Source organism: Pseudoalteromonas sp., assembly GCF_036960685.1.
GTDB lineage: Bacteria > Pseudomonadota > Gammaproteobacteria > Enterobacterales > Alteromonadaceae > Pseudoalteromonas.
Map to the genome: position 1 here is coordinate 57,672 of NZ_JBALXK010000018.1, position 41,221 is coordinate 98,892.

A 41,221-nucleotide genomic window follows, 5' to 3' on the forward strand; every position below is an offset into this window, starting at 1 on the left:
CAAAGTATTCCATTCACCGCAGCACTTCACTAAATATATCAATTCGTTAAGCTGTGAGTTATTGCAATACAGGGTTGCCAAATGCTAATAACTCACCGTTTATGACAATAAAAAAACACCGTTAAAACAACAATCATTAATTTTAAAAATAATAGTCAATTATGAAATTGATTAAATAAACATCAAATGTAATATTCATCTCCTATACTTATACTCATACGTAATGATGAGGCGTTGAGCATGAAATGGATGATGACACTCACAACTTTATCTTTAGTGGGCATAGGTATTACTGGTAACTCAATTTACAGTGAAGTTCAGCTGTTTAATAAAACAACAGCATCGGTTGAGGTAACACCCAATATGTATCGATCGCTAATTTGGCACATGGATGTATACAACGACAGTGAATTTATCAGCGTTGCCGAATCTTATTTTGACGATGGTAAAATAGATGCCCGCGAATACAGCAAGTTACTGCATTTAGCTAAAGAAACCTCAGGGCCTGTAATTTATCAAATGCAATCTGAGGAGCAACTTTGGCACGCACGCATTACCTTTAAAAAGTACTTAGAGAATCGTGAAGAGTTTCAATTGGTAGCTATCAAGTGAGACAACCAAGCCGTTATAATATCTCCAGAAAAAGATAAAATACTATCAAGCTAATTATTCTTGAAAGAAGTAGCAGTTATCCTAAATTTACAGGGTAAAAGTAACGCTTTGGCGTTTAGCTTTAGTGCGCTTTCAATTAGCAAATAAAAAAGTACAGTAATGGGCGCTATAAAAAACTTGTGTATCGACTAATTAAAAATAGCGTACAAGCTTTCATGATTTAAATAGGGTTTCAGATTTACGTTTAATGTAATGCTAATCGCTTTTAAACAGTGTATTTAAATCAAAGTTGGACGTGTACGGTGTGAGGTTAAAGTGAGTTGTGGATGTTTGATTAATCTAAATTTGCATATTAGTTGGGAAATAGTGTTTATTTATCACGGCAATTAGCTTGTTAATTGTTATTTATATTCTATTTAACATAATATAAATTATGGGTTGTTAGTGATGGATGAGAATAATAAATTTATTAGATAATAAACGCTAACCCAAGGCTTTCAACAAGTTGAAAGGCTTGGGTTTTAGCGTTTAATTTGATGTGTATAAATCGTGGTACGATTCATCAGGTACTTGATTATTAAAATATTGTTGCGTTGGTTTATATCTAAAAACAGCAGCTAAAGTATCTCCTCTATATGCCTCGATACCTAAAAGTGTTTTTTTTAAACGATATCCGAGCATCAATAATTCATCGCGAGTAAAAGTATCAATTACTTGTTTGGCGTTATTTTCAACAACAATTAGTAAGTCAGCTATACGACCTTTATAGATTTCTTCGTAAGTTATCATTGAATTATTGTTCTGAATTAGATCCCTTAAATTCTGGTATGGGTCTGTACTTGGTTTCGGTTTCGGTTTTGGTTCTTGAGCTTTACCTTTTTCATCAATAGAAACTGATTGCTGATTTTCTACTTTTGCAACGGGCCCGTTGCTAGGTTCTTTAGCTTTGGTATTTACGATTTGAGTATCACCGTTAAAAAAACCTGTTAAAAAGTAAATTGAAAAAGCAATTACAGCAACAAAAACGGGTAAAAAAAAAGTAAATTGCTTTGATTTAAAAATATTTACTCGGTCATCTGAATAGACATCTGTATTGCCAGTTGTTTGTTGGTGGCTAAGGTATGAACCGAAATATTTGCTATCGTAGTTTTCAGTGCCTGATTTTACCTTTTTAAAAACAACATCACCCTTAATCCCATTGATAGAGCCTTGATACATTTCCCATCTGTATTTTTTATCCATGCCAACCATAGATAATTTTAAAAATGTAATTTTGCGTTCTATTCTGCGTTTCCATGTAGTATGGCAATCTGCAAGAGCTTGACCCATGCAGATTATGTCCATACCTCTATGTCGATGCTCAGCAATGAATTGTGTCATTTGATCACTAAGCTTTTGCCTTCCACTGGGGAAAAAGTTTTGAAGCTCATCAATAACAAGTAAGCAATCATTTTCAACCAAGTCATATACGGTATGAACCTGCTCTTCTGTTATTTCAGTATAAAGTGCTTTAAGTTCATCAACTGTTTTACCTGTTAATTCACTTACTTTTTCAAAGTTAAAACCATTAAGGCGAGCATACACTTTACGCCCTTTGATTAAGCTTGGAATTATATGTTTTACAAGTGCTTCATAACTTTTACCAGAACCTGGTAACCCTTCGTGGAAAATTATCATATTGTTACCATTGGAATAATGTTAATACTTTACGAGTTAAACGGAACGTATAACCCAAGCCAATTAATGCCAGCGCATCACTAAAGCCAGTTGCTCCCAATAGATAACCAACATCTGATGGTATGCCAGCAGTAAAAGCACTTATGCCACCTTGTATAAATTGTGGTGGGTCTATCATTGCAAAGACAAACCTAAAACCTTCGAGTAAACGTTCAAATGTTTGAAGCACTAACCACATCAACCCATTTAATATGAATATTATTATTTCATAGCACCAGTCTATGAAGGCTTGCCATTGTTGGGCTAGCCAGTCTATAAAATCATTCAATTGCAATCCTCCAAGCAAAGAACCCAGCAGCAAGCATTAAAATAGCTCGTATGTATGGGAGTATATTTTGAACAGCACTAGAGCAAAATTGGTCAATTCTTACGTTAAAACTAGCATCAAATACCGTGACTGTTTCTTCCCAAACAGGACAAGAGCCACCAAAGGAAGTAACGAAAAAATTATCTATTGCTGAAAATAAAGGCAAGCCGCGCATGGCATCTATATGTTCCTCCATAACAGTTCCGAAGTTATTATTTTCCCAATCAAACTCGGCTATTTCTGTGTAAGCATCAGGTTTAGTTTCATAATCAATTAGTGGTTTATCACCATCATATTCGCTGAGTTTTTTTAGTGACTCAGTGTGCTTTTCAAGTTCGGTTGTTTGCTTTTTCATTTCTGTTAATTGAGTGTCTAAAGCTGAAATTATTCCATCTTCATCAACCCCGTTTATTTCAGACATTGTGCCATCTTCGCAAGATATTTGAGCATCACCATTAGGTAATTGAACCGTTGTACATGAATCACCATTTTCAAGCTTTGCTGTTCCACTTTCACATGCGATAGATGCGCCGTCTGGGGTATTAATTACAGAGCAGCCAACCCCATCTTCACCATCAATACCATCCTTACCGTTAATGCCATCTTTACCATCAACACCAGCTAGGCCATCAATGCCATCTTTACCGTCAGCGCCTTTTTCACCAGCTGCACCATCAGCGCCGTCTTGGCCATCGACACCGTTTGTACCATCAACACCATCTTTACCGTCAGCGCCTTTTTCACCAGTTGCACCATCAGCGCCGTCTTGACCATCAATGCCATTTGTACCATCAATGCCATTTGTACCATCAATACCATTTGTACCATCAACACCATCTTTACCATCAGCGCCTTTTTCACCAGTTGCACCTTTAGCACCGGCAACACCCTGAATACCTTGCTCGCCCTTATCTCCTTTTTCCCCTTTTTCACCCTGTAGGGTAGCTGACTGAATGGCTTCATTAATTTGCTGGCTTGTTAAATAAGATGCTTCAATATCAGCAATTCGCGCATTGTCACGTGCTGATTGTTCGGCCAAACCTGTTACCTGATTCCAGTTTATGGAGATAGAAGATTCAGGGCAGCCAACTTGGAAAATCCCATCAGCTCTTATAGCGGTGCAAAATTTATCTTCGGCAAATGGTTCTTCAATAACATGCTGTCCTGAAGGGTCACATTCATAACCAGTAAAAGTTCCAGAGCCTACAGTCCAAGTGGAAGTGGTTTCATCTGAGTAAACCTCAAGCCAAGGACCGCCAGTAACTTCACATGTGTAGCTATTGCGAGATAAGCAAGTGGGATGACCGCCATTTGGATAATCTTCTTTATTAACGGTGATATTGTAAACAGCAGCTTGCTTACCAACACCGCCTTTGCATGTTTCATCAGGGTCAACTGGTGCTCGCCTCATATAACACTTTTTAGGTTGAGAAGCCTGCTCCTCCCAAACTTGTGTGGTTGGGTTATAGCCTAATGAAAGTAAGAATTTATGATTTGGAAAGTCATCGGGTGGGCATGAATATTCAGGAATAGTACCTACGGAAGTAGCACCAGAACCTGAAAAGCTTCGGGAGCTATCTTTATATATACACTCTTCTTTCCAGTCTAAAATACCGTGTGGTTGATGTAGAATCCAAGGCTTTGCTGAATCCCATGTAAAAACGGGAGCTTGGCATACGCCAACTTTTGATGCAAAAGATTCTTGAGCTTCTTGAAGCCATGTTGGCTGACATGCTTGATAAACATTGTCGGCAGTTTTTGGGGTTATATCACCAGAACCACAAACATATTGATTTTTTGTTTCTTCATTAGGTGATGCCGGTGATTCTGTTACATAAACATCAGATAAATCGCTTGGTTCATCGGCGGCCATTACCACTGATGCAAAAACAGTGAACAGCATCAAGCAAAACCAAAGTTTAAGCAATGCAAATACAGATTTTATTGGATGGCGTAGAAAGTATTTAATGCCACGACATAGCCAAGTTATTAATTTACGCACCTTCGAAACCACGGATAACCGCAACGGCGCAAGCAATTCCAAGTACGGCATAATAAATTCCCCAAATCATAATAATTCTCCATTAAAAAAGCCCCGAACCGAAGATGAAACGGGGCTTTAGCATGTAACGTTGTTTAAGGTTTTTAGCCTCGGAACCAGCCAATAACTTTATTGTAACCCCACATTGCAACGCCCGGTAAAATCTTAATTCCAGCTAGCGCAGTGATAGCTGCAACAATAATCGCGGCGTCAACCGCCGATGTAACACCTGTAAAATCCATAGTATTTTCCTTTTAGCTTAAAAAGTTTAATTATCGTGAACTGGTTTAAACCAGTTGATTACAGTGCCGTATGCCCAAGCGGTCATATAGCAGATTATGACTAACGAAAAACCACTGACAAAAAGCGCCTGTGCTACTTCGATAGAAATTTCACTGGGGTCAAAAAGTGATGAACCCAGTAGAAACTGTTGATACTCGGTAGGCTCTAACATGACAAAGCCTGTGCAATCTTGAATTGATTGTGCAGTTGGTTTAAGTTCGCCGTATTCGAGCTGTACACAAGTAGCCATGATTAACTTGCCTTTTTATCTGCAAAATCTGCATAAGGTGTTAATGCCATACCAAAACGGTCTAATTCTAATTGGCCGTATTGGTTAACTTTGAACGATGAACCTGCTAACTCGTATTTACCAACTTGGTATGCGTTGTTGTGATCATCATGTGTGATCTTAAATTCAACAGGGAAAATGCCGCCCATGTGTGCATACGCTTTTTGTTCGTAAACAGTACGAGCAGGTTTATCACCCTTTGCTGCAAACGTTCTTGGCGTTGGTACGTTAGCGCCGTTAGTACCTAAAATTTCAATTATCATAGTCATAGTTGATAAGTCCTCGTTATATGTATCAATTGCGGTTTGTTGGCCGTCAATGAATTGGTTGGTTGTGGTCATGAAACTAGTCTTAGTAGTTCGCGGTTTTCAGGTAGTTCTAATTGGTCGGATAGACGTTGAGGTTCTACCCAGTTGCTCGGGTGTTGCTTTTCAAAATCAACATTTACAAAACGGATGAGCGGAACGACATTAGATGCAGTTGCTTGTAAATTTTGTAAGTAAGCTTTTGGTACAACTTGGGTAAGCTCTTCAATAGTTCGATAAAAAGTAGCTTTCGGAGTTGTTGATTTAACTTCATCCCACCCTTCATGTTTCATCATTCTGAAAGTGCGAAATAGGCGATCGGCTTTTGAATAGCTAAAACCATTTTTAGTTTCGGTTTTAAATTGCTCTCTTAAGTTTTCTTGTATTTCAGTATCAGAGTAAGTACGCATAGTTGCACCTTCGAACGTTTTAAAAATGTCTTGCCAAGATTGTTTCCATAATTGCTGAATTAAACACCCATCAAATGATTCGCTGTATGTTTCAAATGCCCATAAGTTAGTCGGTATACCAAGACGTTTTAACATACGTGGCATAATGCTAGCTTCAAGGCGCAATGCGTTTTTTGCGAATTCTTGTACTTCTGGTGATGTCATAGCTTTAAGCTGATTTTTAAAAGCTTGGCTTTTGGTTTTGTCGTATTTTGCTTGTGCTTTATTAATTTGGTCTTGCAACTCAAATTGCTTTAAATAGGCTTTTAGTCGTTTATGACGTGAGCCTTTGCCAAAGTATGCAGTTGTGTCAAATGCAGATTTAGCGCCCCTTGTTTGACCGTTTGATATGTTGCGTAATGCGTGAATTACGTTTCGACTATCTGACTCGGTTTTTAAGTGAGCGCTAAACGTGCAATCTATTTGTGCAAGTTCGGCATTATTAAATTCTAGTATTTCGGCCATGTCTGGCATTGCGTAACAAAACGCGGTGATTAGTGAGTCAATACACAACATCACATCACACGAACCGTAAACGTTATGCCCTTGTAATAATTTTGCAGGACTGGCTTTTAATTCGATGAACGGGTAGTAATTTTCACCCCCTGCCCTAATTTTAAAAGCCAGTGTTGACCACGAGCTAGGCAGTGATTCGAATGGGTGCAAAAGTGCAGACACTTCGGCAACACAGATATTTTCAGAATCAAGACGATAATCGTTCGTTGTAAAATCAACATCACCGGCGGCTAATCGACAACCTCTTTTTTGACACTCACGCAAATCGATTAGGCCATTAGTCCCATCTGGAGACATAGCAACAATCGATTCAACGAATGGTATCTTTATGGTTAAGAGGTCAATCATTACATGTAAACACGAAATAAATAATTTAGGTGATTATAGGCAGCAGATTTAATACATGTAAACATATTTCATAATTATTTTTTAAATGTTGTATAGTTGCATGATTATTTACTAAGATTTTTTGCAGATGAAAAAGCGTAAAGACACCACCATTGCTATAAATGGAGAGCGTAAAGACGTATTGCAGGACGCAGCAGTAGAAATAACAATTGCAACGAGAGAGACAATAAAGACATCAACAATTGTGCAGTATTTAATCGATAATTATTTAGATGAAGCGGTAAAAGATCTAAAAAATAAACGAAAGGATTCAGCGTAAAAGTCTCAAAATGGGACTAGAGTCCACTATTAATGGGACTAGAGTCCACTATTAAAGTATGTGGACTCAAACACCTGTGCCTATTTCAGGTCACCTGGGTTTATTTCAAATATGGGTTTGGTTTATCAGAGGGGCGATTTAATTTAGTGATATTGCTTTAGACAGTGCAGCCAAAACAATATCGATATGATTTAGATGGGTTAGGTTTCCGCTTCGCTATCGGCTGTCGCCATGTTTATCTCTATCATGGGCTTTAAAAATAGCCTGCTCGATAAAATCCTCGGTCAAGTTGTACTGGCGCAAAAGCAAAAGCAAACGCTCTTCTCTTTCAGTAATTCGAACTGGTTTCTTAGGTTCTGCGCGTGGCCGTCCCGAACCTTCACGTTTTCCGCCGTGTGAATAACCGCCATACGTATCATTTAAAAGCTCATTAAACTTACTGATAGCATCAAATAAATCAGAACAGTGAATGTTATATTCCAAATCCACTGAGTCTTTAGGTATCCAGTTAAACTTCATAACGCCCTCGGTATATCCAGCTTTATCACCTGTTTCAGGGCATGAAAGTGAGTGAAAAGAACCTACTTGCGTAACAAAGATTTCAAAGGTTTTCATAGTGGTCAAACTTGATTTGTGTAACATGAATCAAAATATACTCCATTTTGATATTTGTTACAAGTATCAAGGATAGTAATACAACCCATAATTGCCATTATGTGACGGGCTAGAACCGCTACGCTTAAAAGGGCTTTTGTTCTAGTTCGTGTGGGCTGGCGCTATTTTCCACACGAAAAACCACAAACGCCCCGCCAGTTAGATATTTTGGCGGGGCGTTTTCTAAACATAACGCCGTGTACAAATTATAGGATGTTACCTGTATTACGCTGCAAGGCGTACTTCTTTTCATTATTAACCCCACTAAGTCCAATACTAGACGGTATCGGACTTAGTGGGGATTTTATTGGAATAATCGTATTTAATTCAAGTATCTTTCTTGAGCTTCATTATCGCTTAGCATAGTATTAAAAATACAATTTAAGCTGTATCACAAGAAGTAAACAATATGGAATTTGTGCGCCCGTTAGAACCAATCCTAATAATTGATGATGTTCAAGATATACGTGACTACTTAAATCAAATCTTAACTGAGTTAGGTTTTGAGGATATTCTCGAAAGCAACGATTTTGAATCAGCTAAAAGCTTGATTGATGAAAAATCCCCTAATGTTATTTTTCTCGATATTGAATTACCCGACACCGATGGTACTGAGATCCTTGGATACCTTAATGACAATTACCCTCACACCCATGTTGTTATGTGTTCAGGCCACAATAGCCTTGAGAATGTACAAAATACGTGGGAACTTGGCGCTAAAGGTTTTATTGCAAAACCATTTAATGCAAAAAAAGTCGATACGGTAATGAAGCGCTTAGAACTAATTTAAGCCTATTCAAAAACCATAAGGTTACTATGCAACAAATTGTACAAGCAATCATTGATGATTTATCTGGGGTTATTTATGGTAAACAGCAGCAAATCAAACTTGCGTTAACTTGCTTGTTTAGCCAAGGGCATTTATTAATTGAAGATTTGCCAGGTATGGGAAAAACCACTTTATCGCACGCACTCGCAGCGGTTTTGGGTTTAACGTATCAACGGGTGCAATTTACCAGTGATTTATTACCCTCAGACATTCTCGGTTCAAGTATTTTTAACGCCAATAAACATGAGTTTACCTTTCATAAAGGGCCTGTTTTCAGTCAAGTAGTCTTAGCTGATGAAATAAATCGCGCAGGTCCTAAAACACAAAGTGCTTTATTAGAGGCAATGGAAGAAAACCAAGTAACAATGGATGGCGATAAACATGCCCTGCCCAGTCCATTTTTTGTTATAGCTACTCAAAATCCTTTATATCAATCAGGAACTTACCCTTTACCTGAGTCTCAATTAGACCGTTTTTTTATGCGCATTAGCTTAGGTTTTCCACCACAAGAAGCTGAACGAAGATTGATTTTAGGCCAAAATAATCGAGATTATGACCGTTTACCAGTACGCATTAACGCAGAGCAATTAATTCAGATACAAAATAAAATTAGCACTGTTACTTTGAGTACACCGGTTGTTGATTATATTTTGGCGCTTGTTTGGGCAACACGTAATAATAGTCAATTTGCTAATGCGCTCTCTCCAAGAGCCAGTATTGCTTTAGGAAAAGCCGCACAAGCCTGGGCGTTTATTGATGGCCGTGATTTTGTTACTCCAGATGATATACAAGCCATTTTCGCAAGCGTAACAGAGCACCGATTAGGTTTAAACCATGACACCAGCGCACAACAGCTCAATCAATTATTAAATGACGTTAATGTACCTTTGTAATGCATGAGAATAAGAAAGTATCACGCCCTGCTCTATTTTCTAAATTAAAGGCTAAGCTTTTTAGTTTGTTACTTAAAAATAAGCACAATACTGAACAGCTTACATTAACGCATAACAACATTTATATTTTACCTTCTAAGCTTGGCAGCAGTTTTCTACTGATCACTGCTCTGAATTTTATATTGGCAGTTAACTATCAAAATAATTTGATCTTAGTGATGGCGTACTTAATGCTCGTGGTGATGATTTTTTCATTATTACTTGGCTATAACAATGTTAAAGGTTTAACGGTATCTTACAAAAAGCATATTGCCAGCTACGCCCCAAGTTGTGCGCAACTTCAATTGCAGCTCTCAAACGATAAAACATGCCATTCTCTACAGTTTAGTTATGAAAATAAAATGCTAACAACGATTGATGAAGTAACCGCCCCCTCACAATTAGTGAGTTTAGACTTACCGCTAAAAAAACGAGGTGAGTATCCATTAAAACGTTTAAAAATTATTAGCCGTTACCCATTCGGTCTGGTCTCAACGTGGAGCTATATGCAATTAACACATAGTGTATTTGTTTACCCGCAACAGCTCAAACCAGTGCAACAAGCAAATCAGCATTTTAATCAAAGCATTGATGATGGTGATCACAAGAACACACATGGGAGCGACGAGTTTGATGGGCTTATACCTCATCAAATAGGTATGAATATGAAACGGGTGTCATGGAAACACTACGCTAAAACCCAGCAGTTGATGGTTAAAGAATTTGTAAATTACTCAGCACAAAGTGTTTTTTTTGATTTTAATCAGTTACAAGGCAACACTGAATCTCGCCTACAACAATTGAGCTATTTGATAAGCAATGCGTGTCAGCAAGGCACTCCGTACGGTTTGCAATTAGAAGCCCGCTTATTTGAGGTGGACGAAGGAAAACAACACTGTCAAAAATGTTTAGAAGCACTTAGTCGCTTTTCCAATATGGCCAAGGGTTAATATGCCTGTCATTAATAATTTAAGCGCAATTAATCTATGTTTATCAATTATTTATATAATCGTTTTGAGTTTTATTTTCACTGAGCTGCCGCCTGCTTTTAATACCCTACTTGTGAGTTTGTGTATTTGGAATCTAGTCATTACTTTACTCAAACGAAATAAACCCAATGCAATACTAGCTAACACCTTGGCGGGGTTAAGTTTGCTGGTTTTATTTTTCGATGTTGGCTTTGGTGACACCGTTACTTTGTTTGTAGCTATGCTAATTTTGTCGAGTTTATTTAAATTACTCCAAGCGACTACAAAAAAACATTATCAAACCATCACTTTACTTAGCTTTTTTAGCCTTTCTACGGTGTATCTCTTTTCTCAAAGTTTGTTTGCGACACTGATCATTAGCATACTTTATATTCTAAATTTTGCTGTATTGGCTTTGATTGAGTCTAACCATAATTTAAAAATTGCCGTAAAAAGTAGTTTAAAACTGCTGTTGCTGGCATTGCCTATCGCTATATTCTTATTGCTATTATTACCAAAAATGCCGGCATTTTGGCAGCTGCCTGGGCCAAAACTAGCAAAAACTGGTTTGTCCGAAAGTGTCGACCCATTTGATATTGCTAAATTGTCTAATTCAGATGAATTGGTGTTTAGAGCAAAGTTTGATCAGCAAAGGCCCGCAGCGCCCTATTACTGGCGTGCCATCGTACATGATGAATTTGATGGCAAGACCTGGTTAATATCGGACATTTTGAAAGCCAAACAAGCAATCAGCCAAAACAGTGCTCAGCGTGCTGATGAGCCTTTGTTTAGTTATCAGATATTTGCAGAGCCTGCAGCTAAACCGTGGCTTTACGGCTTGCAGCTTGCGAGCTCAACACATAAAGACGTAAAAACGACCAGTGATGGTTTATTACTTCGAAAGCGTTTTTTAGCTAACAGTATTAGTTATACAGCACAAAGTTATCCGTTGGATACTACCCAGTTATCTCGCTCAGTGCAGTATCAAAACGTACAGCTAAATTTAGCAAAAGACACAAATATGCGCTCGCAATCTTTTGCCCAGCGTTTATATGAGCAACACAATAATAATGACGACGCTTTCTATACTGCTTTATACGATTACTTCGCCAGTAATGGCTTTAGTTATACATTAACGCCGGATCCTATTACGGGTACCGATACCTTAGATCAATTTTTATTTAACAATAAGCGTGGTTTTTGTGGCCACTACGCCAGTACCGCTGCATTTATGTTTAGAAGTGTTGGCATCCCTGCGCGTGTGGTTTCTGGTTATTTAGGCGGAGAATACAACCAACAAAATAGCTACCTCAGTGTTTATCAATATGATGCCCATGCGTGGGTGGAAGTATATATAAAAAACAAAGGCTGGCAGATTTTTGATGCAACGGCAGTGGTTTCACCTGAACGATTAAATGGTTCGTTATCACAGCATACACAACTGAATAATGAATTTACCAGCAACTTAAGTTTTGGACTACTGCGGTTAAGTAATATAGCTGGTTTTAATTGGCTTAGACTCAAACTTGAAACCCTTGATTACCAATGGACAAGTTGGGTGTTAGGGTTTGATCAGCAAAAACAGGCCTCCTTGTTAAATAAGCTGTTTGGCAACAAGCAACTGTGGCAGATTTCACTGATTGTGATTGCAACAGTGTGTATGGCATTTATTTGTTATTTTGTGTACTTATCGTGGCCAAAAAAATCCCCGGAGCCCAAACATGCTCTGACCAAAGACTATCTTAAACTAGTGAGTTGGTGTGAAAAACAAGGCATTGTTGCTAAGCCAAACCAAACACCATTACAGTTTTTAGACTATGCCGCCGAGCAACAGCCAGAGAAACGAATATATATCGAACAATTTGCACAGTTATACTCCGATGTGCGTTATCGCCAGTTAGTATTTAGTAGTTATCGTAAAAAACACAGTAAAGATCTGATAAAATTGATTAAAACTAAGATGAAGAGAAAGTTATGAATGCAGTTGTGATCGGTGTTTTATTAATGCTGGGGCTCACTTTAGCGCGGGTTAATGTAATAGTCGCAATGACATTGAGTGCTTTAGTTGCGGGTTTAACTGCAGGTTTAAGTTTAACTGATACACTCAATGCGTTTAATGCAGGTCTTTCTGGTGGTGCTGAAATTGCGTTAAGTTATGCGATGTTAGGTGCTTTTGCTGTCGCAATCTCAAAGTCTGGACTGACCCGTATACTCGCAGCAAAATTACTGGCAACTGTTAATAACAATAGTGGCAATAGTGAAACTAGCCTAAGTTATTTTATCCTTTTTATTATTTTAGTCTGTGCTATTTCATCACAAAACCTTGTGCCTGTTCATATCGCTTTTATACCAATTTTAATTCCCCCGCTGCTGATCGTATTTAATAAGTTAAGGCTAGACCGCCGTGCAATCGCCTGTATTTTGACGTTCGGTTTAGCAACATCTTATATGGTTTTACCCTATGGCTTTGGTGGTATTTATTTATACTCAATTTTACATAAAAACCTGGTCGATAATGGTTTAGAAATTATTAATACTCAAGTACCACTGGCAATGATCATCCCTGCTTGTGGGATGTTAGCCGGTTTACTTGTCGCGGTATTTATTAGTTATAGAAAACGCCGTGTCTATCAACAAGACGAAAAAGAAGAGCTGGCGAGCAGTATTGTGATTGAACAGCCTAAAAAAGTATTACTAGTGGGCATAACCGCGGTATTGGCCTCATTAGTTGCACAAAATGTCAGTGGCTCAATGATTTTAGGTGGCTTAGTTGGAGTGATGATTTTTAGTTTATTTGGTGTGGTTAAGTGGGAGCAAAATAGCGACGTGTTTAGTAAGGGCGTGGCAATGATGGCGATGATTGGCTTTATTATGATCTCAGCCCAAGGTTTTGCATCCGTTATTAAAGCAACCGGCGATGTAACTAGCTTAGTACAAAGTGCAGCGTTAGTTATCGATGGCAATAAACCTCTGGCTGCAGCGCTGATACTATTAGTTGGTTTAATGATCACAATGGGCATAGGTAGTTCGTTTTCTACGGTGCCAATAATTGCCACTTTATTTGTGCCTTTGTGTTTAGAGCTTAATTTCTCAATGATGGCTACCGCGGCATTAGTTGGTACAGCGGGCGCTTTAGGTGATGCAGGCTCCCCTGCTTCTGATTCAACGCTTGGGCCAACATCTGGCTTAAACGTAGACGGCCAACATGACCATATTTGGGATTCAGTGGTACCCACTTTTATTCATTTTAATATCCCGCTACTTATATTTGGCTGGATAGCCGCTATGGTACTTTAATCCTGCAAGTTAAAACCAAGTAGAAGCCCCTCTTTCTACTTTGTTATCTATTTACAATTTATACGTTGATGCTAAGTTAATATTTAACCAAATATAGTATGATGTGTTCTTTTAACTATAAAAAGAAAGCACAAAAAATGTGCTCACTTTTTTAACAACAGTTTTTAAAAACCATAAATCATTTTATCGCATACAACTGGAGTTGGTCGGTGGTTATCATCAACCGCTACAAAGGTGAAACTTCCTGTAATCGCAGAGTGTTTATCATCTGCATGCATTCTCTCTAAAAAGATCTCTACATCCACTCTTAAGCTTGTATTACCTACATGCACGACTTTTGAAATCAATTCCGCAAAAGTACCTGCCGGAATAGCTTCTTTAAAGTCTACTCTGTCTGATGAAATAGTTACCAAAGGTTTACGGCAAAAACGAGTTGCAGCAATAAACGCAACTTCGTCCATCCATGCCAGTGCATCACCACCAAATAGCGTGTTGTGATGATTCGTGCGCCCAGGAAAAACGGTTTTAGTTACCGACGTGGTTGAATCTTTAATGCGTTGAGCAATTATTTCTTCACGGTTTACTTGTGTTGTCATGTTCTCTACTTTTGGTTCGCTAATGTGTCTAACATCATAAGTGCAGGGTCAAGGCGTTCGCCTTTCCAGTTAAAACGCCAATCTAAATGTGGGCCAGTTACACGGCCTGTTGCACCGATCTCAGCTATTTTATCGCCACGTTGAATGGTATCCCCTACTTTTACATCGAGTTTACTCAAATGTATATAGGTAGAAGTAACACTATGCCCGTGGTCTAAAATTAATGTACCACCAGAGTAATAAAGGTCATTATCGGCAAATACCACAGTGCCACTTACGGGAGCATACACAGGGCTACCGGTTTTATTGGCAATATCTAAACCGAAATGAGGACGACGTGGTTCACCGTTAAAATAACGCTGACTACCATAAACTCCAGATATACGACCTTCTGCTGGTTTGTATACAGGATCTAAAAAATACTTCAGCTCTGAGTCTACTTTACGGGCATTTTTAACTGCAACCGCTTCGCGGCTAATGCGCTCGCTGACTTCTTTTGGAGGCGATACATATTTACTCGCAACACCGGTTATTTTATCAATTTTATAATCACGTTTGGTGATCACAATTGCTTGTTGGTGTTGTGCACCTGTAGCATCAACCCAAGCTAACTGGTGTTCAAGTTCAGCATCACGACCAAAACCAAATACAAACTCACCTTGCTCAGTGGTTTTTAATGCTTGGCCATTGAAGCTAATTGATTTAACGCCTTCAATTTTGCCAGTCACTAAACCACCTTGGGTTAAGTGACCTTGTAATTGCACGGCATCAGCAAAAAAACTGGCCGTGGCAAAAAACGACAGTGCTAATAATTTACGCATAACAAATTGATCCTTTTGCGACCCCTTCATACGCTGTAATTTTTACATCATTTTCAGGATGCTGGGCTTTAACTTGCTCGGCTAAATAACCTGCAATACATTCAACCGTTGTATCAATCGGCAAAATATCACAGCGAGCTTCACTAATTGTCATTTCAAAGTAACCTTGCGCCGCTGTATATGCAAAACAAAGGTCATTTTCCGCCGCGCTGATATGCTGTAACTGCGCAGCTGAAATTTGGTCTTCAGCGGTCGCTAAATAAATATCTTGCCACTTGTCAGCCCATTGCTTTTGTAAGCGCGGCATCGCCATGCCATCAAGTGCAATACCAATTTGCGAACGGTGACCATGAATAATACGCTGGCAATTACCATCATGCTTTTTAAGGCCGTGGCTGTAGTGATAGTAAAAACTCTTACTATGCTCTGGCTTTAATTCAATTTCAATTTTATCTATATTACTTGGTAATTGCGGCATTATAGTCGCAATTAAAAAATCTATAACTGATTGCTCATTAACTTCGTCGGCATCAATTAGGCAATATGCTTGGTTTGGTGCGCTCATCGCCAAATGGTGATCATCACCAAACGTACAATCAAGCGTTGTGTAATCACCATGGTTTTCAATAAGGCCGTTAATTTGATTACCTATAGCGAGTTTGTGATCTATGCATTGGTCAATAATGCCTTTAATTTGCTTTTTAACTAAGCCAAAATCGAGCACCATAGACTCTTCATTCAACTTGCCATGCAAGGTTAAATCAACAATCCAGCTTTCACCTACTGCGCCTCGTTTGTTACAAAGATAAGAAAAATCAATTACGGTAAGTGCGTTAACAAAAAGGATCATAAACTTCCTTTATACTGGTTAAAAAATCACGGTAATTATAATGATTTTTGCTCCTAATTGCGCGATTAAATCGTGTAATTAGCATGTTCTTCACCTAAGCGGTGCAATTTCATGCAAAAAAATTATTTTTTTAACTGCTCCGAGTTGTTTAGCGTACAAGTGTACGCTAAAGTACGAGGCAATTTCTAAGCGATGATAAGTGTTATGGAACCTAAAAATAGCTATACAAAAGAAGATTTGATCCTATGTGGTCAAGGTGAAATGTTTGGTGAAGGCAATTGTCGTCTACCAAGTGACAACATGTTAATGATGGATCGTATCATCTCAATCACTGATGACGGTGGCGAGCATGGTAAAGGTGAAATTGTTGCCGAATTAGATATTAATCCTGATCTGTGGTTTTTTGACTGCCACTTTAAAGGTGACCCTGTAATGCCTGGTTGTCTTGGCTTAGACGCAATGTGGCAATTAGTTGGTTTTTTCCTTGGTTGGTCTGGTGGTCCAGGTCTTGGCCGTGCACTCGGTGTGGGTGAAGTTAAATTTACCGGTCAAATTCTGCCTACAGCTAAAAAAGTGACTTACCGCTTAACAATGAAGCGCGTGATCAAGCGTAAATTATTCATGGGTATGGCTGATGGTACTGTTGAAGTTGACGGTCGTGTTATTTATGAAGCAAAAGATTTAAAAGTTGGTTTATTCCAAGATACCAGTGCGTTTTAATTAACTAACTAATTAAATAATTAAAACTGCAACAAAAACGCCGCTTCATACAGCGGCGTTTTTGCTTAAATTCGAAACATGAAAATTAGGTTTTATACATATTGCGATTTTCTATCGCTTCGCGCCAACCACCTAACCACTCTGATTTTGGGTCTACTTGTTGATAAGGGCAAAGGTCTTTTGAACGACCCGCTAAGCCTGCTTTAAAACCTTGAGAATGAGCTCTTTCTAACCGATCTCTTTTCTGTCTCTTCATAGGTAAATCCTCACCTTTTATATTTATATATTTGTAGCGCTCAAGGCAGCTACATTTAATGAATAGTTAATAAAAGTGTAAAACTCAAATCACAAAAGCAATTAAATAAATTGACTTTAACTAAGCTGCTGATGCAAAAATGAATTAACATATAAAAAAGTAAAGTGGTCGTACCAACTAACGTGCGACCTATTTCTGTACAAAAAAATTACGACTATTTAATCATTAACACGCAGTTTCCTGTTTTAATTGTGACTACCGTTTTTAGGTGAAGTTCCTATAAAAAGTGTAATTATGACAACTTTATTTCAACTTATTAATTGTAAAGAAGTTTAATTTTTGAACTTATTTATAGCCTGATTACGGCGACTCAATCGCACAGTATTTACCCACATTCCACAACACTTTTTTAAATTGTTTAATAATTAATCCTTGCAACTATAAATACGATCGGTCTAATATGTATTTATGCTAAAAAATAATCAAAATCCACCTCGACGTGGTCGCCCACCAAAAGTTGCTCGCAGTAATGCCGATACCAAAGCATTGCTTATATCAACTGGGGTCGCAACACTCACTGAGTTTGGTTTTAGCGCCACAGGACTTGATACTATCTTAAAAAAGATAGGCGTCCCTAAGGGCTCTTTTTATCATTACTTTTCCAACAAAGATGCCTATGGTTTAGCGGTCATTGATGCCTATAACGACTATTTTGTGGCGAAGCTTCGTCGTTATTTAGAACAAGACGATATCCCCCACTTAGAGCGGCTTATTAATTTTACGCAAAGCGCAGCTCGCGGCATGCAAAAATATGAATTTAATCGTGGCTGTTTAATTGGTAATTTAAACCAAGAGCTCAATCACCTCAGTGATGAATTTAAAAATAAGCTGTTAAGCAGTTATCAGTTATGGCAACACCATGTGCAAGCATGCCTAGCGCAAGCCCAGCGACAAGGCGTTATAGCCACCAGCGTTAATACTGAGCAAATGAGTGAGTTTTTCTGGATAGGTTGGGAAGGTGCAGTAATGCGCGCTAAGCTGACTAAAAATACTCAGCCATTAATTTTATATACTGAAATGTTTTTACGCGCATTACTTAGATAATTAAGAGTGCGTTTTTATTTACCAATTAAAAGACGATCGGTCTAAATGGAGTCGACATGAACACGCAATTTAAAGCTGTTGTAATAAATAATAGTGATGATACTTATTCTGCGTCATTACAAACGCTCAATAATACTGATTTACCCGAGCATAATGTCATGCTTGAGGTCCTTTACAGCACCTTGAATTATAAAGACGGTTTAGCAATTACCGGTAAAGGCCCTGTTGTACGCTCATTCCCAATGGTGCCCGGCATAGATTTGGTGGGTAAAGTAACAGCAAGTAATTCTAGCGAGTTCAACACCGACCAACTCGTACTATTAAATGGCTTTGGTGTTGGCGAAAAACACTGGGGTGGCCTTGCTCAACAAGCCTCATTAAAAGATGAATGGCTGATCCCCCTACCCGACACCTTAACGCCAAAACAAGCGATGCAAATTGGTACTGCCGGCTACACGGCGATGCTCAGTATTATCGCCCTTGAGAAGCAAGGGATCACACCTGCATCGGGAGATATTTTAGTCACTGGCGCAAACGGTGGTGTGGGGAGTTTTTCAGTGTATTTACTTAATTTATTAGGTTATACCGTTGTTGCAGCCACAGGACGAGTTGATCAAACTGATCATTTAAAACAACTAGGTGCTGCACAGGTAATAGACCGCGGGGAATTATCAAATCCAGGTAAACCACTTGCTAAAGAGCGCTTTGCCGGCGCAATTGATTCTGTAGGTAGCCACACTCTTGCCAATATTTGTGCCTCTTTAAAATATGGTGGCGTAGTCACAGCCTGTGGTTTAGCACAAGGTATGGATTTTCCAGCGTCAGTTGCGCCCTTTATTCTGCGTGGTATTTCATTAATAGGAATAGACAGTGTAATGCGCCCTAAAATTGACCGTATTGAAGCGTGGCATCGTTTAGGTGAGTTAGTAGAGCAAAGCTACTTAGATAAAATATCAACAGAAATTAACTTAGAAGATGTGGTTAACGCGGCAAGTGAACTAATGGCCGGTAATATTCGCGGCCGTGTAGTGGTTAACTGTCAGCTGTAAAATACAGTTGTTAAAGCTTCTTATGTCTGGTGATAGAAGAAGCTTTAATCGTGCTTTAGCTAGTTTTTGCTCTTTTTGTTGTATCAAATTAGCGTGATAAAAATTATAATTATGCCATTAGCGTTTAGAAAAAGAGTGTAACCATGAGTAATGAAGATTTATTCGGCAATAACCCACTGCAAGGTGTAAAACTTGAGCAAGTTGTATCAGAATTAGTTGATCAATATGGGTGGGAGCTTTTACATGCTTATCTACTGCTTAACTGTTTTAAAAATAATCCTGATATTAAATCTGCGGTTAAATTTTTACGAAAAACCCAATGGGCACAAGATAAAGTGGAAAACTTTTACTTGTACCGTTTAAAAAACCTGCCGAAGCCAGATGACGTACAGTATGAACTGCCTCCACGTGACCGCGTTATCCCTGAAGATCATAAACCAGGTGAGCCGTGCGAATTAAGCTTTAGTGATGCAAAGCGTATTCAAGCTAAAAAAGAAGCGAAAGATCGAGCACGGACGCGTAAACAACGCTCTAATGCGAGTAATCCTTGGGGGAATTAGTGCTAAGTGCTAAGTGCTAAGTGCTAAGTGCTAAGTGCTAAGTGCTAAGTGCTAAGTGCTAACAAATATTTTAATAATTAAGCTGGCAGTGCCAGCTTTTTTTAACTTTACTTTATTTAACACAACACAAACACTTCACATCAATACATAATCATTTTGACAGCGGTTGCCAGTAATAACGCGGCGAAGATTTTTTTGATCAAAGAAACCGGTAAGTAATGGGTGGCTTTGGCGCCTAATGGGGCGGTAAACCATGATGTGCAAATAATACCGAATAATGCAGGCAGGTAGACAAACCCAGCGAAACCATCGGCAAGCTTATAAACAGTACTACCTGAGCTGATATAACCCACGGAGCCAAATAAGGCTATCACGATGCCGCAGGCAGATGCGCAGCCAATCGCTTTTTTCATATTTACTGAGAAAAACGTTAATAAAGGCACTAGCAATGCCCCGCCGCCTATCCCTATCATCGCTGACACACCGCCGGTGATTGTCGTCAAGACAGTTAATAAGCCTTTATTTGGAAGTGGGCGCTCTTGTGCTGTATTTCCTTTACTGCTTAAAAACATTTTAATGGCAATCAGTACAACTGTAATCGCAAATACAATTCGCACTATTTGTTCAGGTAGTAGTGCCGCTAAAAACCCGCTTATCAGCGCGCCAAGTGCAACACCCGTCATTACCCACGGCGCTAACTCCCAAGGTACATTGCCATTTTTATGATGAGCAATAGCTGAAGACGTTGAAGTGAATAATATTGATGCTAATGAGGTTGCAATTGCAACTATAACCACGTGTTCTTCTGGTAAGACATTAAAATGCAGTAAAATAATACTCAACACTGGCACAATTACCAATCCGCCGCCAATGCCTAGTAAACCCGCTAAAAACCCCACGCCACTGCCTAATAATGCACAGTACACAACTAACACCAGTAATTCATTCATTCCGTTCGTCTCTTTATTATTGGGGCAATCATCCTAGATGAATGCAGTTATTAAGGCTACAAGTGAGCTTTCATAAATTTACTGCTCAGCACGCCATTAGCTATGCGATACAACAACATGCTCTTAACTCACTATAGCAATAGCGAGTATATCAATATAACTAACGGCACTTTATATTATTGCCTGCAATAAGCCCTGAATAATCCTCATGTTTTAGATGAAAAAAATACAACACACACTTCTGGACGGCTAGATGGCCCAACTTAAAAGGTTAAATTTTTATTTTTTAAGCCAAAATCAGGCACTATTTTTAATCAGGTACAGGTAACTTTAGTAACCATGAATGTGGTTCATGTTTTAGGTGAAATTAAACCGTTTTTCTTCATGTACTGATCCACGTATAAATATCTCAACGCTTACACGTTATACAGATTGTTATTACGCCTCTAGGCAGAAATCTCTGAGCTGTGTAGTGAGTTGCTAATAATTAGCTGAGCAACTTAAGAATTCTAACATTGAGCAAGGCTCACGTTTTAAATCAAATATGGATACCTGATCACCATGAATACACACTTTAAATTTACTATTAAGAGCATTTGTCTTGATGAAAACTATCATCCAGCACAAAGTACCCGTATCACAACTAACTTTGCGAACCTTGCACGAGGCAGCTATCGTCAAGCTAACTTACGCAATGCTTTAAAGATGATTGATAATCGCTTTAATGCCCTAGCCCATTGGGATAACCCTAAAGGCGACCGTTATTCTGTTGAGCTTGAAATTGTATCTGTGGATATGGATATTGCAGGAAGTGGTGACAGCTTCCCATCGATTGAAGTATTAAAAACCAATATCATTGATCATCAAACAAATAAACGCATTGAAGGAATTGTTGGTAATAACTTTTCATCTTACGTGCGTGATTACGATTTTAGCGTACTACTACAAGCCCACAATAAAGGGAAATCAAGCTTTAGTATCCCTGATAATTTTGGTGAGTTGCACGGCAAACTATTTAAATACTTTATTAACTCTGATGTATATAAGCAGCACTTTAACAAGCCGCCTGTTATATGCCTAAGTGTGTCAGATAACAAAACCTATCAGCGCACTGAGAATCATCACCCGGCATTAGGCGTTGAATATCAGCCCAATGAAAGCTCTTTAACTGAACAGTACTTTAAAAAGATGGGCTTACAGGTTCGCTATTTTATGCCTGCAAACAGCGTTGCACCGCTTGCATTTTATTTTATTGGCGATTTATTGAATGATTACACTCATCTTGAGTTAGTCAGCACGATAAGTACGATGGAAACGTTTCAAAAAATCTATCGTCCAGAAATTTATAATGCCAATGCGGTTGCTGGCAAATGCTATCAGCCAAACCTAAAGAACTTGGATCACTCATTAACGCAAATTGTCTATGACCGTGAAGAGCGAAGCCAATTAGCAAATCAGCAAGGCAAATTTGCAGAGCAACACTTTATCAAGCCATATCAAACGGTACTTGAGCAATTCTCTGCAAGCTACGCCTAAGCGTATGGCTTAATCGCTACCAAAATTAAATTATAGAGACGGCATTACTTATTATGAAAACTAGTATTAACAAAACCCTATTACCGACTTCAACTGCGGGCAGTTTGCCAAAACCAACATGGCTTGCAGAGCCAGAGACACTTTGGTCACCTTGGAAGCTACAAGGTGATCAATTAATCGACGGCAAACACGATGCGCTGCGCATCTCTTTACAAGAGCAACAACACGCAGGTATTGATATTGTTAGTGATGGTGAGCAAACCCGCCAACACTTTGTCACCACCTTTATTGAGCACCTTAATGGCGTAGATTTTGAAAACCGCAAAACAGTGAGAATTCGTGATCGCTATGATGCTAGTGTGCCTACAGTGGTTGGCCCTGTTAGTCGTATAAAACCGGTTTTTGTCGATGATGCTAAGTTTCTACGCAGCCAAACTAAACAGCAAATAAAATGGGCACTACCAGGCCCTATGACCATGATTGATACACTTTATGATGACCATTATAAAAGCCGAGAAAAACTTGCTTGGGAATTTGCCAAAATTCTGAATCAAGAAGCCAAAGAGTTAGAAGCCGCCGGTGTTGATATAATCCAATTTGATGAGCCCGCGTTTAATGTGTTTTTTGATGAAGTAAATGATTGGGGTATTGCCTGTTTAGAAAGAGCCATTGAAGGTCTCAAATGCGATACAGCCGTGCATATTTGTTACGGTTACGGTATCAAAGCCAATACCGATTGGAAAAAAACCTTAGGCTCAGAATGGCGCCAGTACGAAGAAGCGTTTCCAAAGTTGCAGCAATCTTGCATCGATATTATTTCATTAGAGTGTCATAACTCGCATGTGCCAATGGAATTGCTTGAGCTTATTCGTGGTAAAAAAGTAATGGTAGGCGCCATTGATGTTGCAACCAACAGCATAGAAACGCCAGAAGAAGTCGCCAACACCCTACGTAAAGCGCTACAGTATGTAGATGCAGATAAGCTCTACCCTTGTACTAACTGTGGCATGGCACCGCTTCCTCGCGCAGTTGCCAGAGGCAAGCTCAATGCATTAACAGCAGGCGCAGAGATCATCCGCAAAGAGTTAGCAGCCGGTTAAGAGTATTACTGGTGAGGTATGTTAAACGAGGTATGATTTCTGCCTCGTTTTTGTTTTTATAGGAAGCTTTTATTAACCTGTTACAGGCTTTGCCATTGCTGCTTTAGCCCTATCAAATGTATAACACCTAAAGATAAACAAATAGCAGAACTCCAAACCCAAAACTCAGGAGAGCGCCCCATTGGCGAGCTAATAAGAAAAAAGCCAGCAATCCCTCTAACTAAATATATTGTTGTTATTAGTATCAACACCAAGCGCACTAAAGGCAGTTTTAAAATAAGCCCTGCCGCAGACAAGGCATACAGTGACCACGTTGCAAGCACCATAAAAATAACCAATGTGATCAACGTAGGCTAAATACTACCTTGCTCAGCCAATTTTGCCATTTGCTCTCCAGCACCGAATAATCGATACCAAGGTGCGCCAAAATAAATACAGCCTAAATGCAGGGTTGCAGCAATAGCACTCAATGTGCCCGCAACGATCAAACAAATATTCATGTAAATAAACCTCCGTGTTAGAGAATACGCGTTATAGCGTCATTTAATTAAATTTAGAGAAAAATAACAACGTACCACATATAAAAACGTATCAGATATAAATACGCATTAGCTAAAATCCTAAGCTTGCTTACTATGAAAATATCAATACCCGCGCTTTTGCCAAAATTCTATTTCTGACATGGATTCTTGCTCAAATACTGTGAATGTCTTATCGGCTATTAACTTACCGTTTAGCTCAATCGTCATACGCCAATTGCCGGTTTTATTGGCTATTGGCTCCCACAAGGTATCGCCTAAATAAAAGTGCCAGTCGTTATCTTTAACGTATTCGTAGCCTTCAAACGGTGGCATAACCTCGCCATCTGCATCTGGAATATCAGGGTGATAAATACAGTAATGGAGCTTTTCGCCTTTGGCTTTTTTAATATTGACGATTAAGCCAAATTCAATATCGAGTTTAGCGGGTACTTTATTAGTAAACGATTGAATTTGTGGTAACTCTTTTGACGATGAGTCCCAATGACTATAAATACCATAACTTTGTAAGGTGATCTCGGGCTTATTTTTTGCCATTGCTGCTCCTATCTTTAATACTTTATTCGTTAAGCGTCATAACGCTTGGGATCTTTCGGGAAGAATAATTCAGGTTGCTGGTCACATAAACCAAATTCACGGGTGTTTTTGTAGGGTAATTTCATAAACCCGGCAACGCCCACATCAGTAATACTGACAGCATATTGCATGAGTTTATTGAGCAGACGTTTAAATTCAATTTCTTTACTGGCATCTAGTAGCCGATAGTAATGGTGAATTTTCATTCTATCAGGCAGGGCTTCAAAAATAATACAGCCAGTATGATGAATTTGGTTTAGTTCAAATACACACTTGATCACTTTTTTCGGTAACTGTAATTGCTCATCGGGATCTTTACCATCTTCAAAGTATGAATGCGGGCGCGTAACATCTGAGCTGGCTAAGTTCATTACTTCGTAATCAAGCTCTGGGAGTTGTTCAAACTTAAATGCCCCCGTGCCATCACGCTCTAGTTGAATCGTTTTACGGGCATCAAATAGGCAACATTTAAACAGACCCTTCTGGCTGATCCCTTGCGCTAACATCACTGTGTTATTAATCGCTTGGGTAAACGCAGCACCTAAACTATCGTCATGCATTATTAGGGAAGATTCAATAAATAAAGAGTCTTCTTTCCAATGAAAACTTAAGCCCCCCACTGCTGGGTATTTCGCTAAGCGGCTAATTGAAGCTAAAAATGCTTTTTCGGTATCACCGGTATCAAACAAAAATTCTTTATAATAACGGTCAAGTTGCGCATCATTTACATCAAGTAATTGCTGATTGTGATCGGCTTGACGTAAAAACTGTTTTCGCGAGCTATATACCACCGTATCAGGAAGTTCATCAGCACTACCAAACCAAAATGGGATCTGCGCCCTTTCATCTTCCGCTAAATTGAGCTCCGGTAAATAAGCTTTTGCCATACTTGGCATATTACGCATAAAGTAATCACCGGCGCCATCACGAATGGTTTTATCCTTAGACAACATGCCGTCAATCACTTTTGCCAGCTCCATCGGTAAACCTAGCGAACTTGCGGGGATCACTTGCGCACCAAAACGACACGATTGCGCCGAGGCAAGTGCATAAAGAGTCGATGCAACGCCTTGTTCATCAAAACGAGGGGATGACTTAGCACCCGACATTTGTTCATCACCAATAAAATAAACATCGCCCATACGGGCATTGGTGGTACTTAAATCTCCAGACATTAAATCCATAATATTGCTGGCTATTGGGTTTGCGTCACTGTCCATTTGGGCATAAACAGAGCTTCCCCAATCCACCAGCGATAATGCGCGGGCTGTTTCATCCCAAACTAGATTTGAGGGTTTAATATCGCCGTGTACAATCGGCTGTGGGCTTAATCCGTTTTTATGACTTCGCAAATCAATCAGTACATTACGCAGTTTTAACGCAAGATCGGTGATTGTCGCGGCACTGAAACGGCCTTTTTTGAGCGATATTTTTTCTAAGTCTTCGCCCATCGCGCGGGCCATCATTAAAATGCCTTGTTTTTTTATTCTCTCAAAGGCATAAAACTTCGGCACTAATGGATTATCAACTTGGGAGAGCATAAATGCTTCATCTTCAAGGCGGTCACGCACACTTTGTGCAAGGGTGATACGAGAGAATTTAAATACCCAGGGCAGCTTTTGATGGTCAAGCCCTGCGAATACAAAACCAAACGCACCAGAGCCAATCATTTCAACGTCTCGATAGCCTAAATTAGTTAGCTGCTTAATACAGATATTAAGCCACTGGCGATGTTTTTTAGCATCGTGGTGAGAAAGCAAATAGACCGACTGCTCTTCATTGATATAAAAATTGCGGATCTCTTTGGTTTTCACTGCTGGGTCTCAACGTTTTAGGAATAAATTTAAGGCTCGAGCCAATTTATGATGGTAACAAGTTAACCCGCTGATTATTCATTTTTTGGCTGTAAATTTCTAGTCCTTAGCAGCAATAGCTTAGCGTGAGCTGATATTTTGTGCAAAAAATCCATAAAACAGGCAATGACACCAAACTAAACCAAAAATCACACTTACTCCCGAAGCGCCTTTAAACCATAGCAAATACAATACAATAATATGCAAAGCGAATAACCCATACCAACAAAATGAGGCTACTTTCCCCATTCGCTCGCTATGCTGCTGTTTGTAATTAACGACTCCCATACCCCAAGCAAAAAATGTCCACACGGATGACATAAATACAATTAAGCTTAAAAAAAATAATGCGACAAACTCACTCAGTTCCATTTTGACTCTCCTTGTTAATCGAATTTACTTTGCTGATTTCTCTGTGCTGAATTATGCATAGTCTATAATGCAAGACAAAGAAAAAAAGCTGTGTGATCAGCGAACCAATCACAACAGCTTTTAACAACCAGAATAAGGTAGATTAGAGCGCTTGTTCAAGCTCTGGCAGCACATCAAATAAATCTGCAACAAGGCCATAGTCTGCAACTTGGAAAATCGGCGCGTCGGGATCTTTATTGATTGCAACAATCACTTTTGAATCTTTCATGCCCGCTAAATGCTGAATTGCACCACTAATACCAACGGCAATATATAAGTTAGGGGCAACAATTTTACCTGTTTGACCCACTTGCATGTCGTTTGGTACAAAGCCCGCATCAACAGCAGCACGTGATGCACCAATCGCAGCGCCGAGCTTATCGGCAATACCATGCAGTAGTGAGAAATTCTCACCGTTTTGCATACCACGACCACCTGAGATCACCACTTGTGCAGCGGTTAGTTCAGGGCGCTCTGATTCAGTTTGCTCAACACTCACAAAACTGCTTAATTCACTACTAAATACCGCATCAATCGTGACACATTCAGCAGGTGCTTGTGTACCTTGCAGATCAAAGCTACTTGCACGTACGGTGATGACTTTTTTACTATCGAGTGATTTTACAGTTGCGATGGCATTACCCGCATAGATTGGCCGTTTAAAGGTATCGGCATCAACCACATCAATAATTTCTGAAATTTGTGCAACGTCAAGTAATGCAGCCACCCGTGGTATAAAGTTTTTACCGGTTGTGGTCGCACTGGCAACGATATGTGAATAGTCAGCAGCAAGTGATACCACTAAATCTGCGATATTCTCAGCTAGTTGCTGAGCATATTCACTGTTATCTGCGATAAGTACACTATTAACACCTTCGATACTGGCAATCTGTTCACTCATCGGTGCAACACTTTCACCAGCAACGAGCACATTCACAGGAAAACCAAGCTTTAGCGCAGCATTAATTGTTTTTGATGTTTCAGGCTTTAAAACGCCATTATCATGATCAGCAATAACTAATGTTTTCATTTAAATCACCTTCGCTTGTGTTTTTAACAAATCAACTAACTGCGCTACGTCGTCAACAATAATACCGCCGCTACGTTTAGTAGGCTCATTCACTGCAACAAGTTGTATACGCGGTGTTAAATCAACACCTAAGCTATCTGCTGCAATCACTTCAAGTGGTTTACGCTTTGCTTTCATAATATTAGGTAATGACGCATAACGTGGTTCATTTAAACGTAAATCGGTTGTCACAACGGCTGGTAGTTTTAACGCCACAGTTTGTAAACCGCCATCTACTTCACGAGTCACATTAACCGTACCATTTGCAACATCTACTTTTGAAGCAAATGTGCCTTGCCCACGGCCTGTTAATGCTGCCAACATTTGTCCGGTTTGATTATTGTCAGAGTCGATTGACTGCTTACCTAAAATCACCAGCTCAGGACTTTCTTGCTCTACAATCTTGGCAAGTAACTTTGCAACGTGAAGCGATTCTAGCTTTTCATCAGTTTCAATATGAATAGCTTTATCTGCGCCTAGAGCCAGTGCGGTACGTAATTGTTCTTGTGACGCTTTAGCGCCTATGGTTACAGCAACTACTTCGGTTGCAGTGCCCGCTTCTTTTAGGCGAATAGCTTCTTCAATGGCAATTTCACAAAATGGGTTAAGTGCCATTTTTACATTAGTTAGATCAACGTCGCTGTTATCTGCTTTAACGCGTGCTTTCACGTTGTAGTCGATGACTCTTTTTATTGGAACGAGAACTTTCATAGGAACTCCATAATTATTTAAACCTACAAGCTAACGTGTACGTCAACCTATTTATTTTATGAATTCAGACTACTTCCTGTTGACGTAAACGTCAACCTAAAATAACCTTAAACTATTCAAAGCCTGTAACGTTTCATTTGCAAGTATGAAATTACCTTGGTTAAAGGTACGGCTCCGTCACACACAAGAGGTTATTATGGTCGAACGCGAAACCATGGAATTTGATGTAGTAATCGTAGGTGCAGGCCCTGCAGGGCTTTCTACCGCGATAAGATTAGCGCAGCAAGCCCAACAAAAGGATCAAGAGTGCATGATCTGTGTTGTTGAAAAAGGCTCTGAGGTTGGCGCTCATATTTTATCTGGCGCAGTATTTGAAACCACTGCACTTGATGAGTTACTGCCAAATTGGCAAGAATTAGGGGCCCCCGTTACAACCAAAGTAACTAATGATGAAATTTATTGGTTTAATAACGAAAATAAAGCAACGGCTATCCCCCATTTTGCAACGCCTAAAACATTCCACAATGACGGCAATTATATTGTGTCTATGGGTAACGTGTGCCGTTGGCTGGCAGAGCAAGCAGAAAATCTCGGGGTTGAGATTTTCCCAGGCTTTAGCGCACACTCACTGATTATTGAAGATGACACAGTAAAAGGCATTATCACCGGTGATATGGGCCTTGATACCGACGGCAACGAAAAAGATGGTTTTATGCCAGGTATGGAGCTGCGAGCTAAATATACTGTATTTGCCGAGGGTTGCCGTGGCCATTTAGGTAAACAATTAATCAATCAATTTGCATTAGATAAAGACGTATCAGTTCAGCACTATGGTTTAGGCTTTAAAGAAATTTGGCAGATTGATCCTACAAAGCACAAACAAGGCACCGTTGTGCATGGCACGGGGTGGCCATTAACTGGCGATACCAACGGCGGCTCTTTTATGTACCACAGCGACAACAATCAAGTTGTGGTTGGCTTAATTGTTGATCTTAATTACAGTAATCCACATTTGAGCCCGTTTGATGAGTTTCAACAAATGAAACATCACCCTATCTTTAAAGAAGTACTTGAAGGTGGCGAACGGATTGCTTATGGCGCTCGGGCAATCACTAAAGGTGGCTTGCACTCATTACCAAAAATGCACTTCCCGGGTGGTTTGCTGGTAGGTTGTGATGCGGGTACACTGAATTTTGCCAAAATAAAAGGTAATCACACGGCGATGAAATCAGGCATGGTTGCTGCTGAGGTTATTTTTACCGCGCTTGCAAACCAGCAACAGCATACTGACTTGGTTGATTACAGCGACGCATTTGAACAATCATGGGCGTATAAGGAATTACATCAATCGCGTAATTTTGGCCCAGTAATGCATAAACTCGGTAAGTTTTTGGGCGGCGCTTACAATACGCTAGATCAAAATTTATTCGGCGGTGGATTACCGTTTACCTTTAAAGACAACACCCCTGACTATGCAACCTTGGTTGATAAAAGCCAAGCACCACAACTTAGTTATCCAAAAGCTGATGGTCAATTAAGCTTTGATAAGCTGTCATCGGTGTTTTTATCTAATACTAATCATGAAGAATCACAACCGTGCCATTTAAAACTTAAAAACGCGGCTATTCCAATTGAAGTTAACTTAGTTAAGTTTGATGAGCCAGCTCAACGCTACTGCCCAGCTGGCGTGTATGAAGTTCAGCAGATTGAAGGTAAAGATGAGTTTGTGATCAACTCGCAAAACTGTGTGCACTGTAAAACCTGCGATATTAAAGATCCAAGCCAAAATATTACTTGGCTGACACCAGAAGGCGCTGGTGGACCTAATTACCCGAATATGTAATTACTTTTAATTTTAAACAAATCCTAAATTGCAGGGGGCTTCGGCCCCTTTTTTGCGCTATGCTCAATAATAACTGTTTAATAACTATGAGTAAGTTTATGCCGTCGTCGAGTGTTATATTTCGTTTTTTAGCTGAGCCCACCGATGTTAATTTTGGTGGAAAGGTTCATGGTGGTGTGGTCATGAAGTGGATTGACCAAGCAGGCTATGCATGCGCTGCAGGTTGGAGTGGTCATTACTGCGTGACAGTATCTGTTGCCGGGGTTAAATTTCAGCGTCCTATCCTCGTTGGTCAAATTGTTGAAGTTGAAGCAAAAATTGCCCATACCGGTAAAACCAGTATGCAAATTTTTATTCAAGTACGCTGTGGCGACCCAAAAACCGGCAATCTGGTTGAAACCAATCATTGTGTGATCAGCTTTATTGCTATGGATGAAACTGGCTACCCTGTCGCAGTACCGGCATACACAGCACAAAGCGATGAAGATAAAAAAATCGAAAACTATGCAATTAAAATGAAAGAAATTGCCATTGAGACCGAAACACTATTGCATAAAACTGAGCCGTAACTGCCCCGCACTGCTCGCTGCGTAAAATCTACATAGCACTGAGAAATCATTTCTCTGGTGAAACTGAATGAGCGTTTATTTAGCGCTCATTATTACTAATTAATAACCAAAAACAGCTCTAGCAGTATGTTATTCAAACAAAACACAACTGGCACGCGTAGTGCAATATACAAAGTGAAATGAACTAAACCAACGCTAAATTGCGTTATTTTTATTTTGTAAAGGAGCTATTAAATGATTAAAGCAATTTCACTTTCTGCAATTTCACTGGCATTACTTGGTTTTAATAATGCTGCACAAGCAGACACCACAAACATGGATTACCCACGTGTTTACACAGGTATTGGTTATGGCCAATACTCATTCCAGTTTGAAGACTCTGAAGACGACATCGATTTCGATGATGACTCACAAATGCTCAAGGGTTATGTTGGTACACAATTTAATAAATACCTAAGTTTAGAGCTCGCCTATCAAAACTTTGATGAAGTGAGCGATATTGACAGCTACGCAGAAGTAGATGGCGTGTCATTAGCGGCACGTTTAGCTGCCCCTATCACTGAAAGCTTTTCGGTTTATGCTAAAGGGGGTTGGTTTGAGTGGGATGCAGAAGTATCTAGCGACCTTCCAGCCATTGGCGAAATATCTGCTGATCAAAGTGGCGGTGATGTATTCTATGGTGCAGGTATCGAGTATGCATTTACCACTAACATGCAGGTGCGTTTAGAGTATGAGCGTTATGAACTAGAAGATGACTTTGATCCTGAAATGGATGTCGCTTCAGTATCATTCCAATATATGTTCTAGATATTGCTTATTGCTACGTTACAGGTTATTTAACAGTTAAAGGCAGCTTCAAGCTGCCTTTTTTGTTGTTAACGGTTAGAATATCGCATCTTTCACTGTATTTGAGTCCCATGAGCGATTATCAACTAACGGCCATCGGCCATATTCACTCTCCTTATAAACAAAAATTTGCGATTCCCCGTCAACCTCGCTTAGTGCCACAAGCCAAAGCAAAATTGGTATTCACTGCAGATTTTAATCGTGAAGAGTTTGTACGTGGCTTGGATGAATTCAGCCATATTTGGTTACTTTTTCGTTTTCATGAAACCGCAGATAAAGGCTACTCGGCAATGGTGAGGCCACCACGTCTTGGGGGCAACGAACGTAAAGGGGTGTTTGCTACCCGTGCGACATTTAGGCCAAATGCCATTGGCATGAGCGCAGTAAAACTTGAAGGCATAGAATATAAAAATGGCCAGTTAAGTTTATTACTTGCCGGCATTGATTTACTCGACGGCACACCCATTTTAGATATTAAGCCTTATTTACCTTATTCGGATGCGATGCTCGATGCGAGTGCAGGCTTTGCCGATACTCGTCCAGAAACAGATATGAGCGTTGAATTTAGCCAAGCGAGCTTGGATTTTATTGCCAAACAGGACAGCTACCCTGAGCTGCAAGACTTTATCAGTAATGTACTAAAACAAGATCCACGCCCTGCTTATAAAAAACAGCAAGATGGTGAGCAAAGTTATGGTATGACATTATACGATTTTAATATTCGTTGGCAGGTAAATGACGACCATAACTACGTCAGCAGTATAGAAAAAAACTAGAAAAACACACTTAGCGCTTTAGTGTAAAAGCAACCGCTGCTAAACTTAGCGCCTATTGAAATAAAAACTTTATAACTATCGGAATTAACCATGCGTACCAGTCAATATATACTCGCAACACTGAAAGAAACACCGTCTGATGCTGAAATCGTTTCACATCAATTAATGCTACGAGCGGGTATGATCCGTCGTGTAGCGTCAGGTTTGTACACTTGGTTGCCCTCTGGTTTACGCGTGTTAAGAAAAGTAGAAAACATCGTTCGTGAAGAAATGGATAAAACAGGCGCAATTGAAATGCTGATGCCTGTTATTCAACCCGCTGACTTATGGGAAGAATCAGGTCGTTGGGAGCAATTTGGTCCTGAGTTAATGCGCTTTACCGATCGTCACAATCGCGAATTTGCACTTGGTCCTACTCATGAAGAAGTGATCACCGATTTTGTACGTAAAGAAGTCAGCTCTTATAAACAGCTACCACTTACATTGTACCAAGTACAAACTAAAGTACGTGATGAACGCCGCCCTCGTTTTGGTGTGATGCGTGCACGCGAATTTACCATGAAAGATGCCTACTCATTCCACCTGAACGATGAATGTTTAGACGCAACCTATCAAGTTATGCACAAAGCATACTGCAATATTTTTGAGCGTTTAAACTTGGATTACCGCCCAGTTATAGCTGATACAGGTTCAATTGGTGGTAGCGTATCGCATGAGTTCCACGTATTAGCCGAATCTGGTGAAGATGCCATTGCCTTTAGTGATGGTAGCGATTACGCAGCAAATATTGAAAAAGCTGAAGCATTAGCGCCTAGCGAAGAGCGCCCTGCTGCTGCAAAAGAATTAAAAGCATTTCCAACGCCTGACGCTAAAACCATCGAAGAGCTTAAAAAGCATTATGGTGTTAAACCACATCGCGGCGTAAAAACCCTGATTGTATACGGTACGCCAGACGAAAATGGTAAACGTGGCCTAGTTGCGTTAATTGTTCGTGGCGATCACGAACTAAACGAATTAAAAGCTGAGAAACACCCATTAGTTGACTCACCACTTGAAATGGCCAGCGAAGCAGACATCGTTGCAGCTATTGGTGCAAAACCTGGTTCATTAGGTCCTGTTGGTTTAACTATGCCAATAATTGTTGATAGAACTGCTAACGTGATGGCTGACTTTGTAGCAGGTGCAAACAAAGATAACGAACATTACAGTGGTATTAACTGGGATCGTGACGTAACAGGCTATGAAGTTGCCGATTTACGTAACATTGTTGAAGGTGATCCTAGCCCATGTGGCCAAGGTAACTTACAAATTAAACGTGGTATTGAAGTAGGCCATATATTCCAACTCGGTACTAAGTACTCAGAAGCGATGAAAGCCGGTGTATTGAGTGAATCAGGCAAAAACCAAATTATGACCATGGGTTGTTATGGCATTGGTGTATCACGCATTGTAGCCGCTGCTATTGAGCAAAATAATGATCAATACGGGATTATTTGGCCACAACCAATCGCCCCATTCGATATCGCTATTGTGCCTATGAATATGCACAAGTCGCACCGCATCCCTGATATCGCAAACAATCTTTATGATGGTTTGAAAGCTGCAGGTTTAGACGTGTTATTTGACGACCGTAAAGAGCGCCCTGGTGTGATGTTTAACGACATGGAACTACTTGGTGTGCCATTTACTTTAGTTATTGGCGAGCGCAACCTTGACGAAAACAAAGTTGAGCTTAAAAACCGTCGTACTGGTGAAAAGCTAATGATTGATATCGATACAGCGGTTGCAGCTATAAAAGCGGCAATGAACGCTTAATAATGACGGCAATAGCTTAAAATAAAAAACCGCTTAAATGCGGTTTTTTATTTTATAACACTCAATACCAAGAGCCTTATAGAGTAAACGGTAAAATTTCAGCGTTTATTTCTCCTGCGCTACTAAGTTTTACAATCACACGGTAGTGTTTGGCACTATCATCAAATTGTGCATACTCTAGCACTAGCTGCTGAGTATAACTTCTCCCGTCTTGCTGCCAATTAACGGTTAAATCCTCACCACTGTACCATTTTGATGGAAAACCAGTACCGCAGCTATTTTGTGGCTCAATGAGACTACATGAAACCTGATTACCTGTTGGGCCAACTTTCAGTTGCACATTTGTCATTGCTGAGGTGCCGACATTTTCAAACTCTAAACCATTCACTTGTAATTTAACTGGGGTAATAAGCTGGCAACCAAGTACTGTTGTAGCTGCCAATAATGTTAAGCCGATATTTTTTATCATGGTCATTGTCTAGTCCATTTATTCATTGTCATAGATGTTTAGTCAAACAGTCGTATAAACGTCATTTAAGTTGCTTAACTTTGTTGTTATTACACCGTGAGTAAATACCTATGAACGATACCGAAAAAAGCGATAAAAAGCACTATCCCGCCGTTTGGATCTCCGATGTACATTTAGGCTATAAAGATTGTAGGGCTGATTACCTGCTCGATTTTTTAAATAGTATTGAATGTGAAACCCTTTATTTAGTTGGTGACATAGTTGATTTGTGGTCAATGAAACGAAACTTCTTTTGGCATGCAAGTCACTATCAAGTATTAGCCTGTATTCAAGCTAAAGCCGAGCAAGGAACCCGGGTTATTTATATACCAGGCAACCATGATGAAACTTTTCGGCAATACGTCAATAACAGCTTATTTGGCATAGAAGTTCACCAGCAGTTTATTCACACCACCAAAGCCAATAAGCGATTTCTGCTCGTTCACGGGGATGATTTTGATTCCGCCACGCGGTATAACAAGTTAATTAGTATTGCTGGTGATGCAGGGTACGACTTGTTGTTATTTTTAAATCGTTGGACTAACCGTATACGCCGCTTATATGGTGGTAACTATTGGTCACTAGCATCATGGATAAAAGCCCGAGTTCACAAAGCCCGAGAAGCCATCGAAGCATTTGAAAATGCCGCAATCCATGAAGCCAAAAAACAAGGTGTTGATGGCATAATCTGTGGCCATATTCACCACCCGCAATTAAAAGTTGTTGATGGCATTGTTTATTGTAACGATGGTGATTGGATAGAAAATTGCACTGCGTTAGTTGAGCAAGAAAATGGCCGAATTGAGTTACTCCATTGGTCAGAAACTCAAAAAGTCATTAACTCTGCAGATATTGCCTCGCTTGATACACTAACAAATACCGCCTCAGGCAACACAAAAACAGCAGCTTAGTAAAAACCTCACTAACAGAGAACCAGTCAGATTTGGTTTTTAGTACATAATCAAATCTGACTAGTCCTAACCATTTAATCATTCTATAAGAAAATAAATCCGTTAAAATCCGGTTGCTATTTATACTATGCGTCTACAAAAACTTAAGTACTTTGCTAATAGATTATTTTTTCGCTGAGCGATAAAGCTTATTTCTATTATTGGCGATAATAAACTTTATCTACTATCTATTATGAGTAAACATTAAATAAGGATGTTCAATGCATAACTCACATACAGTTAAAAAATTAATTAGTGGCCCTAATTTTGGACATAAAACAGCTAGTTCGTTTAAAGTGTGGGGATGTTGTAGTAAAAAAGGTAACTGGCTATTAGTTATCAAAGTAATTGCTCCTGACGACTCGCTTATCTATCAAGGGCAAATACCTACTTTACATAAACTTAAAAATGTTGGGTTTGTAGAAATAACAGGGTTAGAACCATCTACTAGTTACTCAGTATTTATTGGTAAGGCTAAAGCCTTGACATCGTTAGATTGGACTAATATCTCCCCATTGGAAGTAAAAACCTTCCCCAGTTCTGGTTCTAGAACAAAATTTATCCTTACCTCATGTAGACACTCAGATCAATTAGCTTCTTTTGGAAACAAAAATCTTATGCTAAACATAATGCATAAAAGGTTGAAACAGGAAAGAGACGTCGATTTCAGAATAGCTTGCGGAGACCAAGTTTATGCTGACCACCCTATTACTTATTTAAGTAATAACAATCCACCAAAAACATTTAAAGGGTTCGCTAAACATTACTTTAGAAATTATAACCAAGCCCATAATAATGTTGCTTCACTTATACCAACATATTGTACATTTGACGATCACGAAGTAACGAATGATTGGGCATTAAGTGACTTCACTGATGATCATCATAAAGAGTTAAAAACTAAGAAAGACTCAAGAATATTAAATAATGGTTTACTAGCCTACGATGCATTCCAACATGCTCTCAACCCTGAATTTAGCATACAAGATCTAGAATCGCGTATCGGGGCAGATTATATTTCTAGTAAATTCAAATATTGGTATACATTCCAGCATTCGGATATCAAATTTTTTGCTATGGACACCAGATATCAACGCATAGTTGGGGCTAATTTTAATAAGAGAAATAATGACCTAGAAGCAAACGATAACAATGCATTTGTGCAACTTATAGACCCTGACACTCAGATGCGTTCTCTTAAATCTTTTTTATTAAACAATAAGGATGACGTTAAATTTATTATTAGTTCAATGCCATTTATACCCGACACTAAACCAAGTGGAATTGGACAAGGTAAAGCAATTGCAACTTCACCATTTGATAAATGGAAAGGTGGTCACAAGCAAAGAAAAGAAATATTAGATTTCATTAAAAGCAACCAAATAGTAAATGTGTTTTTCTTATCTGGTGATGTTCACTGCTCTTTTGTTGCACAAGTTACCCATGAGAATAAAATAGTTGCCTATAATATTGTTTCTTCAGCACTTAATTGGCCAACATTCGGACTTGGGAAAGCAAGTTTTCAATTAGGTGAGCTGTTTGGTGCTATTGAATACTCAACGTCAATAATTTCAAAGAAAATCTATAACGAATCTAAAACCCATATTGAAAAACGCAATAATTACACAGAGATTACAGTAACCAACGGTAATATTGAAATTGATATCATTAACAACTTAAATAAAGTTTCCAGCTCAACGAAAATAGCTATTACCTAATAATTTCTAAAGGGATCATTTTATTTGTCTGCCGGAACTATGTAAATCAAGTTTTTAGACGTATTCAAATATAAGTTGTCACTATAAACGACTATAATTCAAAATTGATCATAAAAAAGCCCCAGACAATGCTGAGGCTTTATAAAACGATAGTAATAACGCTAAATTACTTTTTACGCTGTGCGTCTTTTTGTGCTTTTTTGGCTTCTTTACGCTTTTGTAAAACAGCTTGGGCTTCGTTGCCAATATGGCCTTCACCACGAGCTTGAGCTAATTCAATTTGCTTTTGGCGCTCCGCAAATCGTTCTCTTTGCTCGTCGGTCACATCATCAATACAGTGATGGCACGAAACGCCTTCCATGTATTCAGCTTTTAACTTTTCGTCTTCAGTGATTGGCATACGACACGCGTGACACTGATCGTATGAACCCTTTTGTAAGTCGTGATCTACCGCTACGCGGTTATCAAATACAAAGCACTCACCTTCCCACATGGTTTCTTCTTTTGGCACTTCTTCTAAGTATTTTAAAATGCCGCCTTCAAGATGGTATACATCTTCAAAGCCTTGCTCTTTCATATAGGCCGTCGACTTTTCACAGCGAATACCACCGGTGCAAAACATCGCTACTTTTTTGTGTTTACTCGGATCAAGGTTCTCTTTCGCCCACTGCGGGAATTCACGAAAGGTTTTAGTATTTGGGTCTACCGCGTTTTGAAAAGTACCAATTTCGATTTCATAATCGTTACGAGTATCAACTAAAATAACCTCTGGATCTGAAATAAGTGCATTCCAATCTTTTGGTTTTACATAGCTGCCAACCACTTTTAATGGGTCAACACCTTCAACACCCATAGTCACGATTTCTTTTTTTAATTTTACTTTTGTGCGGTAAAACGGGCATTCATCATCGTATGATTCTTTAGAAACGATTTTGTCTAAGTTTGGTTGCTTATCAAGCCAGGCTAATAAATTGTCAATACCTTCACGTTTTGCGGCAACGGTGCCGTTAATGCCTTCTGCAGCGATTAATAACGTGCCACGTACTTCATTGGCTTCCATTACATCAAGTAGTGGTTGGCGCAGTGCTTCAAACTCAGGTAAAGCGACAAATTTATACAAAGCACACACAACAAAGTGCGCACTGGTGACATTATCTTTATGAATGGCTGTCATGGGGATTCCTATTTTGCTTTTTCAAAACCGAATCGTAAATCCGGCGCATTGGGGCGCGTATTTTACGCTTTTTCAAATTAAATGCAAAAAAAGCCGCTATTGATTGGTTTTTACTGTTAGCACAACACCCTACTACGCTATAATAGGTGCAATATTTTTGGCTAATTGCCAACGACTCGCTCAATTTGGAGAAACACACTTTGCACTTTACTGATCTTGGGATTGATACTCGCCTTGAAACACAGCTTGCGCATCAAGGCATCACTCAGCCCACTGATATTCAAGCTCATGCTGTGCCTACTGCCCTTGCAGGCCACGATATTTTCGCTCAGTCTAAAACCGGCTCAGGTAAAACGTTAGCGTTTTTATTACCCGCAGTTCAACGAGTAATGAAACAAAAGGCCCTCAGTAAACGTGACCCACGTGTATTAATTGTTGCTCCAACGCGAGAGCTTGCTACCCAAGTTTTCACTCAACTTAGATTGCTTATTGCCGGTACCAATATCAAAGCCGTTAAAATCCTCGGTGGTGAAAACTTTAACGACCAAATTAAAGCGCTGCGTAATGATCCACATTTTGTTATTGCCACACCAGGGCGTTTAGCCGATCACTTAACCCAGCGCTCTTTACAGTTAAGTGGCTTAGAGCTATTAATTTTTGATGAAGCCGATCGTATTTTAGATTTAGGCTTTACCGAACAACTTAAAATGATTAATGAGTTGGCTGATCATCGCTTACGCCAAACCTTGCTGTTCTCTGCAACACTAGACCATGCACAAGTTGATGCGCTATCTCGCAATTTGTTAAAAAAGCCTAAGCAAATTATGCTCAGCGCCGCGAACGAACAGCATTCAGACATTAAGCAAAGTTTATATTTAGCAGATCATTTAGATCATAAAGAAGCCTTGCTTGAGCACTTTGTAAAACAAGATGACGTAGGTCAATGCATTATCTTTACTGCTACTCGCTCTGATACCACGCGTTTAAGCGAATTGTTGATCAGTAAAGGTTTAAAAGCTCAAGCGCTAGCGGGTGATTTAACGCAAAGTAAACGCCTTGATATTATGGATGCTTTTAGCCGGGAAAACTTTAAAATTTTAATCACCACAGATGTTGCTTCCCGTGGTCTTGATTTATTAAGTGTAACCCATGTAATCAATTTTGATTTACCAAAGCATGCTGAAGAATACGTACACCGTATCGGTCGTACTGGTCGCGCGGGCTTCAAAGGCACGGCTATTTCTTTAGTTGGTCCTAAAGATTGGCCAAGCTATAAAGCGATTAAATCCTTTTTAAATGATGAACTTGAATTTCATACAGTAGCTGGCTTAACTGGCAAATTTAAAGGATTGCGAGAAGTAAAACCAGACACAATAAAAGCAACTGCGCAGCATAAAGCCAAGCCTAAAGCTAAATCGCTCAGTAAACGTAAAGTGAAGCCAAAGCAACCTCAAGCTCCAATTAAAGCGCCGTTAAACATTGATGGTGATGCGCCGATGCGCCGCCGTAAAAAGCCAGAACAGGAATAAACATGAGTTACCTCGGAACTACCCAAACCTTATTTGTAAACGAAGTAAGCAATGAAGGCGCGTACCTTGACGGCCATGAGCTAGGCGAAGTTTTCCTACCTAGCCATGAAATTAAACATGAACTTGAAGCAGGTGATAGCGTTAGTGTGTTTATCTTTTTAGATAACGCTAATCTCGCCACTGCTACAACAAAAAAACCACTGGCCCAAGTAGGTGATTATGCCCTACTGCGTGTTAAAGAAATAAACAGCATTGGTGCTTTCTTAGATTGGGGTCTTGAAAAAGACGTACTTGCCCCATTCAACGAACAAAAACCAAGAATGCAGGAAGGTTATTCTTACCTCGTGCGTTTGTATTTAGATAATGCCAGCGGCCGTATTTGTGCATCTAATAACTTTAATCGCTTTCTAAATAAGACAGAGCCTGCATATACACCACTGCAAGAAGTACAGCTTATAGTGGCTGGAAAAACAGACATTGGTTACAAAGTTATTATTGAAGAAGCTCACTTTGGGGTGATCTTTTATAACATGGTATTTAAAAACATGTTTGTTGGCCAACGCTTAACAGGTTATGTTCAAAAAGTACGTGAAGACGGTAAGATTGACGTTATCCTAGAAAAACCAGGTATGGCTAAAGTAAGCGAGCTTGGCGAAAAGATCATGGATAAGTTAAAACAAGAAGGTGGCGTACTCGCTATAGGTGATAAATCCGATCCTGAACTTATCAAAAAAGTGTTCTCTACCAGCAAAGCAAACTACAAAAAAGCCATTGGTGGTTTGTTTAAGCAAGGGTTAATTGATATTGAAGCTAAGGCTATTAGGCTTAAGTAAGCGGTCAGCGGTCAGCGGTCAGCGGTCAGCGGTCAGCGGTCAGCGGTCAGCGGTCAGCGGTCAGCGGTCAGCGG

Annotated in this window: 43 protein-coding genes and 1 pseudogene (1 of these 44 running past the window's edge); 23 read left to right on the forward strand and 21 right to left on the reverse strand. The window is 39.5% G+C overall.

Annotated features, from left to right (window positions below):
* Together V7783_RS14775 and V7783_RS14780 are read left to right on the forward strand one after the other, a co-directional pair.
* Nucleotides 1-33: the 3' portion of a tRNA-(ms[2]io[6]A)-hydroxylase gene (locus V7783_RS14775; RefSeq protein WP_335679362.1), read on the forward strand. The gene continues 540 nt to the left of window position 1, outside the view; the window shows 33 of its 573 coding nt (coding positions 541-573); its start codon lies off the left edge, out of view; its stop codon occupies nt 31-33.
* Between the two features lie 207 nt (nt 34-240).
* A complete protein-coding gene (locus V7783_RS14780) occupies nt 241-612 on the forward strand; it encodes a hypothetical protein (protein WP_335679363.1) in 372 nt (123 codons plus the stop codon).
* Between the two features lie 528 nt (nt 613-1,140).
* Here V7783_RS14780 and V7783_RS14785 read toward each other — a convergent pair.
* From V7783_RS14785 to V7783_RS14815, 7 genes are all read right to left on the reverse strand, one after another.
* Nucleotides 1,141-2,289: a zonular occludens toxin domain-containing protein gene (locus tag V7783_RS14785; RefSeq protein WP_335679364.1), complete on the reverse strand. Its 1,149-nt coding sequence runs from the start codon at nt 2,287-2,289 to the stop codon at nt 1,141-1,143.
* Nucleotides 2,290-2,293: 4 nt separating this feature from the next.
* On the reverse strand, nt 2,294-2,617 hold the full coding sequence (locus tag V7783_RS14790; protein ID WP_335679365.1) for a hypothetical protein: 324 nt from the start codon (nt 2,615-2,617) through the stop codon (nt 2,294-2,296).
* Nucleotides 2,610-4,709: a hypothetical protein gene (locus V7783_RS14795; RefSeq protein WP_335679366.1), complete on the reverse strand. Its 2,100-nt coding sequence runs from the start codon at nt 4,707-4,709 to the stop codon at nt 2,610-2,612. Before V7783_RS14795 ends, V7783_RS14790 begins: the two co-directional genes overlap by 8 nt.
* A 92-nt stretch (nt 4,710-4,801) precedes the next feature.
* Nucleotides 4,802-4,939, reverse strand: a complete 138-nt coding sequence (locus V7783_RS14800; protein ID WP_335679367.1) for a hypothetical protein — start codon at nt 4,937-4,939, stop codon at nt 4,802-4,804.
* 26 nt (nt 4,940-4,965) lie between these two features.
* Nucleotides 4,966-5,229: a hypothetical protein gene (locus V7783_RS14805; protein WP_335679368.1), complete on the reverse strand. Its 264-nt coding sequence runs from the start codon at nt 5,227-5,229 to the stop codon at nt 4,966-4,968.
* Between the two features lie 2 nt (nt 5,230-5,231).
* A complete protein-coding gene (locus V7783_RS14810) occupies nt 5,232-5,609 on the reverse strand; it encodes a single-stranded DNA-binding protein (protein ID WP_335679369.1) in 378 nt (125 codons plus the stop codon).
* The gene (locus tag V7783_RS14815; RefSeq protein ID WP_335679370.1) at nt 5,606-6,886 is read right to left on the reverse strand and encodes a phage/plasmid replication protein, II/X family; all 1,281 of its coding nucleotides are present in this window, start codon (nt 6,884-6,886) and stop codon (nt 5,606-5,608) included. The genes V7783_RS14810 and V7783_RS14815 overlap by 4 nt, the downstream gene beginning before the upstream one ends.
* A gap of 127 nt (nt 6,887-7,013) precedes the next feature.
* Between V7783_RS14815 and V7783_RS14820 the strand changes: the two genes are divergently transcribed.
* The gene (locus tag V7783_RS14820; RefSeq protein WP_335679371.1) at nt 7,014-7,205 is read left to right on the forward strand and encodes a hypothetical protein; all 192 of its coding nucleotides are present in this window, start codon (nt 7,014-7,016) and stop codon (nt 7,203-7,205) included.
* A gap of 216 nt (nt 7,206-7,421) precedes the next feature.
* Here V7783_RS14820 and V7783_RS14825 read toward each other — a convergent pair whose 3' ends face one another.
* Nucleotides 7,422-7,820, reverse strand: a complete 399-nt coding sequence (locus tag V7783_RS14825; protein WP_335679372.1) for a hypothetical protein — start codon at nt 7,818-7,820, stop codon at nt 7,422-7,424.
* Between the two features lie 448 nt (nt 7,821-8,268).
* Here V7783_RS14825 and V7783_RS14830 point away from each other — a divergent pair, with 448 nt between their 5' ends.
* The 5 genes from V7783_RS14830 to V7783_RS14850 are packed head-to-tail and all read left to right on the forward strand — an operon-like array spanning nt 8,269 to nt 13,885.
* Nucleotides 8,269-8,649, forward strand: coding sequence for a response regulator (locus tag V7783_RS14830; RefSeq protein WP_335679373.1), 381 nt, complete (start codon nt 8,269-8,271; stop codon nt 8,647-8,649).
* A 26-nt stretch (nt 8,650-8,675) separates the two neighbouring features.
* A complete protein-coding gene (locus V7783_RS14835; protein ID WP_335679374.1) occupies nt 8,676-9,581 on the forward strand; it encodes an AAA family ATPase in 906 nt (301 codons plus the stop codon).
* On the forward strand, nt 9,581-10,570 hold the full coding sequence (locus V7783_RS14840; RefSeq protein ID WP_335679375.1) for a DUF58 domain-containing protein: 990 nt from the start codon (nt 9,581-9,583) through the stop codon (nt 10,568-10,570). The genes V7783_RS14835 and V7783_RS14840 overlap by 1 nt, the downstream gene beginning before the upstream one ends.
* Before the next feature lies 1 nt (nt 10,571).
* Entirely contained in the window at nt 10,572-12,566 is a 1,995-nt protein-coding gene (locus V7783_RS14845) for a transglutaminase TgpA family protein (RefSeq protein WP_335679376.1), read from the forward strand.
* Complete coding sequence (locus tag V7783_RS14850; protein WP_335679377.1) at nt 12,563-13,885, forward strand: Na+/H+ antiporter family protein; 1,323 nt, start codon at nt 12,563-12,565, stop codon at nt 13,883-13,885. Before V7783_RS14845 ends, V7783_RS14850 begins: the two co-directional genes overlap by 4 nt.
* A gap of 164 nt (nt 13,886-14,049) precedes the next feature.
* Here V7783_RS14850 and V7783_RS14855 read toward each other — a convergent pair whose 3' ends face one another.
* Genes V7783_RS14855 through V7783_RS14865 form a run of 3 tightly spaced genes read right to left on the reverse strand, consistent with a single transcriptional unit; the run spans nt 14,050 to nt 16,152 of the window.
* A complete protein-coding gene (locus V7783_RS14855) occupies nt 14,050-14,481 on the reverse strand; it encodes an acyl-CoA thioesterase (protein WP_335679378.1) in 432 nt (143 codons plus the stop codon).
* Nucleotides 14,482-14,486: 5 nt separating this feature from the next.
* Nucleotides 14,487-15,302, reverse strand: a complete 816-nt coding sequence (locus tag V7783_RS14860; RefSeq protein ID WP_335679379.1) for a M23 family metallopeptidase — start codon at nt 15,300-15,302, stop codon at nt 14,487-14,489.
* Nucleotides 15,295-16,152: a 6-carboxytetrahydropterin synthase gene (locus tag V7783_RS14865; RefSeq protein WP_335679380.1), complete on the reverse strand. Its 858-nt coding sequence runs from the start codon at nt 16,150-16,152 to the stop codon at nt 15,295-15,297. Before V7783_RS14865 ends, V7783_RS14860 begins: the two co-directional genes overlap by 8 nt.
* 204 nt (nt 16,153-16,356) lie before the next feature.
* On the opposite strand from V7783_RS14865, the gene fabA reads away from it, so the two are divergent.
* Nucleotides 16,357-16,872 carry a bifunctional 3-hydroxydecanoyl-ACP dehydratase/trans-2-decenoyl-ACP isomerase gene (gene fabA / locus V7783_RS14870; RefSeq protein WP_283710693.1) on the forward strand — a complete coding sequence of 172 codons (516 nt, stop codon included), beginning with the start codon at nt 16,357-16,359 and terminating at the stop codon, nt 16,870-16,872.
* Between the two features lie 85 nt (nt 16,873-16,957).
* On the opposite strand, the gene rmf is transcribed toward fabA, so the two are convergent.
* On the reverse strand, nt 16,958-17,128 hold the full coding sequence (rmf, locus tag V7783_RS14875; RefSeq protein WP_016707188.1) for a ribosome modulation factor: 171 nt from the start codon (nt 17,126-17,128) through the stop codon (nt 16,958-16,960).
* 468 nt (nt 17,129-17,596) lie between these two features.
* Here rmf and acuR point away from each other — a divergent pair, with 468 nt between their 5' ends.
* The 3 genes from acuR (at nt 17,597) to V7783_RS14890 (ending at nt 19,841) form a co-directional block, all read left to right on the forward strand.
* A complete protein-coding gene (gene acuR, locus V7783_RS14880) occupies nt 17,597-18,232 on the forward strand; it encodes an acrylate utilization transcriptional regulator AcuR (RefSeq protein WP_335679381.1) in 636 nt (211 codons plus the stop codon).
* Between the two features lie 56 nt (nt 18,233-18,288).
* Nucleotides 18,289-19,281 carry an acrylyl-CoA reductase (NADPH) gene (acuI, locus tag V7783_RS14885; RefSeq protein WP_335679382.1) on the forward strand — a complete coding sequence of 331 codons (993 nt, stop codon included), beginning with the start codon at nt 18,289-18,291 and terminating at the stop codon, nt 19,279-19,281.
* A gap of 143 nt (nt 19,282-19,424) precedes the next feature.
* The gene (locus V7783_RS14890; protein ID WP_145233938.1) at nt 19,425-19,841 is read left to right on the forward strand and encodes a VF530 family DNA-binding protein; all 417 of its coding nucleotides are present in this window, start codon (nt 19,425-19,427) and stop codon (nt 19,839-19,841) included.
* A 140-nt stretch (nt 19,842-19,981) separates the two neighbouring features.
* Here V7783_RS14890 and V7783_RS14895 read toward each other — a convergent pair whose 3' ends face one another.
* Nucleotides 19,982-20,791, reverse strand: coding sequence for a sulfite exporter TauE/SafE family protein (locus V7783_RS14895; RefSeq protein WP_335679383.1), 810 nt, complete (start codon nt 20,789-20,791; stop codon nt 19,982-19,984).
* Nucleotides 20,792-21,352: 561 nt separating this feature from the next.
* Between V7783_RS14895 and V7783_RS14900 the strand changes: the two genes are divergently transcribed.
* Together V7783_RS14900 and V7783_RS14905 are read left to right on the forward strand one after the other, a co-directional pair.
* The gene (locus tag V7783_RS14900; protein ID WP_335679384.1) at nt 21,353-22,327 is read left to right on the forward strand and encodes a DUF1852 domain-containing protein; all 975 of its coding nucleotides are present in this window, start codon (nt 21,353-21,355) and stop codon (nt 22,325-22,327) included.
* 53 nt (nt 22,328-22,380) lie between these two features.
* A complete protein-coding gene (locus V7783_RS14905; protein WP_335679385.1) occupies nt 22,381-23,427 on the forward strand; it encodes a methionine synthase in 1,047 nt (348 codons plus the stop codon).
* A gap of 80 nt (nt 23,428-23,507) precedes the next feature.
* Here the strand turns inward: V7783_RS14905 and V7783_RS14910 are convergent.
* From V7783_RS14910 to V7783_RS14935, 6 genes and pseudogenes are all read right to left on the reverse strand, one after another.
* A pseudogene (locus tag V7783_RS14910) lies at nt 23,508-23,927 on the reverse strand (hypothetical protein).
* Between the two features lie 144 nt (nt 23,928-24,071).
* A complete protein-coding gene (locus V7783_RS14915) occupies nt 24,072-24,503 on the reverse strand; it encodes a DUF3859 domain-containing protein (protein WP_335679386.1) in 432 nt (143 codons plus the stop codon).
* Between the two features lie 29 nt (nt 24,504-24,532).
* Nucleotides 24,533-26,356 carry a protein kinase domain-containing protein gene (locus V7783_RS14920; RefSeq protein WP_335679387.1) on the reverse strand — a complete coding sequence of 608 codons (1,824 nt, stop codon included), beginning with the start codon at nt 26,354-26,356 and terminating at the stop codon, nt 24,533-24,535.
* Nucleotides 26,357-26,476: 120 nt separating this feature from the next.
* Entirely contained in the window at nt 26,477-26,767 is a 291-nt protein-coding gene (locus V7783_RS14925) for a hypothetical protein (protein ID WP_335679388.1), read from the reverse strand.
* A gap of 142 nt (nt 26,768-26,909) precedes the next feature.
* Nucleotides 26,910-27,836, reverse strand: coding sequence for an electron transfer flavoprotein subunit alpha/FixB family protein (locus tag V7783_RS14930; protein WP_335679389.1), 927 nt, complete (start codon nt 27,834-27,836; stop codon nt 26,910-26,912).
* The gene (locus tag V7783_RS14935) at nt 27,837-28,586 is read right to left on the reverse strand and encodes an electron transfer flavoprotein subunit beta/FixA family protein (protein ID WP_335679390.1); all 750 of its coding nucleotides are present in this window, start codon (nt 28,584-28,586) and stop codon (nt 27,837-27,839) included.
* Between the two features lie 196 nt (nt 28,587-28,782).
* On the opposite strand from V7783_RS14935, the gene V7783_RS14940 reads away from it, so the two are divergent.
* The 5 genes from V7783_RS14940 to V7783_RS14960 all read left to right on the forward strand — a co-directional run bounded on the left by V7783_RS14940 (nt 28,783) and on the right by V7783_RS14960 (nt 34,435).
* The gene (locus V7783_RS14940; RefSeq protein WP_335679391.1) at nt 28,783-30,429 is read left to right on the forward strand and encodes an electron transfer flavoprotein-ubiquinone oxidoreductase; all 1,647 of its coding nucleotides are present in this window, start codon (nt 28,783-28,785) and stop codon (nt 30,427-30,429) included.
* A 98-nt stretch (nt 30,430-30,527) separates the two neighbouring features.
* A complete protein-coding gene (locus tag V7783_RS14945; RefSeq protein ID WP_064666339.1) occupies nt 30,528-30,998 on the forward strand; it encodes an acyl-CoA thioesterase in 471 nt (156 codons plus the stop codon).
* A 234-nt stretch (nt 30,999-31,232) separates the two neighbouring features.
* The gene (locus V7783_RS14950; RefSeq protein ID WP_064666277.1) at nt 31,233-31,805 is read left to right on the forward strand and encodes an outer membrane beta-barrel protein; all 573 of its coding nucleotides are present in this window, start codon (nt 31,233-31,235) and stop codon (nt 31,803-31,805) included.
* 110 nt (nt 31,806-31,915) lie between these two features.
* A complete protein-coding gene (gene tsaA, locus V7783_RS14955) occupies nt 31,916-32,620 on the forward strand; it encodes a tRNA (N6-threonylcarbamoyladenosine(37)-N6)-methyltransferase TrmO (RefSeq protein ID WP_335679392.1) in 705 nt (234 codons plus the stop codon).
* A gap of 90 nt (nt 32,621-32,710) precedes the next feature.
* On the forward strand, nt 32,711-34,435 hold the full coding sequence (locus tag V7783_RS14960; protein ID WP_335679393.1) for a proline--tRNA ligase: 1,725 nt from the start codon (nt 32,711-32,713) through the stop codon (nt 34,433-34,435).
* Between the two features lie 76 nt (nt 34,436-34,511).
* Here V7783_RS14960 and V7783_RS14965 read toward each other — a convergent pair whose 3' ends face one another.
* Nucleotides 34,512-34,910 (reverse strand): DUF3304 domain-containing protein, encoded by a 399-nt coding sequence (locus tag V7783_RS14965; protein WP_335679394.1) that lies wholly within the window; start codon nt 34,908-34,910, stop codon nt 34,512-34,514.
* 104 nt (nt 34,911-35,014) lie between these two features.
* Between V7783_RS14965 and V7783_RS14970 the strand changes: the two genes are divergently transcribed.
* Together V7783_RS14970 and V7783_RS14975 are read left to right on the forward strand one after the other, a co-directional pair.
* The gene (locus V7783_RS14970; RefSeq protein ID WP_335679395.1) at nt 35,015-35,854 is read left to right on the forward strand and encodes a UDP-2,3-diacylglucosamine diphosphatase; all 840 of its coding nucleotides are present in this window, start codon (nt 35,015-35,017) and stop codon (nt 35,852-35,854) included.
* Nucleotides 35,855-36,114: 260 nt separating this feature from the next.
* Entirely contained in the window at nt 36,115-37,611 is a 1,497-nt protein-coding gene (locus tag V7783_RS14975; protein WP_335679396.1) for an alkaline phosphatase D family protein, read from the forward strand.
* A 166-nt stretch (nt 37,612-37,777) separates the two neighbouring features.
* Here V7783_RS14975 and trhO read toward each other — a convergent pair whose 3' ends face one another.
* Entirely contained in the window at nt 37,778-38,785 is a 1,008-nt protein-coding gene (trhO, locus tag V7783_RS14980) for an oxygen-dependent tRNA uridine(34) hydroxylase TrhO (protein WP_335679397.1), read from the reverse strand.
* A gap of 200 nt (nt 38,786-38,985) precedes the next feature.
* Between trhO and V7783_RS14985 the strand changes: the two genes are divergently transcribed.
* Nucleotides 38,986-40,314: a DEAD/DEAH box helicase gene (locus tag V7783_RS14985; protein WP_335679398.1), complete on the forward strand. Its 1,329-nt coding sequence runs from the start codon at nt 38,986-38,988 to the stop codon at nt 40,312-40,314.
* 2 nt (nt 40,315-40,316) lie between these two features.
* Nucleotides 40,317-41,147, forward strand: coding sequence for a CvfB family protein (locus tag V7783_RS14990; protein WP_335679399.1), 831 nt, complete (start codon nt 40,317-40,319; stop codon nt 41,145-41,147).
* The last annotated feature ends 74 nt before the right edge of the window (nt 41,148-41,221 follow it).

Coding starts and splice junctions, on each gene's coding strand:
- V7783_RS14970 (WP_335679395.1), top strand. CDS start 35,015: ATGAACGATACCGAAAAAAGCGATAAAAAGCACTATCCCGCCGTTTGG.
- V7783_RS14825 (WP_335679372.1), bottom strand. CDS start 7,820: ATGAAAACCTTTGAAATCTTTGTTACGCAAGTAGGTTCTTTTCACTCA.
- V7783_RS14810 (WP_335679369.1), bottom strand. CDS start 5,609: ATGACCACAACCAACCAATTCATTGACGGCCAACAAACCGCAATTGAT.
- V7783_RS14780 (WP_335679363.1), top strand. CDS start 241: ATGAAATGGATGATGACACTCACAACTTTATCTTTAGTGGGCATAGGT.
- V7783_RS14820 (WP_335679371.1), top strand. CDS start 7,014: ATGAAAAAGCGTAAAGACACCACCATTGCTATAAATGGAGAGCGTAAA.
- tsaA (WP_335679392.1), top strand. CDS start 31,916: ATGAGCGATTATCAACTAACGGCCATCGGCCATATTCACTCTCCTTAT.
- V7783_RS14800 (WP_335679367.1), bottom strand. CDS start 4,939: ATGGATTTTACAGGTGTTACATCGGCGGTTGACGCCGCGATTATTGTT.
- V7783_RS14965 (WP_335679394.1), bottom strand. CDS start 34,910: ATGACCATGATAAAAAATATCGGCTTAACATTATTGGCAGCTACAACA.
- V7783_RS14785 (WP_335679364.1), bottom strand. CDS start 2,289: ATGATAATTTTCCACGAAGGGTTACCAGGTTCTGGTAAAAGTTATGAA.
- V7783_RS14930 (WP_335679389.1), bottom strand. CDS start 27,836: ATGAAAACATTAGTTATTGCTGATCATGATAATGGCGTTTTAAAGCCT.
- trhO (WP_335679397.1), bottom strand. CDS start 38,785: ATGACAGCCATTCATAAAGATAATGTCACCAGTGCGCACTTTGTTGTG.
- V7783_RS14950 (WP_064666277.1), top strand. CDS start 31,233: ATGATTAAAGCAATTTCACTTTCTGCAATTTCACTGGCATTACTTGGT.
- V7783_RS14915 (WP_335679386.1), bottom strand. CDS start 24,503: ATGGCAAAAAATAAGCCCGAGATCACCTTACAAAGTTATGGTATTTAT.
- rmf (WP_016707188.1), bottom strand. CDS start 17,128: ATGAAGAGACAGAAAAGAGATCGGTTAGAAAGAGCTCATTCTCAAGGT.
- V7783_RS14900 (WP_335679384.1), top strand. CDS start 21,353: ATGAATACACACTTTAAATTTACTATTAAGAGCATTTGTCTTGATGAA.
- V7783_RS14815 (WP_335679370.1), bottom strand. CDS start 6,886: ATGATTGACCTCTTAACCATAAAGATACCATTCGTTGAATCGATTGTT.
- V7783_RS14905 (WP_335679385.1), top strand. CDS start 22,381: ATGAAAACTAGTATTAACAAAACCCTATTACCGACTTCAACTGCGGGC.
- V7783_RS14890 (WP_145233938.1), top strand. CDS start 19,425: ATGAGTAATGAAGATTTATTCGGCAATAACCCACTGCAAGGTGTAAAA.
- V7783_RS14940 (WP_335679391.1), top strand. CDS start 28,783: ATGGTCGAACGCGAAACCATGGAATTTGATGTAGTAATCGTAGGTGCA.
- V7783_RS14795 (WP_335679366.1), bottom strand. CDS start 4,709: ATGCCGTACTTGGAATTGCTTGCGCCGTTGCGGTTATCCGTGGTTTCG.
- V7783_RS14860 (WP_335679379.1), bottom strand. CDS start 15,302: ATGCGTAAATTATTAGCACTGTCGTTTTTTGCCACGGCCAGTTTTTTT.
- V7783_RS14850 (WP_335679377.1), top strand. CDS start 12,563: ATGAATGCAGTTGTGATCGGTGTTTTATTAATGCTGGGGCTCACTTTA.
- V7783_RS14835 (WP_335679374.1), top strand. CDS start 8,676: ATGCAACAAATTGTACAAGCAATCATTGATGATTTATCTGGGGTTATT.
- V7783_RS14865 (WP_335679380.1), bottom strand. CDS start 16,152: ATGATCCTTTTTGTTAACGCACTTACCGTAATTGATTTTTCTTATCTT.
- V7783_RS14975 (WP_335679396.1), top strand. CDS start 36,115: ATGCATAACTCACATACAGTTAAAAAATTAATTAGTGGCCCTAATTTT.
- V7783_RS14845 (WP_335679376.1), top strand. CDS start 10,572: ATGCCTGTCATTAATAATTTAAGCGCAATTAATCTATGTTTATCAATT.
- acuI (WP_335679382.1), top strand. CDS start 18,289: ATGAACACGCAATTTAAAGCTGTTGTAATAAATAATAGTGATGATACT.
- V7783_RS14960 (WP_335679393.1), top strand. CDS start 32,711: ATGCGTACCAGTCAATATATACTCGCAACACTGAAAGAAACACCGTCT.
- V7783_RS14830 (WP_335679373.1), top strand. CDS start 8,269: ATGGAATTTGTGCGCCCGTTAGAACCAATCCTAATAATTGATGATGTT.
- acuR (WP_335679381.1), top strand. CDS start 17,597: ATGCTAAAAAATAATCAAAATCCACCTCGACGTGGTCGCCCACCAAAA.
- V7783_RS14895 (WP_335679383.1), bottom strand. CDS start 20,791: ATGAATGAATTACTGGTGTTAGTTGTGTACTGTGCATTATTAGGCAGT.
- V7783_RS14855 (WP_335679378.1), bottom strand. CDS start 14,481: ATGACAACACAAGTAAACCGTGAAGAAATAATTGCTCAACGCATTAAA.
- V7783_RS14945 (WP_064666339.1), top strand. CDS start 30,528: ATGCCGTCGTCGAGTGTTATATTTCGTTTTTTAGCTGAGCCCACCGAT.
- V7783_RS14840 (WP_335679375.1), top strand. CDS start 9,581: ATGCATGAGAATAAGAAAGTATCACGCCCTGCTCTATTTTCTAAATTA.
- V7783_RS14925 (WP_335679388.1), bottom strand. CDS start 26,767: ATGGAACTGAGTGAGTTTGTCGCATTATTTTTTTTAAGCTTAATTGTA.
- fabA (WP_283710693.1), top strand. CDS start 16,357: ATGGAACCTAAAAATAGCTATACAAAAGAAGATTTGATCCTATGTGGT.
- V7783_RS14805 (WP_335679368.1), bottom strand. CDS start 5,229: ATGGCTACTTGTGTACAGCTCGAATACGGCGAACTTAAACCAACTGCA.
- V7783_RS14990 (WP_335679399.1), top strand. CDS start 40,317: ATGAGTTACCTCGGAACTACCCAAACCTTATTTGTAAACGAAGTAAGC.
- V7783_RS14935 (WP_335679390.1), bottom strand. CDS start 28,586: ATGAAAGTTCTCGTTCCAATAAAAAGAGTCATCGACTACAACGTGAAA.